This is a genomic window from Prevotella pectinovora, assembly GCF_000834015.1.
In the GTDB taxonomy this organism is placed as follows: domain Bacteria; phylum Bacteroidota; class Bacteroidia; order Bacteroidales; family Bacteroidaceae; genus Prevotella; species Prevotella pectinovora.
Genome location: NZ_JXQI01000076.1, coordinates 1 through 54679, shown reverse-complemented (window position 1 = coordinate 54679; position 54679 = coordinate 1). Strand labels below are relative to the sequence as shown.

The window sequence follows — 54679 nt, the reverse complement described above, 5'->3', positions numbered from 1 at the left end:
CTCTTCCCCTTCCGAACAGAGAAGTTAAGCCCGCTTGCGCCGATGGTACTGCAATGCAATGTGGGAGAGTAGGTAACCGCCTTTTTTCACTTTAAGACTTGAATCCTCCGGAAGAGCAATCCTCCGGAGGATTTTTTTGCGTCTGTACGCATCAGAGGCTTTTTGGGTCCTCATGCAGCTTTATGTCTGTTTTCATCAGGCGATAATTGAATTGTCCGGACAATTACCAGATGGTTTTTGACCCCAGAAACAGACGGAAGTGACTGAATTATAGACACTTCCGAATATGGGACCAGATGGTTGACGGTTTTTGGGAAAATGTGGGTTAAATACCAGAATTGTACACGTGTCATAAGACTGATCACTTCCTTGTCTTGTTTTTATATCTCCATTTAACCTGAAACGGTCATTAGGCCGTTCAATGGTAGTATTTTATAACTGCTTGCAGTCTTTTGATTTTTATACTGTGTCCTTAAAAATGTCTTTGTAAACATTTGTATTGCAATAAATAGTAGTTATTTCCGTTACTATGATATGCAATGGACAGATAGAATAAGGCAAGTTAAGATCATTCTCGTGTTGGCGGCTATTGTAATAGCGGTAACATCCCTGATAATCTCAAATATCTTTGTAAAGGACCTCGCCAAGGAGGAACGCAACAAGATGGAAATTTGGGCGGACGCAATGCGCTCGTTCAATATGGCCGACGAGACCACAGATTTGGGGCTTGTACTGAAAGTGATGAACGACAACAATACCATTCCCGTTATCGTGCTTGATAATAAGGGACTGGTGCAGATATGCAGAAACGTTGATGTAGGCAACCGTTCTGAGAAGGACAGTGTTGCGTATGTGTCGCATTTGGGAAAGCGTCTTTATGACGCTGGCAGATTCATCAGAATCTCTATGGATGATGCTAATAAGAAGGCTTATGTGGATGTATGCTATGATGATTCCACGATACTGAAACGTTTGGCGTATTATCCTTATGTGCAGCTTGGAGTAGTGCTTATATTTGTTGTAGTGGCTATATTCGCTTTGCTGACATCAAAGAAAGCAGAACAAAACAAGGTGTGGGTAGGTTTGTCAAAGGAGACCGCACATCAGCTGGGTACACCGATATCCAGTCTTATGGCCTGGATAGAGATACTGAAGGAGAATTATCCTGATGATAACCTTATCCCGGAGATGGACAAGGATGTGAAGCGCTTGCAGCTTATTGCCGACCGCTTCTCCAAGATTGGCTCATTGCCAGAACCTGTGCCGTCGAGTCTCAGTGATGTGGTAGACCATGTGATCGACTATATGGACCGACGGACATCATCTAAGGTTCTTATGACAAAGAAATTCCCTCAGAATGATATTATCGTGAATCTCAATACTTCTCTTTTTGAGTGGGTAATAGAGAACCTCTGCAAGAATGCCGTTGACGCCATGGAAGGCGAGGGGCATATCACTATCGAGGTCTTGGATTTGCCCGGCAAGGCAGTTATCGAAGTTACTGACGATGGCAAGGGTATAAGGAAGAAAGACATAAGTAGCGTGTTCAAGCCCGGTTTCACGACAAAGAAACGTGGGTGGGGCTTAGGTCTTTCTCTTGCCAAGAGAATCGTTGAGGAATATCATCATGGCCGCATCTTCGTTAAACGCAGTGAAGTGGGAGTTGGCACGACGTTCAGGATTGAGATAAAAAAATAAATAATTTTTCCTGATCATACTTTAAGTTCGGTTGTTTTTGAGTGAGGGTATTCTAAAAGGTTGCCGAAGAATAGTAAATACAATCGTGGCGACAAACAGATGTTATTGTCAGATACTTATATAAGGTTCACAAGTTAGTGGTCCACTAACTTGTGAACCTCGATATTTTTGTTTATATTTGCAAAGTATTTACATAATACTTAGCTGCACTCGGCAAATTGAGAGTAAACTCTCTTTGCGCTCGTTTGCAAAGTATTTACATAATACTTAGCTGCACTCGGCAAATTGAGAGTAAACTCTCTTTGCGCTCGTTTGCAAAGTATTTACATCGTCAATATAAGTATTTGGGATATGGAAAAAGCATTTGTTTACGGAATGTCGGTAGAGGGCAATAACTTCACCGACCGCATAAAGGAAGCCAAGCGCATAAAGCTTGATTTTGAAAGCGGCATAAACGTCATCCTCATCTCGCCAAGGCGAATGGGAAAGACCTCACTGGTAAAGAAGGTAATGTCGGAAATGGACGTTCCGCAGGTGAAAACAGTGTATATGGATATATACGACTGTCGTAGCGAGTATGATTTCTACAACCGCTTTGCTTCGGCAATACTGAAATCCACGGGCAACAGGGCGGAGCAGATATTGGAAAACATAAAGCGTTTCCTTGTCCGCCTTTCGCCCAAGTTCTCCTTCAGTCCTGAGCCAAATTCGGAGTTCTCATTATCGCTTGGAATAACGCCGAAGGACTATACTCCCGAAGAGATACTCAATCTTCCGGAACTCATTGCACGCGAAAAAGGCTTCCGGATAGTTGTATGTATCGATGAGTTCCAGCAGGTAGGCGAATTTCCAGGCAGCATAGAAGTGCAGAAGCGTATGCGCGGTGTATGGCAGCATCAGCAGAATGTGTCCTATTGTCTGTTTGGCAGCAAGAAACACCTGATGATGAATATCTTTCAAAGTAAGCGGATGCCATTCTACATGTTCGGCGAGATGATATACCTAGACTGTATCCCCACGGAGTATTGGGTGCCGTTCATCTGCTCCCGCTTTGAGAAATACGGAAAACGAATCTCTGACATTTACGCATCCAGGATATGTGAGTGCGTCGGAAACTATTCATCCTACGTACAGCAGTTGGCGTGGAATGTGATGGCAGAGACGGATACGGAAGTGACAGAAGAAACATTTCATCGGGGCGTTGATGCTCTGCTGGAACAATGCAACAGCCTGTTTGTGCAGCAGACGGAATCACTCACAACCTACCAGCTCAACTTCATCCGTCTGCTTTGCAGCGGCATCCACAATGGCTTCTCATCAAAGAAAGTTGACGATATTTATCCAATTGGAACGAAATCTAATGTGGAGCGCATTAAGAAAGCTCTTTTCGAAAAGGAAATCATCACCCAGACCAAGGAGGGAGTGTTTCTTGCCGACCATGTTTTCGAGGTGTGGTTCAAAAGGGAGTTAATGTAACTATTTAGGTAATTCATCATAAATATAGATTGAAAAAGCGGTACAAGAGAAGTGCAGCAGCCTTGCACCGATAGTGCAGCATAGGTAAACTGACAGTATCACATAGCTATACCAGCGGTATACCGCCGCTTCACTATATGACGAGACATTATTAGCTGACGATGCGTTATCAGAAGAAAGCCCCGAAACCTATTCACAAGGTTCCGGGGCTTTCTCTATCGATTATTTATAACCTCAAAATGTGGATTCTCACCTCACGCCTACCTTAACGGTCTTGCCGTCGGTGGTGCGTATGATGTTGACACCTTTCTGGAGAGCGTTCAGTTTCTGTCCGCTGATGTTGTAGCGGGCAGCTACGTTACTGTCAGAATCCTCAACGCCATTGATGCCGTCAACGATGTCGAACGGTATGTTCAAGAACTGAATCTTGCCCTTCTGTGTGGCGCTTACCACAACGTTGAAACTGTTGTAGTAGCCCTTCTTCACAGTCAGTCTGCCGTCGGCAGAGAGAGTCACGTTCTGTGCCAGTTCCTCGCTCAGAGCGTCGGCAAATGCGTAAGAAACCGTAGCCGAAGCATCATCGAACGTGAAGAACTCGCTGAGATCAATCTCGTCGCCAGCCACCTGAACCGGAGCCTCCGCAACGACACGTTCACCGTTGAAGTCGTCCATACAGAAGTAAGCCGATGTATTCAATCCGAATGAACCAGTGTCAGAGCCAGAGAGGGATACAGAGATGGTCTTCACTTTGCCGAGCGGACGAAGGTCAACCCACTGCCATGTGTCGAGATAGTAGCGGTCAGCCTCCTTCGAAGCACGATAGTCAGCAAGATAGCAGTCCACTGTAGATGTAGAACCGTCAGCCCTGGTGCCAGTGAATGTCGCTATGAGATAGTCACCCTCTTCAAACTTGTGTGCCACTCCGTTGCCGTTCTTTATGCAGTCAAGAGCCCACGCGTTGTTGGTGATATAGAATCCGTTTATCACGTCACCCTCCTCAGGCTTGTTGAGCACAGTTATTGTGCCCTTGTCGAATACCACCGCATAATTCTCCGACTCATCATATCCATGGCCAACAACAGAGTTATACTGGTCAGGAGTAGCGCTTGTGAACGTCGTTGCCGTACGGTTAGAATAAGCGAATCCCTGCCATGAGTTCCAGTCGAGGCTGTAGTTGTTGCTGAACTGATAAGAACCGCTCACGAACGAACCGTCGAGCTGGTTGTCGCCATATATGCCCACCATCGGTGTGCCCTTAGAGTCAGGACCGTTCCAGTAGCTCTCGCTGTTGAGATACAGGTTCTCGAATGTTGCCACTACGGCATCACCGGTCACTGCCACACGGCAAGTGTCAGAAGCCTGCTTTCCGTTGGCATCCGTCACGGTTACATAATACATGTCGCACTCCACAGGAGCATATTCCATCACAGAAATACCGAAGTCATCGAGAGAAGCCGTTGCTATCTCCTGAAGCTTTCCGTTTGTCCAGGAAATGCTGAAAGGAGCCGTTCCCTCTGTCACGTTAACCTTGAGAGAAGCCTTCTGTCCGGACTCCACACTCTCAGTAGCCTCTGCAGTTGCCTTCACGTTAGGAATCTCCTTTATCACCTCACCGCCAGCGATGAACTTGCTTGAGGCATACACCTCGCTTGACATGCCGTTGATGTTTGTCATCAGTGAGTAGATGACATACTCCTTGTCTTTCTCCAGACCCTCAACGGTAATTTTTGTCTCATCGTTCTTGTATGCGGTGATTACATTCTCAGAAGTCGTAATCTCGTCAACGGTAGGAGCATCCTCAGCTCCATCCTTGACCATATACTGGACGGCACCAGTCTGACTGAATCTCACCTTCATGTCGGCCGATGTGTCAGTGATGTTGTTGATTATCGGATAACCCTCAACCATCACCGGAGCATCCGTGTTGGCATCAAACTCATAAGCACCGATTGTAGGAGTCTCGCCGTTACGTTCCTTGCCTGTGATGTCAGTCTCCACATAAGCCAGAGGCAGTGCCTTCATCAGATTGCCAGCCTTAGAGAGTTCCAGAGTGTTCTCGCCGTCGATGAAGTTCGCAGCCTCGTTCACTCCGTTCTCCTCGTTGCATATAGCCTGCCATGCCTCGTATGAAGCAACATCCTCTTTGTGACGTGCAAACACCTCACCGGTAGTGAAGCCGGCATTGTTGGCATAAGAAGCCTTTGTCATGTAGTCGGCATTGTTGTAGCTGTATACATAACCGCCGGCGTTGTTCATCAGTACGTTGTTCACAACCTTCAAGTTCTCGGCAGTACTGCTGCTGATTACCATAGCCGAAGACTTGGCTTCACCCAACATATTTACGCTGTTGTTGGCGATGTTCACGTTGGATGCATTGTTGCCGACCTTGATACCGTAGCTCTTTTCGCTGTTGCTAACCACGATGACCTCGTTGTTCACGATATTCACCGGAACCTCTTCGCTACCCGTCATCTGTCTCAGCGTGATGGCCAGAGCAGAGTTGTTGGTGTTGAGATGGAACTTGTTTCCGCTGATTTCGAAGCTCTCGTCATACAGGTCTCTCACCTGTGCGTCGATACCGTCAAACTCCTTCGTTGTGGCGTTGTTTTCTATGCGGTTGTTGCGAATCTTCGTTCCCAACTCGTCAGACACATACAGAGACTTGGAACCCTGGTTGCGCAGGATATTGTTCTCTATCACTCCGCCTACTTCCTTAGGCAGAGCCACATAGCTTGTTCCGCCCATTCTCACACCGATGTATCCACCCTCGAGCAGACAGTTCTTCACTGTGAGATAGTCGTTGTTCTGGTAAGCCAGGTTCTTTGTATAGGTATATATCAGGTTGATGTCCTCTGAATAAGTCACCGTCATGTCTGCATGGATATAGCAGTTGTCTACAGTCACGTGGCGGCTCTGGTTCTTGATGTGTATCACACCAGGGAAATTGGTGTCTGTCGTTGTCACCTCCACACCGCGCAGTGTGAACCAGTCAGCGCCGGCAATGGTGAACGTACCAAATTCTTGGAACATCTTGTCGTCAGAATATTGCGGCTCGTTATACAAGTCGTAATATATCTTCACGTCGTGCCAGTCACCGCTTTCGCTCTGCAGCGTCACGGTATTGTTCTCCGAAGCTCCCGGAATCTCAGGCACCGTCACGTTCTCGTTGTATATACCACGCTTGATGTTGATGGTCACAGGTCCGTCGATACCGTCCTTCAGAGAGTTCACGGCAGCCTGTATCGTGCCGTAGTCAGCGCCCGCGCCCACTGTTATTGTGCCGCTCACGCCCTGTACCACCTTGGTGGAAGCCGCTGTCGCCTCTTCAACGTTTGTCGTCGTCTCGTTTGCCGTGATGCTCTCCAGCTGGGCACATGCCGTTGCCTCAGGAGCAGCCTCAGTGCTGATGTCGCCGGCGAGCCAGAAGTAGTAAGTGCCAGGCAGCGTGATCTTGTAAGAACCATTGATGGAAAGCTGACCGCCCTCCTGCTTGCCGAAGAGGTCTACAGGTGCAAACTCGGCGCTTGTTCCTGTAGCATAGATTTTTGCATTGGCGAGGGCATTGTCTGCCAGGTCGATGGCAGCGAGGTTGAATTTCTGTATGTCCAGAACGTTGAGGTCGCCGTCAGCAACCACCTCAATCTTCTGCAGCAGCGTCTCGGCACCCTTCATCGTAGTTTCAGGAGCCACGGCGGTAGTCGTTACAGAAGCCACGCTGATAGGCTGTTTCTCGTATGCCGTCACCTCTATTGCGAAACCAGCCTTTGAGTATTTCGTCACGAATTTTACGGTCACCTTGCCGTCCTCGGCATCAGAGAGGAAATAAGTCGGTTTGTCATACATGCTGTATTTGGCATCCTCCTTTTCCTTCACCTCTCCGCCATGATATACATAGAACTTGTCCTGTGCCGTCACAGTCCACTCCTTGAATGTGAGCTTCACGCTCTGTCCAGGAGTGTTAGGAGCGAATGTCACAGTTCCTTCGAAGTTTTTCGAATAATCACCGTCCACACCGCCATCGTCGTAGAACAAGAGAGGAGCGCCCTCGTTGATGAGAATCTCACCATTGTCGCCCGCCATCATGTTGTATATGTTCTTTATCATTACCGCACCCTCAGGGTCGCCGTTCTCTGTAGTCAGAGTCTCACCGTCGGCAGTGATGCTCTTTATAGCGGCGTCGATAATGTCGCCCGCCTTAGCGTCGTCAGAGATATCATAGCGCAGACGGAAGTAGTTGTCGCCTTCTGCCAGTGCCAACGGTTCGTCGAGAGTCAGTGTAGCCTCCGTTGCAGTTCCGTCGATTGTAGCCGTAGCCACAGGAGCCTTGTCGGCGGCAATCTCCTCGTCAGCCTTTGCCAGCGAGTAGAGCTTGATGGCAGCGATGCTCTTCTCCGCTCCCTTCATGTCCACAGTTACGGCTGAAAGTTTCTTGGGATTCTCGTTGCCCTCGGTAGTGATGTTGATGTTGAGGATGTCGAGATCCTTTTCGCCCACCTTTGCAATCTCCTTTGCCGACTGTGTAGCAGTAGTTGCTGCCACTTCCATTGGTTTGGAGAGATATTCGCTCACGGTAGCCACAAAACCGTTCTTTGTGTTCCATGATGAAGTAACACCGGCGTTGAATACTACTGTCAATGCTCCGTCGGCAGCAGTAGAACGGATTACGCCCTCTGGTCCCTTGGTGTAGTTGTTCTTTGTGGTCTCCCACAGCAGTTCACCTGTAGTGCCCTTGCCGCTGTAGATCTTCAGCGAAGCATGTTCAGAGCTGCTGTAGGTATTCCAGTATAGGTCAAATTTGGAGAATTCAATCTGGCATATCATACCCTCGTTGTAAGGCAGGAAGATATTGATGCGGTCGTCCGTGCCACTCTCATAGTCAGAAGAATATTCATTCTTGTTCTGTGTCTTGAAGCCCATCGAACCGTTCACTTTCTTTGTAACCGTGCCCTGGTCGGAATGCGATACCACCTGGTTCAGCACCTCGCGGTTGCCCTCTGGATTACCATCCGCAACGGTGTGGGTGGCATCACTGAGTGTAACAGAAGTCACTGCGGCATCAATCTTCTGTCCGTTGACAGCCGTTTCCTTGATGTCGTAGGCAAGCCAGAAATAGTTGTCGCCCTCAACAAGTGACACCTCGTTGGTTGCTGTTATTTCGATAGCGTCGCCAGTCACCTCAGCTTCGCCCACCTTTACGGAAGTTGAGAAGCTGGCCGCTGACTTGGTATAATATACAGTAGCCTTGCTGATGATGTCATTCGTGCCGTTTGTGGTGAAAGAGAATTTCTTTGCCGTCAGTGCCGGATAGTTGTTCTCTGTCTTCACGTTCAGTTTCAGTATTTCCTGATCTGTATCGCCGGCAGCCAGAGTCTTTGCAGATGCTTGTGTCGTCTCAACCGCCTGTGTCGTCATTGGCTGTGGGATAAACAGGGAAACCTCAGCTTCGAAACCGTCACGGGTATATGATAGTTCGCTGCCGGACACAAACTTTATTGTCAATGCTCCGTCTTCCGAGTTGGAACGTACGAATGGAGTCTCAGTTTCTCTGACGGTTCTGATAAGATTGGCTTCATCGTCCGTCGAACCGTTATATATAAGGATGTATTGTGATTTCGCGTCGTCGTGCAGAGAACTCTCGAAGATATTCATCTTTGAGAAGTTTATCATCACCTTCTTGTCGGGAGAAGCCGGTTTGAAGGTCACCATACCGTTGAATCCGATGGTTACCTCTTCTGTAGGTCCTCCATCATCATAGAAGTTGAGAGGTGTGTCGGTCACCGTGATTGTCTTGTATTCCGCTGGGAATGTCACAATAGCCGGGTTCACCAGTCCTACTGCCTCTGCTGCCGTGAATGTAGCCACGCCGTCGGGCATATTTGTCGTGGTGACACCAGTCACCTCCAGTTTCAGTTTCGCACCAATGGAAGCCTCTGTATTCAGGTCGCCAACGATGGTAAACTCATTCTTACCTTCGCTCAGCTTATGGTCGAGCGTCATTGTGTATATGCCGTTGTCCTCCGTTATCGTAGTAGCGATAGGGGTAGCACCCTTGTATGAGTCGGCGCTTCCGGCGAACAGTTTCAGAGAGAGAGGGTCTACCACATTCTCGTTCTCAGCCATTCTGAACTTGATGGATGTCAGGTGGTCAGCGTTCAGCACTCCGCTGGTGTTGACATATAATCCGGCGAGGTTCACGTTCGTCGTCAACTCAGGCGCTTTCACGTTGCCATACTGCGAACCGGCATTCGTAACGCTCATGTCCTCGAGTTTCACACACTTCACCTTTGCCACCCATCCGTCAGCTTTGAATGAGTAGCGATATATGAATCCTACCGACAATGCTCCGTCGGTTGTCGTAGAGTAGAACGACTTCTTGTCGGTGTAGATGCCGTCAAGAGTTTCAATCACGTTGCCCTCGGGCAGCTTGGTGTCTTTTGTCACTTCGTTTGTTTTAGTGGCCCAGGTGAATCCCGTGTCGTCCACTTCACCGTCGTAAACCTTCGCATATCCTTGATATGACCCCATCTGGGTCCTCACGTCAAACGACTCGAAGGTAATCATGATAGAATACCCTTGTTCTGCCGGTTTGAACACGAGAAGGGAGTGCGAGTTGCTTGAATTGGAACTCATGATCGACCCTGTGCCTTTGTAGTCGTAGTACGTGAGTTCCTGATCCGTTGCCACTGTCACTGTCTGCTTGCCGAACTGCGGCTGCAGCACTGTGTTGCCGTCTTGTGCCATCAGCTGCATTGGCAGCCATAACATAGACAACAGGAGTGCCAGCATTAGATAACTGTACTTCTTTTGCATTTTGTTTATAAAGTTAATGAATGAAAATGTTGTTGTTTCCCAAGCATCATGATTCCCTCGTGCGCCTTCCTCGAAGCCCATGAGAGACAGCAATGGCATTTTCTCCCACCATATATATAATGGATACTATACGCCATGTGTCGCAATGGCAGGTCTTCTGACTTGCCGCCCGGTATCGAACGCCTTCCCGTTAACCTCCAACAATCGTTAGACTTCATAATAACAGATTGGAGCTATAAGAATTTCCAGTGGCTATTGTTCGACCCTTTTATAAGGGGCGGCTCACAGCAGCGGGACTGTCCGGGATTTCCACCCGATTCCCTTTTAATCACCCGTGAGGGCAAACCGCTTGCGATATACTTTGCAAAGATATGCTTATTTTCTTTCTTGTCCAAATCTATGCTGACATTTATTTCTGCCGACTATGTTCCAGTCTTGTTACAATAAAGCGCCGGAACACGTCAATCACTGATTGAAACGTGTTCCGGCGCTATGTGTATAGAGCTTGTCTGCCCTTTGTCTTCCTGTTGTTCTGATAGGATGGTCAGGTTTCCTGTCGGCGCTGTAGATGGTCCTTCTCTATAGGCTATGGTTATCCTCGCATCTTTCGCCTTATCCCTTTTTCTTTTCCTTCATTTCCTTCATTTCCTTCATCTCGCTCTCCTTCATCTTCTTGAGCAGGTCGCTGGCAAAGATGAAGTCAGTCAGTTTTTTGTTTGTCGAGCCCATGATGTCGGCGCTCTGGCCTTGCCATTCCTTCTCGCCTTGGTATATGAAGATGATGTTCTCGCCGATACCCATCACGGAGTTCATGTCGTGGGTGTTTATTATTGTGGTGATGTCAAATTCCTCAGTGATGCCGTGTAGAAGGTCGTCGATAACGAGCGATGTCTTAGGGTCGAGACCGGAGTTCGGCTCGTCGCAGAACAGGTATTTAGGGTTCAGCGCTATCGCTCTGGCAATCGCCACACGCTTCTGCATACCACCAGAAATCTCGTCGGGGAATTTCTTCTCCGCATCCACGAGGTTCACTCTGTCGAGGCATTCCTGTGCGCGGCGAACACGCTCGCGGTAGTTCATGTTTGAAAACATGTCGAGTGGGAACATCACGTTCTCCAGCACCGGTAGCGAGTCGAAGAGGGCGGCGCTCTGGAATATCATTCCCATTTCGCGTCGCATCATCACCTTCTCCTTCTTGGACATCGTCACGAAGTCGCGACCGTCGTAGAGCACCTCGCCGCTTGTCGGCGTGAGCAGTCCCACCAAGTTCTTCATCAGCACCGTCTTGCCGCTGCCGCTCTGTCCGATGATAAGGTTCGTCTTGCCGCTGTCGAACACGGTGCTGATGTCTTTCAGCACCACCTTGTCGCCAAACGACTTGCATAAGTTCTTTATCTCTATCATAAATCAGTACCTTTCGCCCTCCTTATGTTGTGTTCTCTCTTTCTCTCTGTATGTTCTCGTCTCTCCGTTCCATCAGCTCAGCAGCTGAGTGAGGAACACGTCGGAGCAGAGTATCAGTACGCTGCTCGTCACCACAGCGTTGGTGCTCGCCTTTCCCACCTCCACTGAACCGCCTTCCACGGTATATCCGTGGTATGACGACACGCTCGATATTATGAATGCGAAGAAGAGGCTCTTGATGATGCTCATCCACATGAACCATGGATTGAAGCTGTGTTGCAGTCCGGCAGTCAGGTCGTCAGGACTGAGCACCTGTCCCACGTATGCTGTGGCGTAGGCGCCTAATATTCCCGTTGCCGACGAGAATATCACGAGGAACGGCATTATCGTTATCAGTCCCATCATCTTTGGCAGAATGAGATAGCTGGCAGAGTTCACTCCCATTATCTCCAGTGCGTCAATCTGCTGCGTCACTCTCATCGTGCCGATCTCAGAGGCGATGTTCGACCCCACCTTTCCGGCAAGGATAAGACACATGATTGAAGATGAGAACTCCAGGAGCAGAATCTCTCTCGTGGTATATCCTGACACCCAGCGTGGCATCCAAGGACTCTGGATGTTGAGTTTCATCTGTATGCAGATCACGGCTCCTATGAAGAATGAGATGAGGAGCACGATGCCGATGGAGTCAACTCCCAGTCCGGACATCTCCTTCACGTATTGTTTCATGAACATACGCATCCTTTCAGGGCGTGCGAACGAGCGTCCCATGAGGATGAGGTATTTGCCGAAGCTCGTTAGATATTTGTGTATTAGCATTTTCTTCTTTTTGTTGATTTGTCATCTCATCATCCACTTTTCGCCAATCTTCACCATCGGCACCACCACTTCCTCTTTTGTACTGTCGTTGAAGCAGAGCAGCAGGAAGGCGTTTGCGTCGACGGATGATCTGGCGCTGTCAGTGCGGCAGTCGACAATCTGTATGTCGTGGATACCTCCATGGTCTTTCTGCATCTGAAACAGGAACATCTTGGAGTTCATGACGAGCTGCTTGCGGTAGTTTTCCGGTATGCGCCCGTTGCGGTATGTCATATCGGTGAAATATTCATATCCGCCGTTTCTCAGACTGTCGTATATTTCCTTTGCAGCTTCTGCGGCAGCCATATCCTTCGTCTTGCCGCCTTCCGACGACGAGCACGCCGACATCACTGGCGCGAGCAAAGTAAAAATCAAGGCTTCAAGGCATGCCATAAGACACGCCTGCAGCTTTGCTGTTATTCTGTTTGTCATCGTATCCGTTACTTCTGACGTATGAAGATGTTTATTGGAGACCCCGTGAGCTTCCAGTTCGAACGTATCTTGTTCTCCAGGAATCTCTTGTAAGGCTCCTTGATATACTGAGGCAGGTTGGCGTAGAACACAAATGATGGTATCTGTGTGTTAGGCAGCTGCGTGCAGTATTTTATCTTTATGTATTTTCCCTTTATTGATGGTGGCGGATAAGCCTCTATCAGCGGCAGCATCATCTCGTTGAGCTTTGATGTGCCTATCTTTATCTTACGGCTCAGGTACACCTCCTTGGCAGTCTCCAGCACACGGAAGATGCGCTGCTTCGTCAGTGCCGAGGCGAAGATGATAGGGAAGTCAGTGAATGGAGCCATGCGGTTGCGGATGGCGTTCTCGAAGGTGTCCATCACCTTCTGGTCCTTGTTCTCCACGAGGTCCCACTTGTTCACCACTACCACGAGCGATTTGTTGTTCCTCTGAATGATCTGGAAGATGTTCATGTCCTGTGCCTCGATGCCTCTCGTTGCGTCGATCATAAGGATGCAGACGTCAGAATGCTCGATGGCGCGGATGGAACGCATCACGGAGTAGAACTCCAGGTCTTCGGTCACCTTGTTCTTGCGGCGGATGCCGGCGGTGTCTACGAGATAGAAGTCGAATCCGAACTTGTCGTATCTCGTGTAGATGCTGTCGCGGGTCGTTCCGGCAATCTCCGTCACGATGTTGCGGTCTTCGCCGATGAATGCGTTGATGATGCTGCTCTTTCCGGCGTTCGGTCTTCCCACCACGGCAAAGCGTGGTATGCCTTCTTCGAGCAGTTCGCCGCTGTTGTCTTTCAGTTTCGCCACCACGTCGTCGAGCAGGTCTCCCGTGCCGCTTCCCGTAGCCGAGCTGATACACATCGGGTCGCCGAGTCCGAGCTTGTAGAACTCAGCCGCATTGTATATCAGGTCGTTGTTGTCTGTCTTGTTTGCCACGAGAATCACCGGCAGCTTCGTGCGGCGTAGAATCTGCGCCACGTCCATGTCCCAGTCTGTCACTCCCGTGGTGATGTCCACGAGGAAGAGGATGAGGTCAGCCTCCTCAGTGGCGATGAGCACCTGCTTGCGGATTTCCTCCTCGAAGATATCGTCGGATTTCACTACCCATCCGCCGGTGTCCACCACTGAAAACTCCTTTCCGTTCCAGTCGCATTTGCCGTATTGACGGTCGCGTGTCGTTCCTGCCACGTCGCTCACAATGGCTTGGCGGGTCTTCGTGAGACGGTTGAACAACGTTGACTTACCCACGTTGGGGCGTCCTACTATTGCTACTAAATTTGCCATATTCTGTTTTTCGTTTTCTTTTTGTTATTTTCTTTCCGGGATTCTTGGATGCTTTCGGATTGTCGGTTCAGAATGTTGCTCCGTCAGTGTCCTGTTTCACCTCCCGTTTTCCTCAGAGTTCCTGTTTCCTCAGGTTTGTCCCCGTCTCTCCGGCTTAGTCCGGATTATATCCGAAGCTGTCCAGCTCCCTCTTAGAGCTGCGCCAGTCTTTGTCCACCTTAACGAACAGTTCCAGATAAATCTTCTTGCCGAAGAACCGTTCGAGCGACTTGCGCGCTTCCGATCCCAGCTTCTTCAGTGCCACACCTTGATGGCCGATGATGATGCCTTTCTGTGAGTCGCGTTCCACATAGACTACAGCGTGGATGTTGATGCGCTTCTCGTCCTCCTTGAACGACTGCACCGATACTTCCACCGAGTATGGAATCTCTTTGTCGTAGTAGAGCAGGATCTTCTCTCTGATTATCTCGCTCACGAAGAATCTCGCCGGCTTGTCGGTCAGCTGGTCCTTGTCGAAGTAGGGTGGGGAGTCGGGCAGCAGCTCTTTTATGCGTTTGAGCAGCATGTCCACTCCGAACTTGTTCTTTGCCGAGAGCGGCAGTATCTCTGCGTCGGGCAACAGAGAGTGCCATTTCGTTACGAGCGTTCCGAGCGTCTTCTGGTCGCTTTGGTCAATCTTGTTGATGAGCAGTATCACGGGGATGCTCATCTTCTGCACCTTTTCCAGAAACTCCATGTTCTTCTCCGGATTCTCCACCACGTCGGTGACATAGAGCAGCACGTCGGCATCCGTCAATGCCGATTCAGAGAAGGCGAGCATCGACTCCTGCAACTTGTAGTTTGGTTTCAGTACTCCTGGGGTGTCGGAGAATACTATCTGTGCGTCGTCGCTGTTCACGATGCCCATTATCCTGTGTCTTGTGGTCTGCGCCTTGAATGTGGCGATGCTGATGCGCTCGCCCACCAACTGGTTCATTAGCGTGGATTTTCCCACATTCGGGTTTCCCACGATGTTCACGAATCCTGCTTTGTGCATTTTATCTGTCTTTTTTATTTGCAAATATACTGAAAAATTGTTGTACGCCAAACATTTACCTTTCAATATGCGCCATTTTGACCTTTCATTGCCTTTTGTCGGACATCCTTTCCGTTGTTTTTGTGGTAAGTTATTATGTTTCCGTCACTAAAATGGCGTTCTGACAAAAAAACGCATCTGTATGACTTCCGTCATTGCAGATGCGCTTTATCTGATATAAAGATTTTTTGTTTCAGTCAAGGAGTGTGTTATCCCTGCTCCACGGTGCTGCCGTCGTAGCCCCATTTGTAGTATGAAGCTCCGTGAACGAAGCCTGCTCCGAAGGCAGTGAAGATAAGGTTGTCGCCCTTCTTCAGCTTGCTCTCGTTCTCCCAGAGAGCCAATGGAATAGTGGCGGCAGAGGTGTTTCCGAAATGCTCGATGTTCACCATCACCTGCTCCATAGGAAGCTCCAGACGCTTTGCCACAGCCTCAATGATGCGGATGTTAGCCTGGTGAGGCACCACGAAACGGATGTTGTCCTTGTTCAGTCCGTTGCGCTCGGCGATGAGTGCACAGTCGTTGCTCATGCTTGTCACTGCATAGCGGAACACGGTGCGTCCCTCCTGATAGAGGTAGTGCAGACGGTGGTCTACTGTGAAGTGGGAAGCCGGGCATACAGAACCGCCAGCTTTCAAGTGCAGGAATGGCAGTCCATGTCCGTCGCTGCGGAAATAAGAGTCTTTAAGACCCACGTCTTCTGTCGTTCCCTCCACGAGAACTGCAGCTGCTCCGTCACCGAAGAGAGCACAAGTGCTGCGGTCGGTATAGTCAACCACAGACGACATCTTGTCGGCTCCGATAACGATAATCTTTTTGTATCTTCCGCTCTGGATCATTGAAGCGGCAGTATCGAGCGTATAAATGAATCCACAACAAGCCGACCACATGTCGAACGCGAAAGCGTTCTTCAGTCCGAGCTTGCCCAACACGATGGATGCTGTAGACGGGAACTTGTAGTCCGCCGTACTTGTGGCTACGATAATTGCGTCGATGGTGTCCGGGTCAACTCCCGTTTTCTTCAGGAGCTGTTTTGCCGCTTTGCGTGCCATATAAGAGGTTCCGATACCCTCTTCGGTGAGAATTCGGCGCTCTTTTATTCCGACACGCGTCATAATCCATTCATCGTTGGTGTCGACCATTCTCGACAACTCCTGGTTGTTCAGCACATAGTCAGGAACGTACCCTCCGATGCCTGTGATTACTGCGTTTATCTTTTCCATGACGGTATTATTCTGCAGTCTCCTTTACGATAGCAACCTTGCCTCTGTAGTAACCGCAAGTAGAGCATACTGTGTGATATACATAGTAAGCGCCGCAGTTAGGGCATACTGCCAGTGTAGGAGCTACTGCCTTATCATGAGTTCTTCTCTTGAGTGTACGAGTCTTTGACTGTCTTCTTTTAGGATGTGCCATTTTTCTTTAATCTTTAATTATTGATTTTAATTTTTCTAATTCACTCCATCGTGGATCCACTGCCGTTTCGTTTTCCTCCTCCGAGCTTCGGGCTGCGGAGTGCTCCTCGAGAGCCTTTATCATTGCAGGATTGCATTTTCCAGGTGCATGCACATGCTTGATGGGAATGTCGAGGGCTATGGATTCATATACGAACCATGCGGTGTCGAGCACTGCGTCGTCCTTTTCCACCGTCACGATGTCGTCTTCGTCTGAGTATTCTTCTCCGAGCTTAGCCAGCAGCCTGTTGTCTGTGCATATCGGCTGGTCCATGTCGTCGAGACAAAGGTCGCAAGGCACTTTCACAGTGCCCTCGGCATGGAAGTCTATCTCGTATAGTCCTGACACACTTTTGCGTGCCGAAATAGAGAGCATCACATCGCCGCTCTTTATCTCGTCACTCTCTGCCGCCTCAAAGAATTCGTCTCCCAAGTGGCAGCTGGTGCTCAATGCGCCTGTGTCCAGACTCTTCAGGTCTATCTTCAAAGACTCTAAGCTTTCCATCTGTTTTATCAGTAATGTGTAAATGTACTATTTATACATTTGGGTTGCAAAGTTACAAATATTTTTTGACTTGATTAAACTTTTGTGTCTTTTTTTACTTTTTAGGGACAAAATGGGGCCTTTCGCCAAGTTCTTGCTGCATGATTTGTCCTAAATCGGTCGTCAACGCTTGCATGTTTTTTTGTTTTTTTTTAGAAGAGGGATTTCGTCGGTTCTACAATATGTCCATTATCCTTCATCGATGCCCTCCGGTCAGAAATGAAAACCGATATCACTCTAAATGGAATATATAAAAATGAGGGTATGTCATATAGACACACCCTCATTCGAGATTATTTCAGATTATAGTTTATCCGAGTCTTACTTGATGACAGCAATCTTGATAGACTGCTTGCCAACCTTAACGATGAATGAGTTGTCAGCAGGCATAGCCATCTTGATAGAAGCGTTGCCGCTCTTGTCAGCGTTCAGCTCAGCACCGTTCATGCCGAAGATGTGAACCTCCTCACCGGCAGGGTTGTTGATAACGAGGTTGTCGCCCTGCATGAATACAGTAGCAGACTTCTTGCCTACCTCAGTAGTCTTCTCGATACCAGTAACCACATTCTCAGCTACGAGTGTAGGTTCGCTCCACTGGCTTTCGCAGAATGTAGCACTTGTGAACTGGCTAGCTGCCTGTCCGAGACGTACAGACTGCATGCGGTGGTAAACATCCTTGCCGGCTGTCTCGCCAACCAATGGAATCTCCAGTGAGAGATACTTCTCGCCGTTCTTCTCTACTTCCACACCCTCTACGCGGTAGTAGTAGTCGAATGACTTCATGAATGTGTCGCCAGCCTTGTAGTTCTGCTCAATCTTGATGTCATGGATATACAGGTTAGAAGGAGCGTATGTAGCGAATACACCGAATATCATGTCCTCTGAACCGTTAGAGAAGCTACAAGTAGTGGTCTTCCACTCCTTGTCGTTTGTATCCGCGATGAACTTTGTCTCACCCTGTACGTAGTCGTCAAGCTCCTGGTCGTATACGAATGTTGCCAAAGCAGCGTGAGCATATACAGGATTGTTGTCCTGGTCTACATAACCTTTAGCGCACTCACCCTTCAGAGTGATGGTAACGTCGAACTTGCCGTTGTCCTTAGAGAGGTCCATTGGAGCACACTGCAGGGAAGCGTTGTCGTGGTTGATGACTGACTGGTAGCCGTCGATTACGAGGGCGTCCTTATAGAGAGCCCAACAGTATGCCGTCCATCCAGACATCTTGTCAAGACAAGTGTAAGTACCTGTTAAGTTGCTTGGGTCTGGCTCGGTAGTAGAATACTTAGGAGTGTCATACTGCTCTATTATCTCGCCCCAGCTTGTCGCCTTCCACTCGAATCCGTCGTTGTAAGGCATGCCCTCGAAGTTGGTGTCCACAACTGCCAACTTTGTGTCCTCAGTGATCTTGTTTGCAGCGAATGCCTGATAGCTGTAGCGCTCAGCTCCAGGAACCGGCTTCCACATTGCTGTGTACTTAGAGTCGGCATAGCTGTCAACAATCTCCAATGTAGGAGCTACAACGCCGAGGATCTTCTTCTCCTCATTAGACTCCATAGAAACCTGGTTGCCCTTCATCGCGCGAACTCTGTAGTAGTAAACCTCGCCGTTCTTTGCGTTGTTCACCTGGAGGAAGTTGTCAGTTGTCTCCTCGTCCTGCAGCAGGTAGTCGCCGATAGTCTCCTGGGTGCCGCCCATGTCGTTCCGGATAACCTGCTTTGTGTAAACGTCTACGAGATACTTGTCAGCGCCGTCCACCTTGTCCCAAGCGAGCTTGAAGTTGTCTCCCTTGTAGTATTTCATCTTCAGGTTCTCAGGAGCGTTCACGAATGGCTTCAATACAGAAACCTTGATGTTGTCGATATAGAAAGAGTTTCCGTAGATATCGCCGCCACGCTCCAGAGCGCCACGCTGTCCTATGATGTTGAAGATAGTAGACTTGTCAGCGCCGCGGAAAAGGATTGTGTAAGTCTTTCTCTCGCTGTTGATTTCAGGAAGAGTGAGGCTTCCCAATACATTCCATTGTGGACCCATGCCGTTTGTCTCTGCAGCCTCTACCTGAGAGATGAAGTTTGTGCTCTTGGCGTTGTCTGTAAATGCGTCGAACTGGAGGAGAACGTCGCCCTGATACTTAGAGCAGTCGATGAGGCAGGTATTCACATGACTCTGTGAGTATTCGCAATCCTCATCGTCGTCCTGCAGATACATGTAGAGGGCACCGCCGGCAGGGAAACCGTTGTTTACACCCCAACGGCTTACAGAACCGTGCTTCTCGTCATAAACACCCTGTGTGTTCAGATAGTCAGGGTTGAAGCTGTACCATGGAATTTCGTATTTATGTCCATCGTAGTCGTCAACCTGTGTAAATGCATCATAGAGGTTTGTATTGAAGTCAGGGTTGCCGACGCTACCTGTCGTCAGCTTAGAGAAATCCTCATAGAGCAACTCCTCGAATTCACCGTACTTGGCGTAAGGGTTGGTGCCGTCAGCCTTCTTTACAGAGAGCAGCTGCATCTTGAATCCCTGCTTCTTGCCTTCGGCAGCCTTCTTTACGACAGGAGCCTCAGACTGAAGTGAAACCGGGGCTGTCACCTTGTTCTGTGAAGCCTTCTCTCTTGCCAGGAACTGTGCACTTGCAGGGGTGAACATCAACGCACATACACCTGCAAAAAACATTTTTTGGGTAAAGTTTTTCATCACGTAAGTTTTAAGTTTTTCTTAAATTGTGGAGACCGAGAATGAGTTTACCGTCGTGTTGCTCCCTGCGCCTAAGCGCAAATGTTTATTGTCTTTTATGCTAATTAATTATACTCTGGAATGCTGCCAAGACATGCAATAAACGGATGATACAAAACCATAGCCGTCTCCAACACCATGAATTTGCTGCAAAAATACAAAAGTTTTTCAATTAATTACAACTATTTGGAAAAAAAATATAACTTTGCATCAAAATTACCTTTAATATTTAAACTATGTCTGCATTAAAAAGATTTTCATTGACATTTGGGTGTATGCTTACAATTTTGGCTGCCCCCATGGCACAGAACGCAGTGCCGGCACGCCAGGTAGGCAATATCTCTGGCGATTTTATACCGAATCAAGTAGAAAAAGGCTTGCGTCCACAGTGGGCGAAGAGCATCATGAAGGCAAACGCCGACCGCCCTTATATATATAATGTAAAGGATGGCGAGGCAGACATCTTCGGACAGATGCGCTACCAGAAGAACATGAAGGGAATGGGACTCATCAAGCTCACTTCAGACAATCCCGGAAAGTTCGAGTGGATTCGCGACTATGGCTACATCGCCGGTTCTACACCTATCCTCACCGCCGGAACATACGTGGGCGACGAGTATTACGCTTTCGAGACCACATTCTACAACAATATCAACATGCCGAAGGCAATCAGCGTGGTGAACATCAACACCGGTGAGTATGTGGCAAAGAAGATGATACAGAATCCTACAGACAGGAGACCTCTCATCCTCGACGAGATGACCTACGACCCCAAGACAGACAGAATCTTCGGTCTGAACTACGACACCGACGCACAGACGTCTTACATTTATGAAATCGACCGTACATCCCTTGAGCTGAAGCACGTGGCCACCATACCATCGCTGATCTTCACACTCGCTGCCGACAACGGATGTCTCTACGCCATGAGCATGACCGCCAGAGGAAGTATGCTCAACAAGATTGAAATCTCGAGCATCAACGCTGCCGCCAAGACCTGCACCATGACAAATACCGGTGTGGATACGGGAGTGAGAATGGGCGACTACAGCCAGTCCATGGAGTTTGACAAGACCACACACCGTCTGTGGTGGCTGGCACAGACAGAAGACGGCGGAGCATCTTTCGTGGAGCTTGATGCAGAGACCGGTGAGGCAAAGAGCAAGACCTCTCTGAGCAACGACCTGCAGCTCCTTGCCATGGCAATACCTTATCAGTATGTGCCAGACGCAACACCGTCATATCCGCGCAACTTCACCGTTGCCGCCGATGCCAATGGCGCTCTCAGCGCTTCGCTCTCTTTCACTACACCAAACCTGAACTACCGCAACGGCAGCCTCGCAGACCTCTCTGGTGTGAAGGTGTACCGCAACGGCGAACTGGTGCAGACCATATCAGAGACTTCACAGAACAAGGCTGTCACATGGACTGACACACCTACAACTGACGGATACTATATATATAAGGTGGTGCCTTTCAACGCTTCAGGCGACGGAGTATACAAAGAGTATGCAGCTTTCGTGGGCGAGGACCTTCCGGGCGAACCACAGAACGTCACCGTTTCGGCAATCGGCGCCAACGCCACAATCTCTTGGCAGGCTCCGGCAGCAGGACAGCAGGGCGGATATTTTGACGCTGCGTCTCTGAAATACGACGTTGTGAGAATGCCAGACAACGTGACCATCGTATCCGGAACTACATCGACAAGCGTTACCGACGCCGTGTCTGAGACAAAGGGCTATACATACGTTGTGACTCCGGAAAACAGAAAGGGCAAGGGAACAGCAGCCACATCAAACAGCTTGAGCTTCGGTCCAGAGGGCAACATCCCGTTCACATCATCGCTCCAGACCAAGGAGGAATTTGAAAGATGGCTCGTCGTTGACAAGAACGAAGACGGTGGCACATGGTATTTCGATGACAAGACAAATACCACTACCTACGGACGAACAAACAACGATGCTGACGACTGGCTCTATACACCGGCCTTCACATTCGACAAGAACAAGGAATACCAGGTGCGCTACACATACTGGACCATCAACTGGGTGTTTGACAACATGGATCCAATCATGGAGAAGATGAGAGTGATGCTCTGCCAGGAGCCTGTCAACACCGGCAAGCAGCAGCTTATCTGGGACTGCGAGGAATTCCACACCGCATCGGGAATCTATTTCCCCGGCAAGGACAACTTCCAGCCAGAGGAGAGCGGTTCAGCCCGCATCGGCTTCCAGGCTTACAGCGATGCTGACCACGGATTCATATATCTGAAGGACGTTTCAGTTCGTGAATACAGCACTTCTGACCTCAGCGCCCAGCTGCTCACAGGTTCTAACGAGGTGAACTGCAACGTTCCGCAGAGATTCACCGTTGAAGTTAGAAACGAGGGTTCTGCTGTTGTAAACGACTACAAGGTAGTTCTTCTTGATGCCGACACACACGTTGTTATCGGTGAGAGCAAGGGAGTGGCAGTGGCTCCGGATCAGACTGTAGAGGTGCCTGTAGAGTGGTATCCAAGCGCTGAAGGCAAGATCAACGTTACAGCACGAGTAGAACTCGCTACTGACACATATCCGGCTGACAACACTATTGAGACACCAATCGCAGTGACCGTTCATTCAGAGAACGACGCAAGATGGATCAACCTGAATAACGCCAACAACCAGGGATGGCATACACCGTTCTATCTCTTCGACCCATACGCTGAGTGTCAGGCTATCTTCCTCGAGAAGCAGTTGCAGAAGAAGGGCGTGAAGTTCACAGGCATGCGTATCCCTTACAACGGCAACAGCGCTTCAAGCTTTACCTTCCCTGCCAAGATCTCTTTCAAGGAGACATCACGTTCACACGTGCTCAACGATGCAGGAACAAAGGCACTGTTTGAGACCGACGGCTTCACTACTGTATACGACGGCGACTTGACAGTATCCGGCGTTGGCCAGGGCAAGTATCTGGTAATCAACTTCCCTACACCTTATGAATATAAGGGTGGCAACATCTGCATGGATTTCGTTAGTCCATTGGGCAGCAATGTCATAACAAGCAATAGCGAACATCCGGAGTGGCTCACTGACTATGAGTTCCAGATCGAGTATCCTCGCACGGCATTCTGCAACGGCAAGTCAGAGCAGTCAGCATTGGCAGAAGTTTACGGTACAGAGCACACACCGGTAATCAGCCTCTCTTACGAGGGAATCGGTGAGACTGGTATAATCACTGTTTCAGGCAATGAGCTTGGCATCACACGCAACGGCAATGTGCTCAACTTCGCTGTAATCTGCGATGAGGCTCAGCTCTTCAACCTCGCTGGTAGCCAGGTGGCTGGTGCAAGCAACGCTTCATTACTCAACGTGGCTGGTCTGTCGAAGGGCGTTTATCTGCTGAAGGTCAAGGTGGACGGCGCTGTGAAGACAGTGAAGGTGACATTGTAAGCCGGTTGACGGATATGCAAGTTGACAGACAAGTTGGTTGACATGCTGACTCTTTGATTAAAGAATGCCGATACAACCAAGTATATGATAAAGGCAAGGCATAATATATGTATATATATCAGCCTTGTCTTTTTTTATGCATCTTAAATGTTAATAATTCGCCAAACTCTTTGACTTTTAAAAAGAAATTCATACATTTGCGAAAAATTTAATTATATTATGAAAAAACAGAAATCATGTTTGGTGGCATTGGCTGTGTTTGCCTCCGCTTCGGCATTTGCCGACAATGCGGAGTCTCTCGTCTTCTATGGCGTCCAGGGAAAGGCCGACAATGCAGTTGAGCTTACCAATTTTAGAAAGATCACGTTCGGTGAGAACGGCTTCAACGTGCTGAGTCAGGATGGCTCAACGCTGCAGCTCAACTACGGCGACGTGAAATCAATCAAGTTCAAGGATCTTGTAAACGGCATCCAGTCCGTTACGAATGGCAATGCGTCCGAGATGATGCTGCATTTCGATGGACAGTATGTATGGGCAGACGGTGCCAACGGCCAGCAGGGTGCTGTGTATAGCATCAATGGTCAGCAGATGATCGGTGCCCGTCTCGACGGTTCGCGTATCAGCGTGGAGAGCCTGCCGAAGGGTGTCTACGTGTTCAAGGCTGGCGGCAAGTCTATCAAGTTCGCCAAGTAAGCCAAGTTAATAACCAGTTCAATATTAAGGAAAACATTAATAATTAAAGATAATGAAAAAACTATACTTCACAATAGTATTCGCGCTGCTCGCATTGGTAGGCAACGCACAGACAAACCCTAACCGTGTGCTTGTAAGAGACGTTAATGGTGCGATGACCGGCTACCTCGCAGAGCGCATCGACAGTATCTTCTTCGGTAAGGTAGAAGGTAAGGTAGTGGCTGAGATCACTTTCGACAGTTTCACCAAGACAGACGAGGGTGCTGAAATCCAGTGCAAGGTAAAGAACAGCCCAGCCTGCAAGGGCTTCAAGCTCGCTTGCGTTGCTACAAACGTTGCAAAGAACATGACTACAGAGGCTCAGAAGGCCAATTATATCGACAAGTATGGCACACCTGTCATGTATGATGATTTCTCTAACGGTGCCAAGGTGACAATCCCTTCAGCAGACCAGAAATTCGTTGATGATTCAGAGTATACTCTTATGACTCTCGGTTTCGATGAGTATGGAATCGGTTGCGGTGTGTCTGAGGTTACTTTCAAGACTCCTAAGGCTGCCCTCGCCGGCAAACCTACTGTTACTGCAGAGGTGTCTGAAGTTACTACAACTTCTTTCAAGATCACCGTCACTCCTAACGAAGACTGCTACGGCTACTATGCTTGTGCATTCGATGTTGCAAGCGGTGGTATCCTCGGTACATTCACTACAATGGGCTCATTCTTCGGCTTCGCTAACGTTGGCGATATGATCAAAGGATGGGGCCAGATTGAGCATAGCGGTGTTGAGACTATCGAATGGAAAAACCAGGAGCCTGGCTCTGAGTATGAGGTTGGCATCGTTCCTGTCGACATGAACGGTAACCTCGGTGACTATATAATTGTCAAGGTTAAGACTGTTGGTGCCGGTGGTGACGGAGCCGCTTTGGTTTCTACTGAGGTTCCAGCTGAAGAGTTCTACAAGTACACAGCTGAGGATCAAACAATACAGTATGTACAGCGTGTGATCTTCACTCCTAACGATCAGACAAACATCTATCGTGACGGTCTTGTTGAGGCTGATGAATATGACAAAGACCCTGAGTTCTACAACAACATTGTTCTCTTCCCAGAGCAGACCACAATTTACACCAATCACACCGGTGTTGACAGCTTCTTGTGGAACGTTAAGGCAAGCACAAGATACTATGCCATCTCTGTAGGTCAGAACAATAAGGGCGAGTGGGGCGAAATCTGCAAGTTCGAGTTCACCACTCCAGATGCTTCAAAGGCTGAGTGGCTCCAGGGTGAGGCTAAGCCTAAGGCAGTAGTTGCAGGTGTTTCTGCACGCCAGTATTCTGCCACTACAACAGTTTCCAAGGGTGCTGTAGCTCCAAAGACTCTTGTTAAGGGCGGAATCACAATGACTGTTAAATAAACATAACTATATCAACCTTGGCTGCCGGGCGAATGACCTCTGGCGGTCAAGGGTTCCTTTTAATATCTCAATCGACTTTTTTTTCAGGGCAATCGACATTAGTAAACTCTATATCCTTGCTCCTGGCATAACGTCGGTTTTGATTTAAAGGAACGTTCCACGACACAACACTGCAAGTCTGACCGACATATCAGCTTGCGTTCCGCAGGATTTCAGTGGTGACACTGTGACCGGTAAATGAAAAATACAAGTAAAGAAGGCAAGTGATGACACTACAACCTGCACACAACAAAATACACGAATGAATTTTCGTTTAATATGACACATGTTTAATCAATTAACCTTTAAGACAATGAAAAAAACATTTCTTACTTTCCTCTTTGCTGGGGTTATGGCCTTCTCCGCATTCGGACAGCAGAAGGTCAAGACATTCCCGACACTTGAGCGTACCAAGGCTAAGTCGCCTGCTAAGGTGGAAGCCCCGTCTTACGCTCCTTCGGGAATCGACGACAAGGCACTCGGAACCAAGATCTACGCAACACAGATCGAGGACGAGTCAAAGATGCGTAGCTGGCTTTATTTCAATACCTCTTACCCAGGTAAGCTGAACCGCATCAGAGAGTTTGAAAATGCTATCGGTGAGCAGCTGTATGGTCTCTTCCTTGGTTGCTGGGGTGGCGACAAGTATTATGGATTCTATGGTGCGGCTGGCCTGAATCCCAGCATGCCTAACTTCGAGTGGCGCGGCTTCCAGGATTTCGTGTCCCTCGATGTCGAAACCGGTGAGACTACCTCAATCAAGAATTTGCGTAACAGTGAGGGAAAATATACCGTAGTTTGGTATAACCAACCTGGCCCTCAGGCTTTCCCTGTCATCCAGGACATGTCTTACAATCCTTCAGAAGACCAGGTCTATGCAATGGCAAAATATCAGGAGGATGAGAATACAGATGCTGTTTCTATCCTTTATACTATAGACAAGGAGACTGGTGAACTGAGTGAAGTTAAAAGATTCCAAGACCAGATTCTTGATTTCTGCTTCGACTACGAAGGCAACATGTATGCCGTAGCTATTTATTGGACTATTGCTGAGGACGGAGGCTTCATGTGGTCTGGTACGCTTCTCAACAAATACGATGCAGAGTTCGAGAAGGTAGACGGCAAGCCAATGCGTATCAAGGATATGGACAAGAAGGACGTACTCGTAAACGGTTACGGCTCTCTCTCGTTCGACTATACGACAGGCGACCTCTACCTCGCTTCCCTCATCGCAACTACAGATGGTTCAAGCAACTACGACCGTTTCGTGAAACTCAATCCTACGACCGGCAAGTATGTTGACTATCCACAGTCTTTCTTTCCTGGCAACATGATCGTTGGTATGTATATCCCTTACTTCAAGGCTGACAACCGTGATGCAGCAGGTCGCGTTACCGACCTCACAGCTACACCTAACCCACAGGGTGCTACCGACATTACGCTCGCTTGGAAGAACCCTACCACAACATGGGCTGGCGACGAGCTGAAGGAACTTGCCAATGTGCAGATATATCGCAAGAACGCTTCTTATACCAAGGGCGTGAATTCTTCAGAAGAGCTCTTTGCCAATTCCAAGCTTATCGCTACCGTTGCTGCTACAGCAGAGAACATCGGTAAGGAGATGACATGGAAAGACACTGAGCCGGAGACTGGCATCAACACATATTATATCGTGCCATGCCGTGTGGACGGTGAGAAGGGTGTGCCAGACAGCATCCGTGCCGTTGCCGGTAATGATATCCCTGGCGTTGTGACAAACTTCACTGCCGCTCTCGATGGTGAGAACGTCAAGCTCACATGGGATGCTCCGGTTGACGGAAAGAACAACGGTTACGTTGACCCTGCTTCTCTGAAGTATGACATCGTTCGTAACCCGGGCGAGAAGACAGTTGCTTCTGACCTCGCGGCTACTACATTCACCGATGAGGAGGTTGCTTCTCTCGTTAGAGGCAAGTACTCATACACTATCGTTGCCAAGACACCGGCAGGTGTGAGCGACGCTGTGGTTTCCAACGATGTTGAGGCTGGTATTCCACCACTTCCACCAGTGAAGTTCGGTACAGAGACTGAGGATGAGGCTGGACAGTGGACAGCATTCGAGAACCCGATGACTGCCGATGGCAATGTATGGAATTATGCAGATTGGAACCACACATATCAGCTCACTGTTTACGCTGGAGTAGGTGAGGACTGGACTGCATCTCCTGCATTCCGTATGGAGAAGGGTAGGACATACCTCTTCACTTCTAGGTTCAACAACGGTTGGCCTGAGGTTGGTCACACAATCGGCCGCTACGTTGGTACAACTCCTACTCTCGAAGGTATGACAGAGAAGATCGGTGAGGAGACTGAGTATAGCGCTTCTGGTTACATCAATCCGATCGTGACATACGAGGACAAGTTCACTGCTCCTGAGGACGGTATTTACTACTTCGGTTTCCGTATATCAGACAATACAGATTACGATACATTCAACTTCTATGGCGTAGAGATTGAGCCTATGTTTGCTAACGACATCAAGGCTCTCGACCTCGAGATCTTCGGTGGCGACGCTGTGAGCGGCAACTACAACAAGTGCAAGGCTAACGTCAAGAACAACGGTAGCGAGATTGTCGAGGCTGGTTCTTACAAGGTTGAGGTACTCCAGAACATCGACGGCGTAGAGACTGTTGTTGGTTCTACAGAGGAGACTCCTGTCGTTCGCGCTGAGTCTACAGCTGATGTTAATGTAGAGTTCATACCGCAGGGCGAGGGTGACTATAACTTCTCATTCCGCGTCGTTTACTCTAAGGACGAGTTCAACGGCAACAACACTTCTGAGGCTAAGAAGGTAAATGTTATCCCATTCGGCGACGCTACTCCATGGTCTATGGTAGTTACTGGCGAAGATGAGTGGGATGCTACTTACACTCCGACTTGCTGTGTAGGCGGCGTCAGCGGTTCACAGTCTATCTATCTGAAGTCAGACTTCGCCGAGAAGCCAAGCGACTCTAACATTATCGAGCGTATCGGTTATGAGTATGACAGCAACGGCTTTAATGATGCTCTTCCTATCGGTACATTCACCGTATGGATGGCAAACAGCGACCTCACAGAGTTCACTGATGCTTCTCAGTGGCTTGATGAGTCTACTATGACACAGGTCTTCAACGGTCCTGTTACTCTCTATCCTGGCAATGACAACATGCTTTCACTGCAGCTCGACACTCCATTCGAGTATGACCCAACCAAGAGCCTCGTTATCTGCGCTCAGCAGGAGGGTTCTGTAAATCCTCAGTACCCTGCACTGTGGAGAGTATTCAACTGGGGTGGTGCTCGCAACAGATCACTCCGCTTCTGGGCTCCTAAGTCAAAGAAAACATTCTGCGAGGCTTCTGCAGCAGCTCTCTTCGTAGGCTTCAAGCAGAATCTCACTGGCATCCAGGATGTGAACAACGGCGCAGCCGGCAATGTTTACTACAATGCTGAGACTGGCAAGCTCGTTCTCGGTGGTGCTCAGGCTGATGTGTTCGACCTCAGCGGTAAGCTTGTCCGTTCTTACAACGGCGTATCTCAGGTGGCTCCAAGTCTCCCAGCAGGTATGTATGTTGTTAAGGCTCGCACTGCCAATGGCACACAGAGCGTAAAGGTGACTGTGAAGTAATCTTTTGATAAACAATACAATCTATACGGACCTGTCCTTTCCTTCGGGTGAGGATAGGTCTTTTCCGTTTCTGTCCATGCCGTAGGCTGGGGACACAACGACTTCATCCACCCTTTCATCTGTCCTGTCCTTCCCACAGTAGAGGCTTATTACTCAGCCACAGACATCAGCCCCCTCTCGTTCTCCCCCGAAGGGGAGATGCAGGTTACTCTTGCTCGTGGGTAAGCCATTGAATATCAGACAACCGAGAGTATCTGTCCCTCCCCTACGGGGGAGGCTAGGTGAGGGCTGAAGTCAATAGTAGGTGTAATCAAGGTATCTGAAGAGGGAGCACCATAGTGCTCGCAAATCCGGCTTAATCCCTCCCAAAATCCAAGCATCATTAACCAATAAAATCAAAAAATTATCCGTGAAAGACCAATCCGTGCTCCTCGGTGTTATCAGTGTTTAATTTTTTGATTTGTGGCCCTGCCGAAGGCCAGGGACACAACTTCAACACGGAACTAATATATCAGTGATAATAAATTTGTCCATCAGCCTTCGGCGATGGACAAAAAATTAAACACGGATTTAACGGAGAACACGGATTTAATGGAGAACACGGATTTGACTTTTTCACTGATTTTTTTTCTTAAACCCAAATCGGTCATTAGGGCTTGCCTGGATTTTGTTCTTTTAGAAGAGTGGATTTTGTTTGGCTTTTAATGAGTAATAGCGAGCTATTACGAATTAAAAACAAGCAAAAGACGCCTTATAAAAAACAAAAGACTGCAAGCAGTAAATATAAAATACAATAAACGGCCTAATGACCGTTTTGGGTTAAACCTGTATTCTTTGGATTTATTTGTGGATTTTCGTGGATTTGCGAGTGCTTGTGGCACTCCCTTTTTCTGAAAAGCATCTGATGATTCTTAGCCAGTGGAAATCTCACCCCAATTCACCTAAAATGACATAAAACCTAAAATCGGTAAAAACTGTCAGATTATCTGGTTTTTTGTTGTAATGCTCTGACAAATAGACAGTTGACTACCTGGCGATTGTCAGCCAATTGTCTGGATGGTTTGCTGGTGAAAAGAATTGTCAGGTGTGAGCAATCGTCAGATGAAAGTAATTGTCAGATGTTAGGAATTCAGACAACAGGAATTGTCTGTGTTGGCAGAATCCTGAAAACAGGGATATGAGTATGCAATATGAATTAGTTGGGCCGACGTCTGACAGCAAATCTGCCCAAGTGGGGCAAGCACGTTGCCCATGTTGGGCAAGCACGTTACCCCCGTTGGGCAAGCACCGTGCCCAATTTTAGCCCAAAACCGTCATTAGATCATATAATGGTCATTCGAATTAAGTGTGCACTGATTTAACCCAAATCGGCCATTAGGACGTTTAAAGTGTAATTTTAATAACTGCTTGCAGTCTTTTGTTTTTTATAAGGTGTCTTTTGCCTGTTTTTAATTCGCAATAGCTCGCTATTACTCATTAAAAGCCAAACAAAATCCACTCTTCTAAAAAGCAAAATACAAGCAAGCCCTAATGACCGCTTTGGGTTAAAAAAGTATTTAGCGTGATTTCTAATCGTCTGATTTACCGTAATATAATGTTAAAAAATATTACAAACTATTTGAGGTATTGAAATTAATTCCTATTTTTGCAACGCTATTTCGGAAATATTATGAACAAACAATAAAAACACTTGTGATTGTCGTAACCTTAGACGCTTCCAATTCAGTCATTGTATTGACATTATAGGGTTATCGACTTTCGATGGTTTTCCCGTGGAAATAGTTCTTGCGGTATCGACCATTCAAGTATTCTAAATATTTAGAGATAAAACGACGAAACTTTTTTTTTATTTATATAACTATTAAAAATGTGAGAAATATTTACTTTACTTTTTGTTGTCTGCCAGTTGGTATGTACATCATCAAGGTGCGCACGGCAGACGGCAATGTACAGAGTGTAAAACTTAATATCAATAAATAATCATTATGAGAAACAACAGAAATAAGTTGTTTCTGTTATCCATCGCAAGTCTTCCCCTCTTTGGGGGGGACTTGTTTGGCATGACAGGAACTCCATTGATGCCATCCCCACAGGCTGTTATCACCAAGGCAACAGTAACAAAGAAAGATGCAGGTATGCGTCTCGGTCCGAGTGAGACATATAAGAGCATTGGCAAATACTGTATCCCTGTATCACAGGTTGAGGAAGACACTCCAGCGTCTCACACCATGTGTCAGGCTATCCGCCTCCCGGCAAGCCTGCTCAACAAGTATGTCGGCTGCAAGATCGACTCTATAGAGGTTGTGCTCGGTGCAAGAACCGGTAATGGCCTGGCTCCTGACGACGAGGCAGTAGAGGGTGTGAAGCGTGGCAATGGTCTCACTGCTTTCGTATGTAAGGATCTTGACAAGTTAATCGAGGGAGATGTCCTCACTTCGGTATCTACACAGGATTACGCTTCCGGTTACAACAAGTTCAAGTTCAACAACTCTGTGACCATCGAGAAAGACCAGGATCTCTATCTCGGTTATTATATCACCCTTACACCAGGCGAGAACCTCGACGCCGTCGCTTTCGACGATCCTATCGTGATGGGTTATTCCGGTGAGAAGGGCAACTCGTTCCTCGCCCTCGACTTCCGCTGGCAGAGCAACAGCAGTTTTCCTATGGCTGTGAACGGACAGCCATATTATATGAACGCTGCCATCCGCGGTATCGCTTCCGGCGACAAGTTCCCTGACGGTGACGTAGGTCTCATCAGCCTCTCTTCTGGCAACGACTACTACGTGGAGTGCAATTCACCAGCCACATATCAGGCTAAGGTCCGCAACTACAGTCCTGAGACTGTGAAGAGCATGGAGTTCTCTGTATCAGTAAACGGCAAGGAGTCTGACAACGTAGTGTTGAACGACCTCAACGTGCCGAGTCACGAGATCACCACTATCGACGTGCCAGGCGTGAAGATCAACCATGAGGGTAACCTCGACGTGAAGCTCACTGTAAAGAAGGTGAACGGTGTTGACGATTCGGATGTTGCCGACAACGATATGACTTCAAGCAGCTTCGCATATCGCGAGGGCGGTCAGATCCTTCGTCGTAACGTGCTCCTCGAGCAGTTCACATCAGAGGGCTACAGTGAAGCAGAATTTGTGGACGAGTCATACAAGGAGTTCCTGGCAGACCAGAGCAACGTTATCTGGGTTAAGCACCATGTCAAAACTAAAGGTGGCTTCATAGACCAGTTCGTTACCGACTTCGAGAAGAAATATGTTTCTCTCTATGGCGGTGCTTCAACATTCTTCCCGGCAGCTTGTTTCGACCGTATGAAGTTCCTCGGCATGGAAGATCCAGGTCCTGCTTACTTTGTAGAGAGCAATGTGGCATTTGAAGCTATGCTCGGCAACGTGAACATGATTCCTTCGTTCGCAGAGCTTAACGTCCGTCCAAAGCACAACGAGGCTGACAACACTATCACCGTCAAGGTGAACTTGAACACTCAGGCTAATGTGATGCCTGGTCAGACAGACCTCCGCCTCACTACATGGCTCGTTGAGGACGGTATCGTGAGCACAGAGCAGAAGGGCGTAAGCGGTGAGTATATCCAGGACGGTGTTATCCGTGCCGTGCTCAGCGAGGACGTTTGGGGTGACAAGGTGGACATCAGCAGCTACTCTGCAAGCAAGGAGTACAGCATCGCCGTTGATCCAAAATGGAACCTCGCAAACATGCGCGTCGTTTCATTCCTGAGCAACTACGATCCTTCAAACAAGGTTTACCAGCTCTACAACAGCCGCGAGTCTAAGGTACAGGTGTCTTCAGGCATCAGTTCTGTAGTCCGCACCCCAGACTCTATGGTAACAGTGACCGACGGCAACGTTGAGGCTATCAACGGCAACACACTGGTTGGCGTTCACGACCTCTCCGGCCGTAGCTTCACTGGCAAGAACCTGCCTAAGGGTATGTACATCGTTACAGTTTCTGACGGCAAGCAGCAGTCTGCTGTCAAGGTTGTAGTGAAGTAATATGAACGACCACGTGATGAATGATCCGCGCCGCAAGTGATTGCAGAATCCGGCGGAGTGGATGATCAGAAGAACGAAAAGCGACGGATAATCAGTTTTCCGTCAGCTACAGATACAAGTCTAAGCTCCAGGGTGAAAATTCCCTGGGGCTTATTCCCCAAACACACGTACAGACATAGTCAACTTGCTCGTCTCAAGTTATGCTTATTGACAAAAGAAGACATTACCTTTATTAGTAATAACTAACAATACTTTCACAATGAGAAAAAGCTTACTTATATTCCTTTCTCTCTTGCTCTTCTCCACGTCAGCACTTGCAGTGGAAAGAGTGATCAAATTATACAGCGAACGGCGAGCAGGTGGAGAATACCAACCTCAAGAGCGGACTCTATGTGGTGAGAGTGGTGAAAGACGGAAATACAATGACAAAGAAAGTGTTAGTGAAATAATTAATCCTTTATTTAATCTATAAGAACTTAAAAATGAAAAGACTATCATTGATCCTCATGGCAGTGCTCATGTCAGTTACCGTAGCGCTTGCCGATCAGTATTGCTTCTTCGGCTACGGCACAACCACACAGACTGGTGTGCTCACGGAGAACACATCAGCTAAGTGTGCTATCTACATTCCGGCAGAAGTGGCAAGCCGCTACAAGGGATGCTACATCAACAAGGTGAGAGTGGGTCTCGCATCAAGATCCACCACTCTGAAGGTGTTTATCACCAAAGACCTCAACTCTTATGACGTTACAGGTACATCAGACGCAGCATATAGCGGAACTAACGACGTGCAGACAACAGAAAAGTTTCAGATCAGCGGAGAAGAGGGCTTCTACGTAGGTTATGAAGTGACAGGTACAGCTCCTATCGTTGCCGTTTCTAACGTGTACAACGAGAACGGTTGCTGGGCTGACCTCGGCGACGGATGGAAGAACTATGCTGCAGAGGGCGAAACAAAGTCTCCAGTGCTTTGTCTCGACGCTCGTATCAGCGGTGAAAAGGTGCCACTGGACGCTTGTCTGATATCTGCAAACAGCACAGTTTCTGCAGTCGGCGAGCCAGCAACACTCTCTGCTACAGTAAAGAACCAGTGCTATACCAAGATCACGAAGCTCAGCGTGGCTTACTCTATCGACGGTGGCGAGGAGAAGACAGCCGAGAGCGGCAAGATAAGCATCCTTACAGGTAAGGACGCAGTCGTTACATTCACTGACCCGGAGGCTAATCTGGCTCTTGGCGTGCACGACGTGAAGATGCGTATCCTTCAGGTAAACGGCAAGGACGACGAGGTGGCTGACAACAACAGCGGTGAGTCTCTCATCAACGTTCTGCAGTTCGTTCCCGGCAAGCGTCTCTTCGTTGAGGAGCAGACCGGTATCGACTGTGGCTTCTGTCCACGTGGTATCGTAGGATTCCAGTATATGAGCGAGAAATATCCTTCACAGTTCGTTGGCGTTGCAGTACACTGCTATGACGGCAATGGTCCTCTCGCTCCATCAGACTATGCTGATTTCGTAAGAAATCTGATCAACGGCGGTTTCCCTGGCTCTACAGTAATGCGCCAGAACTCGACATCTCCATCAGGCGACAACCTGGAGGTAATCCTGAAGAACCTCAGCAAGATTGCTCCAGAGATGCACATCGATGTAGAGTCTAAGCTCTCTGCAGACGAGAAATCTGTTGACGTTACAGCAATGGTAACTCCTCTCATCAAGAAGGCAGGTGCACGCTACAAGCTTGGTTTTATCCTCACTGAGGACAATGTGACAGGTTATAGCCAGGCAAACTACTTCTCAGGTGGCGCATACGGCGAGATGGGGGGCTGGGAGAACAAGGGCAGCTATGTAAGCGACCCATTGCAGCATGTTGCCCGTGCTACCTTCGGTTATGAGGGTATCGAGGGAAGCATTCCCACAGAGTTCAACCTCAACGAGGTAATCAACTACAACGTTCAGATTCCTATTCCTTCAACAGTTCAGAACAAGAAGAACCTCAACGCTATCGCTATCCTCATCGACTCTCTCACAGGTTATGTAGACAACGCCGCTGAGGCACACGTCGGCGCTAACTCTGCAGACTGCATCGAGACAACAGAGAATGTCGCTTCACCAGTGGTACGCATCCAGAACGGCAACCTCGTTGTTGACGGTTACAACGGAAACGTTAAGGTTTATACCCTCGACGGAACACAGGTTGCTCCAACATCTCTCTCTCACGGCATCTACGTAGTGAAGGGTGAGGGCGCCCAGCAGTTCGTAAAGCGTATCGCTTACTAATCAGATGAAAAGCGCATCGCATGTTAATCGGCTGGCAAGCATGTCACTTGAATATCAGGCGGGCGTTACAATCTGTAGACATCAAAGTTTTTCTATAAAGTAGGAAGCTTCTCGCAATACTTTAAAGTGTATCAAGTTCGGGACAGTCCCGTTTCTTGATACACTTTTTCAGTTCAAAGACTACTCTTCGTGTCATGGTGATTCTTAGGGGGCAGCTGCAAGCAAACCATGCCCTCCCCAACGGGGGAGGACAGGTGGGGCTGATTTCTGCAATCTTTTCATATCCTATAATTATGATTTATGAATTGATGCATCAGCCCCCTCTCGTTCTCCCCCGTAGGGGAGATGCAGGTTACTTTTAATTGTGGTAAGCTATTGAATATCAGACAATATGGAGTATCTGTCCCTCCCCTACGGGGGAGGCTAGGTGGGGGCTGATGCCAATAATATAGGAGATGCAGGTTACCTTTCCGTGTAATATGCTGTTGTACTATCGTATTTTGAATCATTGTCGCATGAGATGCTGGTTACTCTTCCGTTCAAAAACTGCCATTGGGGTCAATCAGCTTACCAGCGGTCAATAATGAATGTTGAATGTTGAATATTGAATAATGAATGTTGAATATTGAATAATGAATGTTGAATATTGAATAATGAATGTTGAATATTGAATTTAAAACCATAACATTATTCTTGTTCTAATGCCATTTTTTTCAAATAAACCCAAGAAAGCAACAATTTTTATGATACATTTATCTCATATAGATAGGAAATACAAATATTAATTAGTAAATTTGCAGCCAAATACGTATTACTTTTTTAAATTATGACACTTGACGCATTGACAGCCGTATCACCAATCGACGGCCGCTATAGAGGAAAAACAGAGAAATTGGCAGATTATTTCTCAGAGTATGCTTTGATAAAATACCGCATCCGTGTGGAAATCGAATATTTCATAACGCTTTGCGAATTGCCTTTGCCACAGCTGGCAGACTTCGATCACAAACATTTCGACAGCCTCCGCGACATATACCGCAAGTTTGACGAGGAGGGCGCATCGCGCGTCAAGGATATCGAGAAGATAACCAACCACGACGTGAAGGCCGTGGAATATTATATCAAGGAACAGCTCGACAAACTCGGAGATTTCGAGAAATACAAGGAGTTCATTCACTTCGGACTCACATCGCAGGATATTAACAACACATCCGTGCCTCTCTCCATCAAGGATGCCCTCAACGAGGTCTACATCCCGCAGATTGAGGAACTGACAGAGCAGCTGAAGACCTATGCTGAGGAGTGGAAAGACGTGCCTATGCTCGCCAAGACCCACGGTCAGCCGGCTTCTCCAACCCGTCTGGGCAAGGAAATCATGGTCTTCGCATATCGTCTCGACAAACAGGTGGAGATGCTCAAGGCTTGTCCTATGACAGCCAAGTTCGGAGGTGCTACCGGAAACTTCAACGCCCACCACGTGGCTTATCCGGAATACGACTGGCGCGAGTTCGGCAACAAGTTCGTAAGCGAAAAGCTCGGTCTGGAGCGTGAGCAGTATACCACACAGATCAGCAACTACGATTGCCTCGGTGCCGTGTTCGACGCTTTACGCCGTATCAACACTATAATCATCGACCTCGACCGCGACTTCTGGATGTATATCTCAATGGAATACTTCAAGCAGAAGATAAAGGCAGGCGAAGTAGGCTCAAGCGCTATGCCACACAAGGTGAACCCTATCGACTTCGAGAACAGCGAGGGCAACATGGGAATGGCAAACGCAATACTCCAGTTCCTGGCTCAGAAGCTCCCTGTAAGCCGTCTGCAGCGCGACCTCACCGACTCTACGGTGCTCCGCAACGTAGGCGTACCGATGGGCCACGGCATGATTGCAATGCAGAGCACCCTCAAGGGACTCCGCAAGCTCATCCTCCACGAACATAAGATAAGCGAAGACCTCGACAACACATGGGCGGTGGTGGCTGAGGCGATACAGACAGTATTGCGTCGCGAGGCTTACCCACATCCTTATGAGGCACTCAAGGCCCTCACCCGTACCAATAAGACAATGACGGAGGAGACAATCCATGAGTTCATCAAGACTCTTAATGTCAGTGATGCCGTGAAGGCTGAGCTGATGGCTATCACGCCACACTCATACACTGGCATCTGATTATAAACAATATCTTTTTATTTACAGCCGTGAGGCTATTTCAACAAACAACTATTAATTATTATGGCAGAAGAATTCGACAACAAGACGGAGAACACATCCGCACAGAGTAACGGGGGTGGCCGCGAGGGCTATCGCTCGAATGATTATCAAGGTGGAGGCTATCGCAGCAACGGCGGACGTACCATGCGTCCTCGTATCGGCGGAGCCCAGCGCGCCTACAGCACAAATCGTAGCTATGACAACAACAATGACGGCGGCTTCCGTCCGGAAGGTTTCGGTGCAGGTTTGCAGCACGACAACAACGGCGGCTACCAGCAGCGTGGCGGTCAGGGCGGCTATCGTCCTCGCTACAACCTGGGCGGCGACAACGGCGGCTACCAGCAGCGTGGCGGTCAGGGCGGCTATCGTCCTCGCTACAACCAGGGCGGCGACAACGGCGGCTACCAGCAGCGTGGCGGTCAGGGCGGCTATCGTCCTCGCTACAACCTGGACGGCGACAACGGCGGCTACCAGCAGCGTGGCGGTCAGGGCGGCTATCGTCCTCGCTACAACCAGGACGGCGACAACGGCGGCTACCAGCAGCGTGGCGGTTATCAGCAGCGCGGCGGTCAGGGCGGTTATGGCAACCGTCAGGGCGGTTATCAGCAGCGCGGCGGTCAGGGCGGTTATGGCAACCGTCAGGGCGGTTATCAGCAGCGCGGCGGTCAGGGCGGTTATGGCAACCGTCAGGGTGGCTATCAGCAGCGTGGCGGTCAGGGCGGTTATGGCAACCGTCAGGGTGGCTATCGTCCTCGCACAGCCGACTACGATCCAAATGCAAAGTACAGTCTCAAGAAGAGAATAGAATATAAGGAAGTCAACGTAGACCCGGATGCACCGGTACGTCTGAACAAGTTCCTCGCCAACGCCGGCGTTTGCAGCCGTCGTGAGGCCGACGCATTCATCCAGGCAGGTGTGGTTACCGTCAACGGACAGGTAGTCACAGAGCTCGGTACAAAGGTGAAGCGCAGCGACGAGATCAAGTTCCACGACCAGAACGTGTCTCTCGAGAAGAAGGTCTACGTGCTCCTCAACAAGCCAAAGGACTATGTTACAACAAGCGACGACCCACAGCAGCGCAAGACTGTGATGGACCTCGTGAAGAACGTTTGTCCTGAGCGTATCTATCCTGTAGGACGCCTCGACAGAAACACCACCGGTGTGCTTCTGCTCACCAACGACGGCGACCTCGCCAGCAAGCTCACACATCCTAAGTTCTTGAAGAAGAAGGTCTACCACGTATACCTCGACAAGAACGTCACTGCCCACGACATGCAGCAGATTGCAGAGGGCATCACTCTCGACGACGGTGAGGTGCATGCAGACGCCATCGAGTATGCTCATCCTACAGACAAGAGCCAGGTGGGCATCGAGATCCATAGCGGCCGCAACCGTATCGTGCGCCGTATCTTCGAAAGCCTCGGCTATAGAGTGGTGAAGCTCGACCGCGTGCAGTTTGCTGGACTCACAAAGAAGAACCTGCGTCGTGGCGACTGGCGCTTCCTCACCGAGAAGGAGGTTGACATGCTGCGCATGGGAGCGTTCGAATAATCGAATACAACTATAAGGAAGGCTCAGAGAAGGACTCTGGGCTTTCTGAGTTTTTCTTCACAGCGGCGGATTGTCACATCCGGCAGCTGTGACAAAGAATAGCAAAACAACAAGAAATCAACTCAATATGAAAAGAACAAAAGTTGTTGACGCGTTGAAGCTCACCGATTTCGGTTCAACGGTCAACGTGAAAGGCTGGGTTAGGACACACCGCAGCAGCAAGGCTGTAGACTTCATCGCCCTTAACGACGGTTCTACGATAAAGAATATACAGGTTGTAGTAGACCCATCAAAGTTTGATGCCGAGATGCTCAAGCAGATCACCACAGGTTCGTGCATCAGCGCCACCGGTGTTCTCGTTGAGAGCCAGGGTGCCGGTCAGACGGTAGAGATCCAGTGTGAGAGCCTCGAGGTGTATGGTCTTTGCGGCAGCGACTATCCGATGCAGAAGAAGGGACAGAGCTTCGAGTATATGCGTCAGTATGCCCACATGCGTCTGCGTACCAACACTTTCGGTGCCGTGATGCGCATCCGTCATAACATGGCGATGGCTATACACACATATTTCCATGAGCATGGATTCTTCTATTTCCATTCTCCTATCATCACGGCGAGCGACTGCGAGGGAGCCGGACAGATGTTCCAGGTTACCACAAAGAACCTCTACGACCTGAAGAAGGACGAGGACGGCAAGATAAAGTATGATGACGACTTCTTCGGAAAGCAGACATCGCTTACGGTGAGCGGACAGCTCGAGGGTGAGCTTGGAGCAACGGCTCTCGGCGCTATCTATACCTTCGGTCCTACCTTCCGTGCAGAGAATTCCAACACCCCACGCCACCTTGCAGAGTTCTGGATGGTGGAGCCGGAGGTGGCATTCATCGACCTCACCGACCTGATGGACCTTGAGGAAGACTTCATCAAATATTGTATCCGCTGGGCTCTTGAGCATTGTCAGGACGACCTGGAGTTCCTCAACAAGATGATAGACAAGGGACTCATCGAGCGTCTGAAGGGCGTTCTCGAGTCAGACTTCGTACGTCTGCCATACACCGAGGGTATCAAGATTCTGCAGGACGCCATCGCCAAGGGCAGAAAGTTCGAGTTCCCATGTGAGTGGGGCGACGACCTCGCTTCTGAGCATGAGCGCTACCTCGTGGAGGAATACTTCAAGAAGCCTGTCATCATGACAAACTATCCTAAGGCTATCAAGGCATTCTATATGAAGATAGACGATGAGGAGTCTGGATTCGGCGGCAAGAGCGGCCAGACCGTTCAGGGCACCGACGTTCTCTTCCCGCAGATCGGCGAGATTATCGGCGGTTCCGTACGTGAGGAGAGCCTTGAGAAGCTGACGGCAGAAATCAATGAGCGCCATATCCCGATGAAGGATATGTGGTGGTATCTCGACACACGTAAGTACGGAACATGTCCTCACGGTGGTTTCGGACTCGGTTTCGAGCGTCTCATCCTCTTCGTCACAGGTATGCAGAACATCCGCGACGTGATTCCTTTCCCAAGGACACCTAAGACGGCAGAGTTCTAATCGACAACGTACATACTTTTCTTTAAGACTATTAATAATGAAGCCTGGGAATCGCACCGCTTGCGATAACCCAGGCTTTTTAGTTCATTAGGGATAAAAATACTACATTGAATGTCCTGATGGCCGTTTCGTTTTAAACCCAAATCGGTTATTAGGGCTTGCTTGGATTTTGTTATTTTAGAAGAGTGGATTTTGTTTGGCTTTTAATGAGTAATAGCGAGCTATTGCGAATTAAAAACAAGCAAAAGACACCTTATAAAAAACAAAAGACTGCAAGCAGTTATTAAAATTACACTTTAAACGTCCTAATGACCGATTTGGGTTAAATCCATTATCCATACAATTACGCCGACAGAAATATATGTCCGGATTTTCCCCCACAGCGTGGGGAATGAAACCCCACATTAGGGGGTGTTGTTCCCCACGCTGTGGGGGATTTCGCGGTAATCCTTATCGTAGTGTCGTTCCAGTCGGTTATCCCTCTATTTCTCCACCAATACGATACCCATGCCGCCCTCTTCCAGCGTTATGATATGGCGCTTATACAAGTCGCCTATAGCCTTCTTGAAAGTCTTCTTGCTCACCTGGAAGCGGTCGTAGATATCTTCTGCGTTGCTCTTGTCGCCAAGGTTGCAGTAGCCGTTGTTCTCCTTGAGGTAGTCGAGCAGGGCGTCGGAAAATTCTCTCGAAAGCTTCTTTCCCGTTGGCTGCAGCGTAACGTCGATCTTGCCGTCAGGACGCACGGTGCCGATATATCCCTTCATGCGGTCGCCGGTGTGGATATATTTGAATATCTGGTCCTTGTATACCAGTCCGCCGTATTTGTTGTCTATAATCACCTTGAATCCCAGATCCGTCTTCTGCCATACCAGCAGGTCCACCTCCTGTCCGTGTCTGTAGTCGGGAGTCTCCTCGCTGAGATAGCGCTCCACCTTTGCCGAAGCCATGATGCGGTAGCTCTCCTTGTCGAGGTGTATGTGTACGATATACGAGTTGCCCCTCACCATCTTCATCTTCTGTTCGCGGAAGGGGCAGAAGAGGTCCTTCATCAGTCCCCAGTCGAGAAATGCTCCGAACTGGTTTGTCCAAGCCACTTCGAGGTAAGCAAACTCACCCACCATCGCCTTCGGTGTCAGCGTGGTGGCTACGGGACGCTCGTCCTGGTCGAGATATACGAACACGTCGAGAGTGTCGCCCGGTTTGCAGCCCTCCGGCACGTAGCGTGTTGGCAACAGGATTTCACCCTCGTCGCCACCGTCGAGATACATGCCGAAGTCCACTTCCTTCACCACCTTCATGGTGTTCATTTCGCCTAATTTTATTCCTTTCATAGTTTGTCGCTTTTTCTTCTTTTTCGTTTACTTTCCTGACTCGCTTCCCGTTTCCGCATCCGTTCTCACTTCTGTTCCTGAATTCTGTGATGCCGGCATTTCCGTTTCTGCGTCAGCTTCAGCATCCTGTGATGCCTTCGGTTCCGTTTCCTTCTCCAGCATACCGTCCCTCATCTTTATCGTGCGGTCGGTGATGCTTGCCAGCTGTTCGTCGTGGGTCACGATGATGAAAGTCTGTCCCGTCTTGTCGCGCAGGTCGAAGAAGAGCTGATGCAGCTCCGCCTTGTTCTTGGAGTCGAGGCTTCCCGACGGTTCATCGGCGAGCACCACAGCCGGGTTGTTCACCAGAGCCCTTGCCACTGCCACACGCTGCTTCTCTCCGCCCGACAGTTCGTTGGGCTTATGCTTGGCGCGGTCGGCGAGTCCCATGAAGTCCAGCAGTTCCATGCCACGTTTCTTAGCCTCGCTTTTCGACATTCCCGCTATGAAGGCAGGAATCATGATATTCTCAAGCGCCGTGAATTCTGGCAGCAGCTGATGAAACTGGAACACGAAGCCGATGTTTCTGTTGCGGAAGTCGGAGAGCTTCTTCTGGTTCAGTCTTCTCACGTCCACTCCGTCAATCATTATCTCCCCGCTGTCAGGCGAGTCGAGCGTACCGATTATCTGGAGCAGTGTGGACTTTCCCGCACCGCTCGGTCCCACGATGCTCACCACCTCTCCTTTGTCTATATGCAGGTCGATGCCCTTGAGCACCTGTAGCGAGCCGAAGCTCTTTGTGATATTCTTTATGTCGATCATTGTCTGTTATAATTGTCGGTTTATTGTTGTCTTCCGTTTCCTCCCGTGGCTTGTCATGATGCGTCGGAGCGTCCTTTGTCTATCTTCTTCATCACCCAGTTTACTATCGAAGAGTAAGCGCTGTCAACGGAGTGATGCTGTGGCGCCGTGAATGTCATGTCCTCAGGCGACTGTCCGTTCTGGTCGGGGAACACCACCATCAGGTTATGCTCGTGGTAGTGTCGGTATAGCTCCAGCGGCAGCCGTTCGAACACCGGTTTGTATGACACCGTGCCCTGTCTTGCCGAAATCACCACGAGCATGTGGTCGCTGCTCATCTGCTGCGCCAGCTGTGTGAATTCCTTCCAGTGTTCCATCAATACATATTCTGCCCTCACTCCCGGGTGCTGGTTGCGTATATATTCATTGATGAGCGATGTCGATTCTATCCTTCCGTGGAATATTATCCGGCAGCTGAGGTTTTCAGCCAGTCTCGCCAGCCTCTCTATCCAGCGGTAGAAACCCTGTTCGAACTCCACTCTCGACGGCACCGCCACAAGAATCCTCCTCAGCGTGTTCAGCGGCCTGTTGCACCGGCATAGTATAATCTGCCTGTTCAGCTGGTTCACGAGGTCTGGTGTGAATATCCCCCAGAACTTGTCGCCGTCGGTCTTCTTCTCGTGCAGTCCCATTATTATTTCCGATGCGTCATACTCCTTGAAGGCGTGTATGATGCCGTTTGTGATGTTTGTTGCGAGCCGGCTCTGCGTGAGCATCCTCACGTCTACGGCACTTGCCATCTTCGCCGCTTCCTCCAGTGTGCGCTTTCCGAGCGCCTGGAATTTCTGGCTGTTCTCGTCGTCATACACCACGTTGAGACCTATCAGTCCGCGGTTCAGCTTGTTGTTGTGCATCATGAGCGCCATGCTCATCAGCGTCTCTATCTGTCCGCCCGATCTCAGCGGCACGAGAATCTTCTCGTCGTCGTTCTTCCCTTCGCTTTCAGACGCCAGTCCCTCGGTCAGCGTTATCTTCTGCGAGGCGTTGTCGGTCATCATCGATCCGAAGACACACGTGAAGAGAATCATTATCACCACGGCGTTGAGCATGTCGGAGTCAACGAGATATTCGCCCGGTGTGGTCTGCAGTTTCATTCCCACCATCACGATGGCGATAGATCCGGCGGCATGCGACGATGTGAGTCCGAACATCATGTTGCCGTTAGACCATGGCATCCTGAACACGCCCTTCATGACGTATGCCGCCAGTCCTTTGCCCAGCGTGCCGAAGAATATGATGCAGAATATCACGAAAACAGTGTGCCATCCCGTGAACAGCACCCTCACGTTTATCAGCATTCCCACTCCGATGAGGAAATATGGTATGAAGAGCGCATTGCCCGTGAACTCCAGTCTGTTCATCAGCGGTGACACGTGGGGTATGTAGCGGTTCAGAATCAGTCCGGCGAAGAACGCTCCGAACACGCCTTCCAGTCCGATGAACCCCGATACCGCCGCACTGAGGAACATCAGCGCCATCACGAAGATATACTGCGCCACGGCATCCGAATACCGCCTCAGAAACCATCGTGCCATCCTCGGCAGCAGCATCAGTCCGCCTGCCACAAACAGGAATATCTTCAGCAGGAACAGGCACCAGAATCCCACTCCGGCGCCGCTGCCGAACGAGCCCACTATGGCTGCCAGCACCACCAGCGCCAGCGTCAGGGCTATCATCGAAGCCCCCACACACAGTGTCACGCTGACATGACGTTGCAGTCCGTATTTGCATACGATAGGGTAGGCGATGAGCGTGTTTGATGCCATGATGCTGCTGATGAGCAGCGTTGCCGTGGGGTTATAGTTGAGCAGCGAGCTGCTCGCCCAGTAGGTCAGTGCGAAAGGCAGCAGGAAGGTGAGCAGTCCGAACAGCGCCACCTTCTTGCCGTTGCTCTTCAGTCCCTCGATGTCCATCTCCAGTCCGGCGAGAAACATGATATAGTAAAGTCCTACCTTCCCGAACAGTTCGAAGCTGCTGTCGCGCTCCAGAATGTTCAGACCGTATTTGCCCACTACCACACCTGCGAGCACCATTCCCACGATGTGCGGAATGCGCAGTTTCCCCATCACGATAGGTGCCGCGAGGATTATGAAGAGCACGACGAAGAAAATCATCGTCGGGTCTGTAATAGGCAGGTAATTGAAAGTATCCGGTATCATAATGCACTAAATTTAATGCAAAGGTGCAAAAAAAATGTTAGAATTGGCGAGATGTACATCGAAAGTTGTAATTTTGCAATAATAATTAAGATAAACGTGCGATTATTAAACACAAATCAAATTAAAAAGTAGATATGAAAGTAGCAATAGTAGGCGCAAGCGGTGCCGTGGGGCAGGAGTTCCTGCGTATCCTTGCTGAGAGAGATTTCCCTATGGACGACCTCGTGTTGTTCGGTTCTGAGCGTTCGGCAGGCAGAAAATACACCTTCAAGGGCAAGGAATATGAGGTGAAGCTTCTTCAGCACAACGATGACTTCAAGGATATCGACATCGCCTTCACCTCGGCCGGCGGCAGCACATCAGAAGAGTTTGCCGGCACCATAACGAAATACGGTTGCGTGATGATCGACAATTCCAGTGCCTTCCGCATGTGCGACGACGTGCCTCTGGTTGTGCCTGAAGTGAATGCCGAGGATGCCCTGAAGCGTCCGCGCGGCATTATCGCCAACCCCAACTGCACCACGATAATGATGGTGGTGGTGCTGAACCCCATCGACAAGCTGAGTCACATCAGAAAGATACACATCGCCTCATACCAGAGCGCTTCGGGAGCAGGAGCGGCTGCCATGGCGGAGCTGGAGCAGCAATACAGGGACATCCTGGAGACGGGCAGCACCACACACGTGGAGAAATTCCCTCATCAGCTTGCCTATAACGTGATTCCGCAGATAGACAAGATGACTCCCAACGACTATACCAAGGAGGAGATGAAGATGTATAACGAGACACGCAAGATAATGCACTCCGATGTACGCACGAGTGCTACCTGTGTGCGCGTGTCGTCATTGCGCTCACATTCAGAGAGCGTGTGGTTCGAGACGGAGCGTCCGCTCACCGTGGAGGAAATCCGCCAGGCACTGAAGGCAGCGCCGGGAGTAACCCTCGAAGACGACCCTCAGAACTATGTATATCCGATGCCTCTGGAGAGTGCCGGCCACGACGATGTGTATGTGGGCCGTGTGCGCAAGGATCTTGCCGACGACAACGGCAACACGCTGTGGCTCACCGGCGACCAGATTCGCAAGGGTGCCGCACTGAACGCTGTTCAGATTGCCGAATATCTCATCAAGGTGGGCGACGTGAAGTAATGGGCGCGCCTGCTTGCAGAAACAACTGATTCTGAAAAGGAATTGAAATGAAAGACATATTGCGACTTTCCGATCTCACGATCGGATATGGCAAGACGACAAACAGGCGAGTGGTGATGCAGGGTATTGAAGCTGCCCTGCATCCCGGTCGCCTCACTTGTCTTATTGGCGACAACGGAGTGGGAAAGTCCACCCTGCTGCGCACCATCTCCGCCTTCCAGCCTAAGCTCGGCGGAGAGATAATGCTCGGCGAGAGAGAGATTGACTCGTTCACCCGTCAGGAACTGGCGAGGCTCATCGGAGTGGTGCTCACGGAGCGGCCGCAGGTGCAGAACCTCACCGTGTTTCAGATGGCTGCCATGGGGCGCAGCCCGTACACGGGATTTTTCGGACGCCTTAGCGACGACGACAGGCGCATAGTGGGCGAGAGCCTGCGTATGGTGGGCATAGAGCATCTTGCCGGACGCATGGCTGGCACACTGAGCGACGGTGAGCGACAGAAGATGATGACGGCGAAGGCGCTGGCGCAGCAGACCAGCGTGGTGTTTCTCGACGAGCCTACGGCTTTTCTCGACTATGGCAGCAAGGTGGAGACTCTGCAGATGCTCCGTTCGCTGTGTCATGACAACGGCAAGACGATACTCCTCTCCACACACGACCTCGAACTGGCCCTGCAGATTGCCGACGACCTGTGGGTGATGACTCATGAGCGGCTCATCACCGGACCTACCGCCGCCCTCGCCGCCGACGGCACCCTGTCGCGGTTTATCGACAAGTGCGGCATCCGCTTCGATCCCACCACGATGACGATACGTGTGGTGGCGGAATAGCTTACCCTTTTTTTATTTGTTTTACTGAAACTGAAAGCCTGACTGTGGCAAATGGTCAGGCTTGGAATCCCTCAACGGTAATCCATTTTTCATATATATTCATCGTTTTTTAACATCACACTATTCGATTAGTCATTTTTTTTCTTTACCTTTGCCAGCACAATTTGGTACGAAGACAATTTCGATATTTTACTGATGAGGAAAGAGAAGACTCCTCATTCAGACTACTAAGAAGTATATAAAAATTAATTTACAAACAAAATTCAGTTATCTGTTTATGAAGAAAGAAGAGCAATCTTTTGGCTGCGGCATATCCGTGTCGCAGAAAGGACATGCCCTGTCTGGATGGATTCTGCGTATCGTCCCTCTCTTCGCTATGCTTTTCGCCACAGTGGTGGCAAAGGCGGCGGGCGACGGCGACGGCGTGAAGTTCAATCCGGGGGTGAGGTATTCGCAGTGGGCGATAAACTCACGTCTGCATGACTTCTATGGCAACACGAAGTTATTTGGGTTTGATGTTTATGACGCCAATAACACAAAGAAGTCGACGGTGCAGTGGAAGAACGACAAAAAAGGCAACATTGACAAAAGCTTTGATTACGTTGCCGGTCTTGTGGCAAAGGCAACACTCGAGGCGGCGGATTATTACGCAGGTTTCGACTGGTCGAAGCCATGGTTCTATTCTGCACAGGCATTTGCTGCAGAAGTGACATATTCAAATGATTCGAAGCCGACACTTGACGCTATGAATGCCGTCAAGATGTATTTCCCTATTCTTTCGAGCAGTCTGAAGAGTGACAACGTGGTCACAAAAGCGAACACCGCTCTTGCCAATCTTGCCAATGATATGAAGAATTATAATACTAAATACTCTATCGGCGGTTCGAAATCTACTCTAAACGAAGGAAATGCAAGTGATGCACAGAAGCAGATGTTCGGTGGCTGGTTCCACAAGTCGTCAGACTATGTTGACCAGATGTGGCTCGATGGCGCATATATGGGTAGTGCAACGCTGGCACAGCTTACAGGCTATTTGGGTGACAGCAAGAATATCTTCGGGAGCAAGGAGGCTGATTGGAATATGGTTGCCAAGCAGCTCAATATCGTATGGAACCAGTGTTGGGATTCCAATAAACAACTTATGTATCACGCTTTCAGCGCAACGGGCGATGCTAAGGCTTCAACAAAGACCAATGATACATGGGCTGGTATCAGCAACAGTGCCGATGCTCCTGTTTATCACTCTGCCGCTTTCTGGGGGCGTGCTAATTCGTGGTATTTCTTTGCCTTGGTTGACGCTCTTGAGGCAATGAAGAACGACAATCAGGAGAATACCGATAACTATAAAACCCTGAAGAATCATCTTGATTTCTTTGCCGCTGGCATCGTCAAGTGGCAAGACAAGACAACTGGCGGTTGGTATCAGGTGATGGACGAGAACGGTAATTATAAGGCAAGCAATTATAATTCCAGCTATAGTTGGGATACCTCTTACAATAATTATATAGAGACATCCGCTACAGCAATTTTCTCTGCAGCCCTTTTCAAGGCTGTCCGCTTGGGATTGCTCGGAGACACATACAAGGAAGCCGCCAAAAAGGCATTTGAAGGAATCGTGAACAATTTTGTCGCTCCAAAGGCTGACGGTACTATAAATATATGGAGTAGCTCCCGTTCTGCGGGATTGGGTGGTAGCCACTATCGTGACGGTTCGAAGATTTACTATATTCTTGGCACGGATACAAAAATTGTGACCAAGGAAGACAACCTCACCGAGGGCAAGGTGCTCGGCGGTTTCATCATGGCGGCAACAGAATATGAGCGCGCTTATCAGAATCAGGACGGTAGTGCTCAGATTCTCTTCTCTTATGACCTGAAGCCAGCTTACGACCTGACGCAGTCGGGCGCTACGGCTCCCAAAGTGGAGGTGTGTGGCACGGATGCAGCCAATGCGACATACCAGTGGTATGACGCCAATACTGATGCTGCCGTAAAGGGAGCCACAGAGGCTCAGTTCATTCCTCAAACCACAGGCAACTATTACTGCAAGGCTACAGTGGACAACACGAGCATACAGACGAGTGCGACGAATATCAAGGTTAATTCCAACTCTTCTGCTGACAAGCAGAAATTCACCGTCACTGCTACGGCAGAAAACGGGACGGTGGAAATCAAGGATGGCGCCGGCAATGTGGTGACCTCCGGAACACAGGTGGAGGAGGGCACCAAGCTGATCTTCACCGCTAAGGCAAATACTGGATATGTGTTTGACAGCTGGACAGCAACCGGTGGTGCAGCCGACGGCAATGTGTATACCATTAGTTCCCTCAATGCCGACGCCAACGTGACGGCTAATTTCAAAGAGAAAAATACTGGAGGTGGCGAAACAGTGGAGACGACATTGTTTTCGATGGTGACCACGGCTGCAAGTGATGTCAGCGTAGCTAGTGGAGCTACCCAATCTCTGGACGGCAATGCAGATAAAACTGGAGGAAGCGCAGAATTATATAATGGTAAGAGTTCGGCAACTGTTATGATTTCCAAGACTGAAGGCGTGAAGCTTAATGGCAGCAGCAAGTCATATATGAAAGTCACTCTCGACAAGCCACTTGCCAAAGGAGATGTAATCGCAGCGCCGGATTGTGGTTCTCCCTTCTATGTTACCTCGGCTGATACTAAAACTACAGATGCACCGGAGGTGAATGCTACTGGTTATACTATTCCAGAGAATAGTGATTTGATTGGAAAGACCGTGATTTATTTCTGGAGAGGAAAAGGCAAGTCTATCACCATCACCCGCAAGACCACTACTCCGACGACCTCTCAGCTTGTTATTGCAGTGGAAGACGTGGAGATGAATGTCACCGACGAAGTGACAAAGCAGCCGGAAGTGAAAGTGTATGGCATTGGCGACAAACTGCTTACTCTCGACACAGACTATAAACTGTCTTTCTCTACCGACAACGATAACGTGACCATCAATGAAAACGGAGTGTTCACGGCGGCAGGAAGCAAGTCCAATTATACTGAAGGCGTCACCAACGTCACCGTTACGGCTACACCGTCGGCTGAGCTTGCCGGACAATATACCGAAGCAACAGAGAACTTCACGTTCACCGTGAGGAAGGGCAAGATGAAGCCCGTGTTCATGCCTGCATACAAGGGCGCTACCATCAAGGTGAAAACGGGTACGAAGAAGACTATCGAGGTGCCTCTCAATTATGGAGGAGAGAACGTGAGCGGATATTTTGATGTGAAATACTCTTGCTCTCCTTCGTTAAAGCTGACAAACTCGAATAACACGATGACATGCACCTTCAGCACGGCAGGCACATACACTATAACGGTCAGCGCCACTCCTAAAGTCATAAATCAAGGCAAAGACGATGAGTTCAACTATGCTGATGAGTATGACGCTCCGGATGCTGTGACATTCACCGTTGACGTGAGCGATGGTTATAAGGTTCCTAAGGTCACTCTCAATCCTTCTGCCGACAAGACAATCTATGTTGGCGAAGTGGTGGATGCTCCAGCCGTAAGCGTTACTGATGCACAGGGTACGGCAATCGACAAGAGCAAATACACTATGGAGTGGACATCCTTCGCACCCGACGTTTGTAAGGTGGATGCCACAACGGGCAAGATTGAAGGCGTGAGCGCTGGCGACAAGTTGAAGATACAGCTGAGAGTGAGCGGAGACAGTTTTGAGGATGTGTTCAAGTATCTCCTCGTTTCTGTTGACGACCCTGCGAAATATCGCGTGAAGGCTCCTAAATCGGGAGTGACATACAGTCCGATGACACCATTATTCAATCAGAACAAGACCCTCGCCGTGACTCTCGGCGGATGGAGCTTCACCGACCGCGACACGGCTCCCGTGTCGAAAGAGGGACTCACCTATGGCGATAAAAACAAATGGGCTGATGACTCTTCTAAGGCAACCTGGGTTATCAAGGGCTTCGACTATTATCTCCCCGGTCTCACATGTCAGAATGCTCGTCAGGAAGACGGTGCTTGTCCGTTGCCAAGCGAGACTCAGTGGTATGACGGAAAACTGCAGAAGGTAAAGGGCGGCACGGTAGATCCGATGTTCTATGTGCCATGCTCGGGAGCATATCTCACGGTGGAACCGAAGACCAACGGTAAGGTCAGCGTCAGCGTGTTCCAGAACGGAGTGTTCGACAAGTCGGGTGGTGTCTACGCCTATCGTCCGCAGCGCCGTGTGTTCGTGTTGGACGAGGCGGGAAAGGTGGTGGCTTCTGAGGCGACAATCAGTGCTACAGGAGGCAAACTCACCGTGGCAGACAAGAAGGCTACCGACAAACTGGCAAATCCATACGATATAACAAACTATCCTTGTAACATCACTGGACTGGCAACCGGTCCTGCCACAACGGGTGGCGGAAAGGAGAGCAATCCTTCTCCTAAAGTGGAGGAAGTTATGAAGCATTTCCGCGGCATGACATCCTTTGTGATGACAGAAGCTGGATTCCAGAACAACGTGTATGAGAGCAATATCGACAACAAGGCAACGTGGGGCGAAAATGCCACACCGAACAATGGTGCCGACGACAATGTGATGGGTTCTCACGGATGGTCGGTGCTGGTGGATGCAGCGGTGACTTACACTTTCGATGTGAAGGCCGGTAAAACATATTATATATATAACTATGGTTCGAAACTCGGTTTCTATGGATTCTCATTTGATGAGGCTAAGGGACAGCCGGTAACGAACTATGAATTCAATGACGGTGAGACAAACACCATCGAACTGACCAAGGCTGGCGAACTCTCCATCGCGAAGGTGAACCGCGCAATGAAGGCTGGCGTGTGGACAACATGCGTGTTGCCGTTCAGTCTGAACAAGCAGCAGGTGGATGCCATTTTCGGAAAGACTTACGACAGGGAGAATACTAACGGAACGCAGATTCTGTATTTCGACCGTGTGGAAGGAACGAAGGCTATTTTCGTGCGCCATGCCTACAACAATATCGTGGCGGGCAAACCGTTCCTCATCAAACCGACAAAGGATGTCGCCTCTATCAATACTGCTGAGGTGGAAGGCTATCCTTACGTGACGATAGAGAACACTCAGCCGGCAGAATGGTGCAAGGGCAACGGATATGTATGGATGGCGAGCTACAGCAACGACCTGACGGTGAAGGAGGGCGACTGCTTCATCAGCAACAAAGACGGTTCGTTCAAGAATTTCGTCGGCGACCCGGGCACGCTGAAGGGCTTCCGTGGTTATCTCAAGAATATCGGCACCAACGGAGTGTCTGAGGCAAAGAAACTCACCGTGGGCATGGGTAGCAATGTGACAACCGACGAGACTTCGGCAATCGACGGTATCTTGATCGACGGCGACATGCCGGCAGACAGCGTCACCGCAGCAGACGGTAAGGTGTATAACCTCAACGGACAGGTTGTGGCAACCTCATACCGACAGTTCCAGGCATTGCCCGGCGGCGTGTATGTGGTTAACGGAAAGAAAGTAGTGAAGTAAGCAAGCTCCAGAATACTTGTAGCAAACAAGTTTCTGGATAACTTGAAGTAACAAGTTCTGAATACTTGTAGCAGCAAGTTCTGACAACTTATCGCAGTCAAGTTCTTACAGCTTGTAGAAACTAATAATAAATGTAACAATGAACAAGAAAACATATATCACCCCACAGACCACGCTTGTGAAATGTAATATCGAGGGCGTGATGCAACAACTGTCAAAGACAGGTGGAGAAAGCAAAGTAGACCCCAACACGCCAATCGCCCCTCCACCGGGCGGCAATGGTGGAAGTGACGAATTGAGCAAGGAGAACTCCGGTCTCCTTTGGGACTATTAGTCCCGCTTCTTTTTCTTTTTGTCTGCATCATGCCGGGATAGGGTAGCTCACAGCTCCCTATCCGCATGATGTCCATGCAAGTCGCCATGACTGAACGGCATAATCTCCGTTAGTGTATCAGATGCCGTAATGTCTGTTTATCCATCAGATGGTGTAATGTCTGTTTATCCATCAGACGGTGTATCTCTGTTAGTGTATCAGACGGTGTAATGTCTGTTTAGTGTATTAGACGTCGTAATGTCTTTGACTCTAAAATAAATAGCGCAATAAATTTTGTCAGGTGGAAAACATTCCGTACCTTTGCACCGCAAAATTGCGCTTGTGGCGAAATTGGTAGACGCGCCAGACTTAGGATCTGGTGTCTCGCGACGTGTAGGTTCGAGTCCTATCAGGCGCACCATACAGAATCCTAACTGCTTGAATATGAGCAGTTAGGATTTTTGCTTTTATAAAATTGCCGAGTTTTTGCCAACACAATTTCGTGCCGATTATACAGTCCGTCCTGTCTATATCAACAACAATTTGTCAAGAGGAACTTTCAAACGCAACCATGAAGGCGACTATCTTTGTACGGAGCAAGAGCTGAAAATGATGCTCCGTGATGCCAATGAAGCCGGCAATGATGGATTGTTGTTGGAATACTACACAATGGACGACATTGACATCGCAACATTGGAACGCTTCCGTCAGATGTTTCAGAACTTGCATCCAGAGCATCAATGGAACTCGGCAGAACATAAGGAGTTTCTAACGAACTTTGGAGGTTATACACGAGACCGAAGGACTGGAAAAGAAGGACTGACTATGGCTGGACTCTTAATGTTTGGCAAAGGATTGCCAGTCCGTGAGCGTTTCGACAATCTGCGAATGGACTACATTGATAAATCCAATTTGATAGGCGACCAACGCTATAGCGACCGATTGACATACGATGGGACTTGGGAAAACAACCTGTTCAACTTTATAAGAATGCCCGTTGGCGGAATTAGATTAGTGCATACTTAATCCTAATGTCAGTTTGTGTTAAAATGGGCAACGTGCTTGCCCAAGTGGGGCAACGTGCTTGCCCATCATGGGCAACGTGCTTGCCCCTGTTGGGCAGATTTGCTGTAAGGCGTCTGCCCAATAAGCTAATGTTGTAACACCCATATTCCTGTTTTCAGGATTCTGCCAACGCATACAATTCCTGTCGTCTGAATTCCTTTCATCTGATAATTCTTTTCATCTGACAATTCTCTTTTCTTCAGCAAACCATCCAGACAATAGGCTGACAATTGTCTGACAGTCAACTGTCTGATTGCCAGAATATTACGACAAAAAACCAGACAATCTGACAGTTTTTCAGAAATTCTCGTTTTACTAAGAATCAGCGATATGGGCAACTTTTGCTCATATCGACCAACTTAAATTAATTCCGCCAACGGGTAAGAATGGTATTTTTAAAAGAAAACTCTAATGTGTTCAGAATCATTTAAAGAGCTAATGCAAAGCACAAAATTGGCTCAGTTCACAAAAATGGAATTGCCATCAGCCGCAACAGGATTTGTGCCATTTGAAATGGCACAAATAATGCCTAAAGAATTTGTGCCAACAGAATTGGCACAAATTCCAAGTGTTCTCTTTTTTACAGGTTGGAGTAATCATCAACTCATCTTGAACCGCTGCAAAACAAATGAAGAGAGACTTTTCTATTTATTCAAAGAAAGAGCTGTTAACCTGAGTTCGGGATAAGCGACAGTCGTTTTTCTTGCTATGCCAGATTTCCGACAGGTGCATATTACATTTGCCCTCCAAACAATATGGATGGCAAAATGCAGAATTGTAAAGTCCAAATGAAGTTTACTTTATAACAACAAGCTGTCCGTCAACATTCTCTATGCAATAGTCAATGTTGA

30 protein-coding genes, 1 tRNA gene, 1 rRNA gene, 1 pseudogene and 1 riboswitch are annotated in these 54679 nt (G+C 49.0%); of the genes and pseudogenes, 20 read left to right on the top strand and 13 right to left on the bottom strand.

Annotated features, from left to right (window positions below; all coding sequences use genetic code 11):
• From rrf to ST42_RS11485, 3 genes are all read left to right on the top strand, one after another.
• A 5S ribosomal RNA gene (rrf, locus tag ST42_RS13315) occupies nucleotides 1-85 on the top strand; the annotation flags it as partial.
• Between the two features lie 449 nt (nucleotides 86-534).
• A complete protein-coding gene (locus ST42_RS11490; protein WP_044073601.1) occupies nucleotides 535-1698 on the top strand; it encodes a sensor histidine kinase in 1164 nt (387 codons plus the stop codon).
• A 351-nt stretch (nucleotides 1699-2049) separates the two neighbouring features.
• Nucleotides 2050-3174 (top strand): AAA family ATPase, encoded by a 1125-nt coding sequence (locus ST42_RS11485; protein ID WP_042517403.1) that lies wholly within the window; start codon nucleotides 2050-2052, stop codon nucleotides 3172-3174.
• Between the two features lie 249 nt (nucleotides 3175-3423).
• Here the strand turns inward: ST42_RS11485 and ST42_RS11480 are convergent, their stop codons facing one another.
• The 10 genes from ST42_RS11480 to ST42_RS11440 all read right to left on the bottom strand — a co-directional run bounded on the left by ST42_RS11480 (nucleotide 3424) and on the right by ST42_RS11440 (nucleotide 19746).
• Entirely contained in the window at nucleotides 3424-9984 is a 6561-nt protein-coding gene (locus ST42_RS11480) for a DUF4465 domain-containing protein (RefSeq protein ID WP_052488338.1), read from the bottom strand.
• A gap of 130 nt (nucleotides 9985-10114) precedes the next feature.
• Nucleotides 10115-10350: riboswitch (cobalamin riboswitch) on the bottom strand.
• Between the two features lie 246 nt (nucleotides 10351-10596).
• Nucleotides 10597-11388: an ABC transporter ATP-binding protein gene (locus ST42_RS11475; protein WP_044073600.1), complete on the bottom strand. Its 792-nt coding sequence runs from the start codon at nucleotides 11386-11388 to the stop codon at nucleotides 10597-10599.
• 72 nt (nucleotides 11389-11460) lie between these two features.
• Nucleotides 11461-12207 carry an MlaE family ABC transporter permease gene (locus tag ST42_RS11470; RefSeq protein WP_022316057.1) on the bottom strand — a complete coding sequence of 249 codons (747 nt, stop codon included), beginning with the start codon at nucleotides 12205-12207 and terminating at the stop codon, nucleotides 11461-11463.
• Between the two features lie 21 nt (nucleotides 12208-12228).
• Nucleotides 12229-12678: a hypothetical protein gene (locus tag ST42_RS11465; RefSeq protein WP_052484790.1), complete on the bottom strand. Its 450-nt coding sequence runs from the start codon at nucleotides 12676-12678 to the stop codon at nucleotides 12229-12231.
• Between the two features lie 8 nt (nucleotides 12679-12686).
• Nucleotides 12687-14000, bottom strand: a complete 1314-nt coding sequence (gene der, locus ST42_RS11460; protein ID WP_022316055.1) for a ribosome biogenesis GTPase Der — start codon at nucleotides 13998-14000, stop codon at nucleotides 12687-12689.
• A gap of 154 nt (nucleotides 14001-14154) precedes the next feature.
• Nucleotides 14155-15036: a GTPase Era gene (era, locus tag ST42_RS11455; RefSeq protein ID WP_042517399.1), complete on the bottom strand. Its 882-nt coding sequence runs from the start codon at nucleotides 15034-15036 to the stop codon at nucleotides 14155-14157.
• Between the two features lie 248 nt (nucleotides 15037-15284).
• Nucleotides 15285-16298 carry a beta-ketoacyl-ACP synthase III gene (locus ST42_RS11450; protein ID WP_022316053.1) on the bottom strand — a complete coding sequence of 338 codons (1014 nt, stop codon included), beginning with the start codon at nucleotides 16296-16298 and terminating at the stop codon, nucleotides 15285-15287.
• 7 nt (nucleotides 16299-16305) lie between these two features.
• Entirely contained in the window at nucleotides 16306-16491 is a 186-nt protein-coding gene (rpmF, locus tag ST42_RS13655; RefSeq protein ID WP_022316052.1) for a 50S ribosomal protein L32, read from the bottom strand.
• A 6-nt stretch (nucleotides 16492-16497) separates the two neighbouring features.
• Entirely contained in the window at nucleotides 16498-17034 is a 537-nt protein-coding gene (locus ST42_RS11445) for a YceD family protein (RefSeq protein WP_022316051.1), read from the bottom strand.
• A 360-nt stretch (nucleotides 17035-17394) separates the two neighbouring features.
• Nucleotides 17395-19746 carry a fibronectin type III domain-containing protein gene (locus tag ST42_RS11440; protein ID WP_156139359.1) on the bottom strand — a complete coding sequence of 784 codons (2352 nt, stop codon included), beginning with the start codon at nucleotides 19744-19746 and terminating at the stop codon, nucleotides 17395-17397.
• A 335-nt stretch (nucleotides 19747-20081) separates the two neighbouring features.
• On the opposite strand from ST42_RS11440, the gene ST42_RS11435 reads away from it, so the two are divergent.
• The 10 genes and pseudogenes from ST42_RS11435 (at nucleotide 20082) to asnS (ending at nucleotide 40636) form a co-directional block, all read left to right on the top strand.
• Complete coding sequence (locus tag ST42_RS11435; RefSeq protein WP_197068946.1) at nucleotides 20082-23237, top strand: hypothetical protein; 3156 nt, start codon at nucleotides 20082-20084, stop codon at nucleotides 23235-23237.
• Between the two features lie 219 nt (nucleotides 23238-23456).
• A complete protein-coding gene (locus tag ST42_RS11430; RefSeq protein WP_044073598.1) occupies nucleotides 23457-23930 on the top strand; it encodes a hypothetical protein in 474 nt (157 codons plus the stop codon).
• Nucleotides 23931-23982: 52 nt separating this feature from the next.
• A complete protein-coding gene (locus tag ST42_RS11425; protein ID WP_044073597.1) occupies nucleotides 23983-25344 on the top strand; it encodes a hypothetical protein in 1362 nt (453 codons plus the stop codon).
• Nucleotides 25345-25696: 352 nt separating this feature from the next.
• Nucleotides 25697-29026 (top strand): T9SS type A sorting domain-containing protein, encoded by a 3330-nt coding sequence (locus ST42_RS11420; RefSeq protein WP_197068945.1) that lies wholly within the window; start codon nucleotides 25697-25699, stop codon nucleotides 29024-29026.
• A 2060-nt stretch (nucleotides 29027-31086) separates the two neighbouring features.
• Nucleotides 31087-33048: an Omp28-related outer membrane protein gene (locus tag ST42_RS11415; RefSeq protein WP_197068944.1), complete on the top strand. Its 1962-nt coding sequence runs from the start codon at nucleotides 31087-31089 to the stop codon at nucleotides 33046-33048.
• A gap of 350 nt (nucleotides 33049-33398) precedes the next feature.
• A pseudogene (locus ST42_RS13650) lies at nucleotides 33399-33497 on the top strand (T9SS type A sorting domain-containing protein); the annotation flags it as partial.
• Nucleotides 33498-33530: 33 nt separating this feature from the next.
• A complete protein-coding gene (locus tag ST42_RS11410; RefSeq protein WP_156139358.1) occupies nucleotides 33531-35324 on the top strand; it encodes an Omp28-related outer membrane protein in 1794 nt (597 codons plus the stop codon).
• Nucleotides 35325-36150: 826 nt separating this feature from the next.
• Nucleotides 36151-37497, top strand: coding sequence for an adenylosuccinate lyase (purB, locus tag ST42_RS11405; RefSeq protein WP_044073594.1), 1347 nt, complete (start codon nucleotides 36151-36153; stop codon nucleotides 37495-37497).
• A gap of 63 nt (nucleotides 37498-37560) precedes the next feature.
• Complete coding sequence (locus ST42_RS11400; protein WP_044073593.1) at nucleotides 37561-39090, top strand: pseudouridine synthase; 1530 nt, start codon at nucleotides 37561-37563, stop codon at nucleotides 39088-39090.
• Nucleotides 39091-39217: 127 nt separating this feature from the next.
• Nucleotides 39218-40636 carry an asparagine--tRNA ligase gene (gene asnS / locus ST42_RS11395; RefSeq protein ID WP_044073592.1) on the top strand — a complete coding sequence of 473 codons (1419 nt, stop codon included), beginning with the start codon at nucleotides 39218-39220 and terminating at the stop codon, nucleotides 40634-40636.
• 482 nt (nucleotides 40637-41118) lie between these two features.
• Here the strand turns inward: asnS and ST42_RS11390 are convergent, their stop codons facing one another.
• From ST42_RS11390 to ST42_RS11380, 3 genes are read right to left on the bottom strand one after another with little or no spacing between them, the layout of a single operon-like run.
• On the bottom strand, nucleotides 41119-41967 hold the full coding sequence (locus ST42_RS11390; protein ID WP_022316677.1) for a CvfB family protein: 849 nt from the start codon (nucleotides 41965-41967) through the stop codon (nucleotides 41119-41121).
• A 27-nt stretch (nucleotides 41968-41994) separates the two neighbouring features.
• Nucleotides 41995-42768 (bottom strand): ABC transporter ATP-binding protein, encoded by a 774-nt coding sequence (locus tag ST42_RS11385; protein WP_022316676.1) that lies wholly within the window; start codon nucleotides 42766-42768, stop codon nucleotides 41995-41997.
• Nucleotides 42769-42821: 53 nt separating this feature from the next.
• On the bottom strand, nucleotides 42822-44966 hold the full coding sequence (locus tag ST42_RS11380; RefSeq protein WP_044073590.1) for a cation:proton antiporter: 2145 nt from the start codon (nucleotides 44964-44966) through the stop codon (nucleotides 42822-42824).
• Between the two features lie 134 nt (nucleotides 44967-45100).
• Here ST42_RS11380 and ST42_RS11375 point away from each other — a divergent pair, with 134 nt between their 5' ends.
• The 7 genes from ST42_RS11375 (at nucleotide 45101) to ST42_RS11345 (ending at nucleotide 54515) form a co-directional block, all read left to right on the top strand.
• Nucleotides 45101-46114 carry an aspartate-semialdehyde dehydrogenase gene (locus ST42_RS11375; RefSeq protein ID WP_044073589.1) on the top strand — a complete coding sequence of 338 codons (1014 nt, stop codon included), beginning with the start codon at nucleotides 45101-45103 and terminating at the stop codon, nucleotides 46112-46114.
• A gap of 47 nt (nucleotides 46115-46161) precedes the next feature.
• Nucleotides 46162-46944 carry an ABC transporter ATP-binding protein gene (locus tag ST42_RS11370; RefSeq protein WP_044073588.1) on the top strand — a complete coding sequence of 261 codons (783 nt, stop codon included), beginning with the start codon at nucleotides 46162-46164 and terminating at the stop codon, nucleotides 46942-46944.
• 277 nt (nucleotides 46945-47221) lie between these two features.
• A complete protein-coding gene (locus ST42_RS11365; RefSeq protein WP_044073587.1) occupies nucleotides 47222-52450 on the top strand; it encodes a glycoside hydrolase family 88 protein in 5229 nt (1742 codons plus the stop codon).
• Between the two features lie 139 nt (nucleotides 52451-52589).
• Nucleotides 52590-52784 carry a hypothetical protein gene (locus ST42_RS11360; protein ID WP_044073586.1) on the top strand — a complete coding sequence of 65 codons (195 nt, stop codon included), beginning with the start codon at nucleotides 52590-52592 and terminating at the stop codon, nucleotides 52782-52784.
• Between the two features lie 315 nt (nucleotides 52785-53099).
• Nucleotides 53100-53184, top strand: a tRNA-Leu gene (locus ST42_RS11355).
• A 65-nt stretch (nucleotides 53185-53249) separates the two neighbouring features.
• Nucleotides 53250-53789, top strand: a complete 540-nt coding sequence (locus tag ST42_RS11350) for a hypothetical protein (RefSeq protein WP_231557034.1) — start codon at nucleotides 53250-53252, stop codon at nucleotides 53787-53789.
• A gap of 477 nt (nucleotides 53790-54266) precedes the next feature.
• Nucleotides 54267-54515, top strand: coding sequence for a hypothetical protein (locus ST42_RS11345; RefSeq protein WP_156139357.1), 249 nt, complete (start codon nucleotides 54267-54269; stop codon nucleotides 54513-54515).
• Nucleotides 54516-54679 lie beyond the last annotated feature (164 nt).

What these genes read in the sequence shown, in the direction of transcription:
- ST42_RS11490 (WP_044073601.1), top strand. Translation starts at nt 535, where the DNA reads ATGCAATGGACAGATAGAATAAGGCAAGTTAAGATCATTCTCGTGTTG.
- ST42_RS11485 (WP_042517403.1), top strand. Translation starts at nt 2,050, where the DNA reads ATGGAAAAAGCATTTGTTTACGGAATGTCGGTAGAGGGCAATAACTTC.
- ST42_RS11480 (WP_052488338.1), bottom strand. Translation starts at nt 9,984, where the DNA reads ATGCAAAAGAAGTACAGTTATCTAATGCTGGCACTCCTGTTGTCTATG.
- ST42_RS11475 (WP_044073600.1), bottom strand. Translation starts at nt 11,388, where the DNA reads ATGATAGAGATAAAGAACTTATGCAAGTCGTTTGGCGACAAGGTGGTG.
- ST42_RS11470 (WP_022316057.1), bottom strand. Translation starts at nt 12,207, where the DNA reads ATGCTAATACACAAATATCTAACGAGCTTCGGCAAATACCTCATCCTC.
- ST42_RS11465 (WP_052484790.1), bottom strand. Translation starts at nt 12,678, where the DNA reads ATGACAAACAGAATAACAGCAAAGCTGCAGGCGTGTCTTATGGCATGC.
- der (WP_022316055.1), bottom strand. Translation starts at nt 14,000, where the DNA reads ATGGCAAATTTAGTAGCAATAGTAGGACGCCCCAACGTGGGTAAGTCA.
- era (WP_042517399.1), bottom strand. Translation starts at nt 15,036, where the DNA reads ATGCACAAAGCAGGATTCGTGAACATCGTGGGAAACCCGAATGTGGGA.
- ST42_RS11450 (WP_022316053.1), bottom strand. Translation starts at nt 16,298, where the DNA reads ATGGAAAAGATAAACGCAGTAATCACAGGCATCGGAGGGTACGTTCCT.
- rpmF (WP_022316052.1), bottom strand. Translation starts at nt 16,491, where the DNA reads ATGGCACATCCTAAAAGAAGACAGTCAAAGACTCGTACACTCAAGAGA.
- ST42_RS11445 (WP_022316051.1), bottom strand. Translation starts at nt 17,034, where the DNA reads ATGGAAAGCTTAGAGTCTTTGAAGATAGACCTGAAGAGTCTGGACACA.
- ST42_RS11440 (WP_156139359.1), bottom strand. Translation starts at nt 19,746, where the DNA reads ATGTTTTTTGCAGGTGTATGTGCGTTGATGTTCACCCCTGCAAGTGCA.
- ST42_RS11435 (WP_197068946.1), top strand. Translation starts at nt 20,082, where the DNA reads ATGCTTACAATTTTGGCTGCCCCCATGGCACAGAACGCAGTGCCGGCA.
- ST42_RS11430 (WP_044073598.1), top strand. Translation starts at nt 23,457, where the DNA reads ATGAAAAAACAGAAATCATGTTTGGTGGCATTGGCTGTGTTTGCCTCC.
- ST42_RS11425 (WP_044073597.1), top strand. Translation starts at nt 23,983, where the DNA reads ATGAAAAAACTATACTTCACAATAGTATTCGCGCTGCTCGCATTGGTA.
- ST42_RS11420 (WP_197068945.1), top strand. Translation starts at nt 25,697, where the DNA reads ATGAAAAAAACATTTCTTACTTTCCTCTTTGCTGGGGTTATGGCCTTC.
- ST42_RS11415 (WP_197068944.1), top strand. Translation starts at nt 31,087, where the DNA reads ATGACAGGAACTCCATTGATGCCATCCCCACAGGCTGTTATCACCAAG.
- ST42_RS11410 (WP_156139358.1), top strand. Translation starts at nt 33,531, where the DNA reads ATGAAAAGACTATCATTGATCCTCATGGCAGTGCTCATGTCAGTTACC.
- purB (WP_044073594.1), top strand. Translation starts at nt 36,151, where the DNA reads ATGACACTTGACGCATTGACAGCCGTATCACCAATCGACGGCCGCTAT.
- ST42_RS11400 (WP_044073593.1), top strand. Translation starts at nt 37,561, where the DNA reads ATGGCAGAAGAATTCGACAACAAGACGGAGAACACATCCGCACAGAGT.
- asnS (WP_044073592.1), top strand. Translation starts at nt 39,218, where the DNA reads ATGAAAAGAACAAAAGTTGTTGACGCGTTGAAGCTCACCGATTTCGGT.
- ST42_RS11390 (WP_022316677.1), bottom strand. Translation starts at nt 41,967, where the DNA reads ATGAAAGGAATAAAATTAGGCGAAATGAACACCATGAAGGTGGTGAAG.
- ST42_RS11385 (WP_022316676.1), bottom strand. Translation starts at nt 42,768, where the DNA reads ATGATCGACATAAAGAATATCACAAAGAGCTTCGGCTCGCTACAGGTG.
- ST42_RS11380 (WP_044073590.1), bottom strand. Translation starts at nt 44,966, where the DNA reads ATGATACCGGATACTTTCAATTACCTGCCTATTACAGACCCGACGATG.
- ST42_RS11375 (WP_044073589.1), top strand. Translation starts at nt 45,101, where the DNA reads ATGAAAGTAGCAATAGTAGGCGCAAGCGGTGCCGTGGGGCAGGAGTTC.
- ST42_RS11370 (WP_044073588.1), top strand. Translation starts at nt 46,162, where the DNA reads ATGAAAGACATATTGCGACTTTCCGATCTCACGATCGGATATGGCAAG.
- ST42_RS11365 (WP_044073587.1), top strand. Translation starts at nt 47,222, where the DNA reads ATGAAGAAAGAAGAGCAATCTTTTGGCTGCGGCATATCCGTGTCGCAG.
- ST42_RS11360 (WP_044073586.1), top strand. Translation starts at nt 52,590, where the DNA reads ATGAACAAGAAAACATATATCACCCCACAGACCACGCTTGTGAAATGT.
- ST42_RS11345 (WP_156139357.1), top strand. Translation starts at nt 54,267, where the DNA reads ATGCAAAGCACAAAATTGGCTCAGTTCACAAAAATGGAATTGCCATCA.